Origin of the sequence: Aeromonas bestiarum (assembly GCF_000819745.1) — a bacterium.
In the GTDB taxonomy this organism is placed as follows: Bacteria; Pseudomonadota; Gammaproteobacteria; order Enterobacterales; family Aeromonadaceae; genus Aeromonas; species Aeromonas bestiarum.
In genome coordinates this window covers 1-56166 of sequence record NZ_CDDA01000029.1, presented here as the reverse complement: position 1 = coordinate 56166, position 56166 = coordinate 1, and the positions used below count along the sequence as shown (strand labels likewise).

Genomic DNA, 56166 nt, shown 5'->3' with positions numbered 1-56166 from the left:
TGCGCCGCTGCCGAGCTCCTCGGCCACTATGGTCGGGTCCCCGAGGGAGAGGCCAAAGCCCTGCAAGGCCGCATTCATCGCCAAGTCCAGGGTATCGAACAGCTGGCCGCCCTGAGGCTGCCAGGGAGTATCGAGGAAGGCGGCGAACCAGTTGCGCCAATCCCGCCGATCCGCACTGGCATGGAGCAGCGGCAACAGGGGCAGCTCCTCGAGGGAGCGTTCGAACAAGCGATGCTTGGCCGCGAAGGCGGGGGCACAGATGGGGGTCAAGCGCTCCCGAAACAGCGGCTGGCTGTGGGGGTATCTGGCCTGAGTGGATTGATAGACGATGGCGAGATCGAAGGGCTCGCGGGAAAAATCGATGCCGTGGCTGTGACTGCCACGCACCTCGACCGCCTCTCCATCGAACGCTTGCAGCCGTCGCAGCAACCAGCGGCTGGCGCAGGAGGGCACCTTGATGCTGATAGCCTGCTCGTGGGGCAGGGTTTGCAGGGCGCTGACCCCCTCCCCCATACGAGCCAGTCCCTCCCCGATGAAGGGCAGCAGCCGCTCGGCGGCCGGGGTCAGGCTCAGGCAGCGGGTGCCACGCACGAACAGCAGATGACCGAGGCGGGCCTCCAGCTGGGCTATCTGCTTGCTCACGGCCCCCTGGCTCACGCATAGCTCGTCGGCCGCCAGGGTGAAACTCAGATGGCGGGCGGCACACTCGAACACCTGCAGGCCATAGAGAGGCAAGTGGCTACGGGGCTGGCTGGTCAACATTCAAGGCTCCATGCTTGAGAAAAACTCATGCGTAACATGCCGAATAATCCGTTGTCCGGCAAGGGGCCGCGAGGCTAAAAAGGGACATCTTTCACACACTCAGGTGATGGCGTAATGTCTTCCCCCCGCATTGTCAGCAAACTGCCCCAGGTGGGTACCACCATCTTCAGCGTCATCGGGGATCTGGCCGACCGCCACCCCAGCATCAACCTCTCCCAGGGAGCCCCGAGCTTCCCCTGCGACCCCGAGCTCATCCGGGTCACCCATGAGGCCATGCTGGCGGGGGAGAACCAGTATGCCCCCATGACGGGGCTGCCCGCCCTGCGCGAGCAACTGGCGGCCAAGATAGCGACCAGCTACGGCCACCACTATGACGCGGGCGAGGAGGTCACCATCACCGCCAGCGCCAGCGAGGCCCTGTTCTGCGCCATCACAGCCCTGGTCCACCCCGGCGACGAGGTGATCATGTTCGAGCCGGCGTTCGACAGCTACCGCCCCATGATCCAGCTGCAGGGGGCCACCCCTGTGGTGATCGCCCTCAAGGCGCCGGACTTTGCCATCCCCTGGGAGGAGGTGGCCGCCCGCATCACACCGCGCACCCGCATGATAGTGCTCAACACCCCCCACAACCCCACCGGCACCGTCTGGCAGGCGGGGGATCAGGAGCGCCTCGCCCGCCTGGTGCGCGGCACCGACATCGTCATTCTCTCGGACGAGGTCTATGAGCACGTGGTGTTCGACGGAGCCCTGCACCAGAGCGTCATCCGCTATCCGGAGCTGGTGGAGCGCTCCGTCGCCGTCTTCTCCTTCGGCAAGACCTTCCACGTCACCGGCTGGCGGGTGGGCTACTGCGTGGCACCCCGCCCCCTGATGGAGGAGATCCGCAAGGTGCACCAGTTCGCCATGTTCGCCGCCGACACCCCCATGCAGTACGGCTTCGCCCACCTGTTGCAGCAACCGGCCCACTATCAGGGGCTGGCGGCCTTCTATCAGCGCAAGCGAGACCTGCTGGTCTCGGCCCTGGGGAATTCGCGTTTCACGCTGCTGCCCTCCGCCGGCAGCTTCTTCATGCTGGCCAGCTACGAGCGGATCAGTGACGAGGCGGACAGCCTGTTCGTACAGCGGCTGATCCGCGAGCACGGGGTCGCCACCATACCCGTCTCCGCCTTCTATCACGACGGCACGGATCAGCGGGTCATCCGCCTCTCCTTCTCCAAGGATGACGACACCCTGCTGGCGGGCGCCGAGCGCCTGTGCGGCGTCTAGGAGGCACCATGGATTCACTGCGCGTTGCCGTTATCCAGATGGTCTCCGGGGACAGTCTCGACCACAACCTGGCCCAGGCCGAGGCCCTGCTGCGTCAGGCGGCGGCCGAGGGGGCCGAGCTGGCCCTGCTGCCCGAATACTTCTACCTGATGCCCGTCGACGAGCGGGCGCGGGTCGCCCTGGCCGCCCCCGTGAGCAGTCACCCCCTGCTGGTCTGGGCCCGGGAGCTGGCCAGGGAGCTCGGAATCTGGCTGCTGGCGGGCACATTGCCGCTCGTAAGCGACGAGCCCGGCAAGATGCATAACAGCAGCCTGCTCATCGACCCGCAAGGGGAGCTCGCGAGCCGCTACGACAAGCTGCACCTGTTTGGCTTTTGCACCGGGCAGGAGCAGTATGACGAGGCCGCGACCATGAGCCCGGGCCGGGAGGTGGTGAGCCATCCCCTGCCCTGGGGCATGCTGCGCGTCGGGATCTGCTACGACCTGCGCTTCCCGGAGCTGTTTCGCCTGGACCCTGCCCCCGACTTCATCGCCCTGCCCGCCGCCTTCACCCACACCACAGGGCTCGCGCACTGGGAGCTGCTGCTGCGGGCCAGGGCGGTGGAAAATCTCGCCTTCGTGCTGGCCTCGGCCCAGGGGGGAGAGCACCCCGGCGGGCGCCGCACCTTCGGCCACAGCATGATCATCGATCCCTGGGGCCGGGTGCTGGCCCAGGTAGAGGAGGGTCAGGGCATGGCCATCGCCACCCTGGATCTGGCCGCCCAGCGCAGGGTGCGCAGCCAACTGCCGGCTCTCAGCCATCGCAAGATACCCGTCGGCCCCTAAGGCCGGTACATTCAAGACCATCGGCATGACGCCACAGACGCCACAACGGCAAGGGAATGACCATGAAATTCAATACCGCAATGATGCTGGTGGCCCTGGCCACCGCCGGCCAAGCCGCCGCCAAACCCCTGGTGATCGCCACCGATGCCACCTATCCCCCCTTCGAGATGGTCGATAACAGCGGCAAGCTCGGCGGCTTCGAGGTCGAGCTGGCTTACGCTCTGTGCGCGGCCATGAAGACGGAATGCGAGGTGATCAACCAGCCCTGGGACGCCCTGCTGCCGGGTCTGCAGGTGCGCAAGTACGACGCCATCATGTCCTCCATGAACATCACCGACGAGCGGCGCCAGAAGGTGGACTTCAGCCAGGTCTATTACATGATGCAGAACCGCTTCGTGGGGCGCAGCGACAAGGCCGCCACCTTCGCCGACGACCAGGCACATTTCAAGGGCAAGGTGATAGCGGTGCAGGAGGGCACGCCCCAGGACAACTTCATCACAGCCCGTTACGGGGAAGTGGCCAGCATCAAGCGCTACGTCAACGCCCAGTCCCCCATGCTGGATCTGCAGTCCGGCCGCGCCGATTACACCTTCGGCAACATGGTGCAGCTGAAAGTCGGTTTCCTCGACAAGGAGATGGGCAAGCAGTTCGCCTTCGTCGGCCCCCAGTTCAACGGCACTCAGGACAAGACCCTGGGTGAAGGGGTGGCGGTGGCGCTGCGCAAGAACGACGCCAAGCTCAAGGGCCTATTCGATGCCGCCATCGACAGCGTCAAGGCCGATGGCACCTTCGACCAGCTGCTCAAGAAGTATCAGCTCGAAGACCTGCTCTAAGGCCGGTTGGCCCATTGCAGGAAGCGCTCCCCCCAAACCCACAATGCCAGTCAGCTCCGACTGGCATTCTTTTACCCGGGCTCTGCCGGCAACGCGGCAAACCGCTCTCCTTTATGCAGGCCGCCTGCACCTCGACGCGAAAGAGCCCCCATCTACCCCTACAATGGCGAGGCAGAGCATGCCATGCTGCACTTGTCCACGGGCCCCCGATCACCCATCGGCCATCCGGCGGCGCCGCGAGCCGGTCACACCAGACAAGGAGGCAAGCCATGAACCCGTCACCGCTGATCAGACGCTTCGCCCGCAATCCTCTGGGGCGGGATCTCGCCGTCGGCGATATCCACGGCTATTTTTCGCGGCTGGAACAGGCGCTGGACCAGGCGGGATTCGATCCCGCTCGAGATCGCCTCTTCTCCGTGGGGGATCTGACGGATCGCGGCCCCGACTGCACCCAGGTGCTCGAGTGGCTGGCCAGGCCCTGGTTCCACCCTGTCTGCGGCAATCACGACGACTACGTCTGCCGTTACGAGAGCTGCGATCGGGAGAACTGGATCCAGAACGGCGGCGGCTGGTTTCAGCAACTGACCCCAGGTGAGCAGGCGGCATTTGCCACCCACTACCGCACCCTGCCCATCGCCATCGAGGTGGCCACCCCGGCCGGCCCGGTCGGGCTGCTCCACGCCGATTGCCCCTTCTCCTCCTGGCAGGGGCTGCTGGACAAACTGGATGCTGGAGTGAGCGGCGGGAGGCTTAGGGCCATCAAGAACGTCAGCCTCTGGTCAAGGCGCCGTATCGAACGCCTGGACGAGAGCGGGGTCGAGGATCTTGTCGCCCTGGTGGTGGGGCACACCCCGGTGGGCCGCCCGGCCCGCCTTGGCAATGTGTACTACATAGACACAGGCGGCTGGTATCCCGACGAAGGCGGCTTCTTCACCCTGCTGGACCTGCATACCCTGATGCCGGTGGCTCTGGAGGCATCCCGACGATCCACCTGATTGTGCAATGTTTCACCATGCAATCCGCGATCATGCTCGGCCCCTTGATCCGGCACCCTTGAGCGTTCAATAAACCGGCAGCCGGGCTGCCTGCCCTTCGTTCTGTCTGCGCTATGGTTTACCATGCAGGCAATTGTGGTGCATGGCACCGCCCACTCAGGTGCGTGGCACCACCGCATCGGACACCCATCTCGGAACTTATGAGCAAAACAGCACAATCCGGCACAGCGCCCACCTTCTACTTCCACGATTACGAGACCTTCGGCATCAGCCCGGCCAAAGACAGGCCGGCGCAGTTCGCCGGCATTCGTACCGATGCGGATTTCAACCTCATCGGCGAGCCGCTGGTCATCTATTGCAAGCCACCGGCGGACTATCTGCCGGAGCCGGAGGCCTGCCTCATCACCGGCATCACGCCGCAAAAGGCGATGAAGGACGGGCTGTGCGAGGCGGATTTCATTGCCCAGATCCACGAGCAGTTTGCCACCCCGAATACCTGCGTGCTGGGCTACAACAGCATTCGCTTCGATGACGAGGTGACCCGCTACACCCTCTATCGCAACTTCTACGACCCCTACGCCTACAGCTGGCAGAACGGCAACTCCCGCTGGGACATACTCGACATGCTGCGGGCCTGCTATGCCCTGCGCCCGGAGGGGATCGAGTGGGCATTTGACGAGGAGGGCAAGCCGAGTTTCAGGCTGGAGAAGCTGACGGTGGCCAACGGCGTGGCCCACGCCAATGCCCACGATGCGCTCTCCGATGTGCTGGCCACCATAGAGATGGCCAGGCTGGTGAAAAAGGCCCAGCCCAAGCTGTTTGGCTATCTGTTTGAGCTTCGCAACAAGAACAAGGTCAAGGCACTGATCGACGTGGTGACCATGAAGCCGCTGACCCATGTCTCCGGCATGTTCTCCCCCTGGCAGGGGTGCGTCAGCTGGGTGTCACCGCTCGCCTGGCATCCCAGCAACCAGAACGCGGTGATCATGGTGGATTTGACCCGCGATCCCACCCCGCTCATCGAGCTCACGAGCGACGAGATCCGCGAGCGACTCTATACCCGCAAGGACGAACTGGGAGATCTGGCGGCCATTCCGGTCAAGCTGGTACACATCAACAAGTGCCCGGTGCTGGCGCCGGCGGCCACCCTGACCTCCGAGCGCGCCGACGAGCTTGGCATAGACAGGGAACAGTGCCGCAAGAGCCTGAACCTGCTGCGGGCTCACCCCGAGGTGCGGGAAAAACTGGTGGAGGTGTTCAATCAGGAGTTCGCGGGCAACAACGACTCGGATCCGGATACCCAGCTCTACGCCGGCTTCTTCGGTCACGGCGACAAGGCCACCATGGATCTGGTGCGTGCCACCCCGGCCGAACTGCTGGGGGAGCGGGAATTTGCCTTCACAGACGCGCGTTTGCCCCAGATGCTGTTCCGCTACCGCGCCCGCAACTGGCCGCACACCCTGAGCGAGGCGGAGCAGAAGCGCTGGCGCCTGCACTGCAGCGACTACTTCAGCCGCCGCCTGCCGGACTACGCCCCTCGCCTCGAGGCGCTGGCCGAGCAGAATCAGGGTAACGAACGGAACTTTGCGATTCTCAAGAGCCTCTATCACTACCTCGAAGATCTGTGAGATGTGATCGGTTTCACAGTTAAATGTCGGTATGCTCCCCTCGCCCAAGACATAATGGGAAGGGGAGCAAAGACTCCTGAAGTTTCAATTATTTGTGCGCTAACATTGCATTAACGGCCTTTGGCTATCGACCCTTGGGGATGCCTCATCTGATGCGTTCAGGATTATCCGGTTTCGGCTTGCTCGTCTGCTCCCTGCTGCCTTCGGCCGGCATGGCGGGCGTGCGTTTTGATGTCCCCGACTATTTGCTGCAATTGCCGCAACAGACTTATCAGCTGATCGAGAGCAACTTCAGCCGCCTCTATCAGCAGACCGACTTCACTCCCCAGATCACCAACAGCTATTTCAACCGCTCCGATCTCTACAACTTCGTCGGCGTGCCGCTGGCTATCACCCCCCAGGCGGGTTTTCAGCTGGAAGTGTTCGGTCAGCTCTACAATCGCGCCTCCCAGAGCTATGTACACATGAGCCAGGACATGTCGCTCTATCGGATGATCCGGGCCGACATGATGGGCAACACCAACGACGAAGTGGCCCTCGGCATGGGGCTCGGCATTCCCCTCAGCCCGCAGCTCACCTTCAAGGCGCTGCTCTCCAGCAACGAGATCCCGGGCTATGGCGCCGCCAACTACGCCATCGGCTTCGAGTGGCGTTACTGATCCACCGCATATTTGCCCCTCTACGAATAATTCAGGCTCCCATGGGAGCCTGAATTATTCTCGCCAGCGTACTCAGCGGTAGCGGATCACCCGCCCTTCGCCCCCTTGCAGGGTGAGCGCGGTGCCGACCGCATCCTCATCCCAGAAATCCTGGCCGCCCGCCGGCAACAGGAACTCCTGGGACTGCCCCTGCCAGTTGAAGAGGCAGAGCAGGGTACCGCCCTCGGGCAGGCTCACTTCCCCACAGGCAAACTCCATCGACTCGAAGCGGGCTGAAGGGGCCCGGGCCGCGCACAGGGCCAGCAATTTGTGCAGCTGCGCCGTCTGTGCTGCATCGAGATCCTGCAGCCGGTCACCGGCCAGCATCATGCCGCCGCTCGCCACCAGCGCCGCCAGATGAAAGCGGTACTCTGCGGAGCTGGCCTGCTGACTCGGCAGATCCCGCAGGCAGATGCAGTCGGGATCCAGCGCCCACAGCCGCTCGTTTTGCCAGGCGCGGCAGAAGGCCTCGCGGGCAATCTGGCGAAAACGGTGGCCATTGCGCTCCACGTCATCGCTCACCCGCATGCCGTGCACCAGCCCCAGGCTCGGCCAGATGGGGGCGTTGCAGCCGAGCAGGAAGGCGCCCTCGCCCGCCCCGCGCAAGATGGCGGCCATGCCGCGCCGATAGGCTTCGACCCGGGTGGCGGAAGAGTCATGGAAGCGGCCGCCGTGAATGGCACCCCAGAAGTTGGCATCCAGCTTGAAGTAGTGAATGCCCCACTGCTGGCGCAGGGTGCGGAATACCTGCTCAAGGTGAGCCTGCACCTCGGGGTGGGTGCCGTCCAGCACATACCAGGGGGTGCAGCGCCAGCCACCATAGGTGACCCGCTCTGAGGGGAGCGGCAGACCGTCATCCCCCTTCACGAACCAGTCGGGGTGATCCTGAAACACCTGTGAGGTCGGCTCGGCAATAAAGGGGGCGACCCAGAGTGCAGGCTCGCAGCCGGCACTGCGGATCTCCGCCGCCAGGGCCGCCACGCCCTGTTCGAACTTGGGCGAAGGGGTGAGCCAATCCCCCATCTTCGCCTGATAGCCATCGTCGATCTGCACGTAGCGCAGGGCCGGAAAACGCTCGGCCCGCACCGCCAGATTCTCGCGAATATCGGCGGCGCTCACCTGCGCATAGTAGTGATACCAGGAGCACCAGCCGCTGGGGCGGCTCGCCACCTCGGCGATCAGGCTGCCGTGCTCGGCCTCGATCATGCTCGCCAGTTCGGCCAGCAGTGCCTCGCGATCCGCCCCCTCCAGACAGATCAGCGCCTCGCTCTGCCAGTGCTGGCCGGCAGGCAACAGACGATCTTCGCAGTTCATCAGGATTTGCAGACGACCATCGGGATAGAGGCGGAACTCGCCGCCAAAACGGTGGCAACTGGCAAAGGCGAGCAGCAGCCAGCCCTGGCCGTGTTCCACCAGCAACAGGTTGTGGACCGTGTGATAGCCGTCGTCGTCGCTGATGCGATAGACGCCGGCATCGGGACAACGGCCGACCGGCTGCGGGGCCTGCCAACTGCCCATGGTCTGGGCCAGCATCTGGAATCCTTCGCCATAGATGGCGCACGCACGCGAGAGGCCGAGCTTGCCGTCAAACAGCACCCAGCGGCCGACCGGCGCGGCCTCAGGGCCTGTGTTGTCGAGCCTGACCCGGCACACAGACCCGTCCCACTGACGGGTTTGCAACAAATCCGGGGGCAGGCTGCTATCGGCTGCCAGTTGACGCACGCGGGACAAGAGGGATGTCATGGCTACTCCTTGTAATTCATAAACAAAACAAACAGTTCAGAACCTGGTCGTTCGAAAAGTGCATCGAGTCAGAAAATCTTCAATCAAATCAGCTTCAAACGAACTGATTTCAACTGTTATTGTTTTAATGCCGCGCCCCTGCCTCTCTGGTAAACTGCCCGTTCATTCACAGTTACCAAGTTGGGGCTCACGTGATCGCGCAACGTGCCTTGCTGTACCTTCGTGACTTCATGGTCATAGTCGCCTGCCTGCTGGCGGGCAAAACCCTGGCAGCCATACTGCCGTTCGCCTTCCCCGGCAGCATCATCGGCATGCTGCTGCTGTTCGTGCTGCTCTCCTTGCAACTGGTGAAATTGCACTGGGTCGAGCTCGGTGCCGGCCTGCTGCTGCGCCACATGGGCGTGCTGTTCGTGCCGGTGGCGGTCGGGCTGGTGGCCTGGCTGGAGCCGCTGCGCCAGTCGTTCGGCCTCATCATGCTCTGCATAGTGCTGGGGATAGTCTTGATCCTCGGCACGGTCGGCCGGCTCTACCAGAGGATGAACCGATGATCTTCTGGCTTGCCATCCCCCTGACCCTGGCCCTCTACTTCGCCACCCGGGCCCTCTATCGCCGCCTGCCTTGGCCCATCATCAACCCCGTGCTGGTGCCCACCGCCGTCATCATAGGCCTGCTGCTCTGGCTCGATCTACCGCTGGATCAGTACGAGAGCGGCACCCGCCCCATCACGGCACTGCTGGAACCCGCCGTGGTGGCGCTGGCCCTGCCGCTCTACCAGCAGGCCCGCCAGATCCAGGCCAGGCTCAAGCCCATCCTAATCTGTACTCTGGCCTCCGTCTTGATCTCGGTCTGCACAACCTTGCTGATCGGTCATTTTATGGGCGCCGATCCGGCATTGCTGGCCTCGCTCGCCACCAAGTCCATCACAACCCCGCTCGCCATGAGCGTCAGCCAGTCCCTCGGCGGCATTCCGGCCATCGCGGCGGCCGTGGTGGTGGTGGTCGGAATTGTAGGCGCTCTCATCGGCTACCCGCTGCTCAAACTGATGCGGGTGACCGACCCCGAGGCCCAGGGGCTGGCCATGGGAGCCTGCGCCCATGCCATCGGCACCGCCACCTCCGCCGAGAAGGGCATTACCCAGGGGGCCTTCTCGTCGCTCGCCATGGTGGTGTGCGGTATCCTCACCGCCGCCGTGGCCCCCTTGCTGTTTGCCATTTACCACTGGTTGAGCTGAGTCGTACCGATTTTCGGTTGTGCGGGCCGGGTGGCCCGCCACAGTGCGAGCTGACGCACAGTTTGCGCAAGACAAACGTTTCCTTTACCATCCCCCTCCTTTTGCCCATCAGGGCGTGAGCGCGCTCACACATTTTGCCGAGCTTGCTCCCTACAATGGCCCCCCAATTGGCCTTTGAGGACACACTATGCATCCCCGTTTTGCCAAGCCACTCGATACCCTGCCCGCCCCGCTCAAAGCGGCGCTGCTGCCCATGCTGGATCCCGAACAGGGCGGCGAATTCAATGCCCGTTTTACCCCTGCGCAAGTGGCGACCCTGAAAGCCGCCACAGGTCTCGATGATCGCGCCCTGCGCCTGGCCCTGTTGCCACTGGCCGCGGCCTGCTCGGTGGCCCCCATCTCCAAGTTCTTCGTCGGTGCCATCGCCTGCGGCCTGAGCGGCACCTGGTATTTCGGCGCCAACATGGAGTTCGCGGGACAAGGGCTGTTCCACTCGGTCCATGCCGAGCAGTCCGCCATCTCCAACGCCTGGCTGGGCGGTGAGACAGGGATCAGCGAGATCACAGTCAACTACACCCCCTGTGGCCACTGCCGCCAGTTCATGAACGAGCTGAGCACCGCCAAGATCCTGAAAGTCTCTCTGCCGGACGACCTGAGCGCCCTGCAATCCTTCCTGCCCCACTCCTTTGGCCCGGCGGATCTCGACATCACGGATGCCCTGATGAGCCCGCAAGCCCATGACGAGCTGACGCTCGAGAGCGAGGATCCGCTCTGGCAAGCCGCGCTGGCCGCCGCCCGCCAAAGCTATGCCCCCTACAGTCAGGGCTATGCCGCGGTGGCGCTGCAGTTTGCCGATGGTCGCCTCTTCTGCGGCCGCTACGCCGAGAACGCCGCCTTCAACCCCAGCCTGCCGCCGATGCAGATGGCCTGTGCCCATGCGGTGCTGAACGGTGAAGATCTCGCCACCATCCGCCGCGCCGCGCTGCTGGAGAGCAAAAACGGCCAGATCAGCCAGCGGGATTCCGCCCAGTCCACCCTCAAGGCGCTGGGGTCGGTCGAGCTGGAATACCAGGCCGTCTGAGGTCAAAAATGCCCAACAACAAGGGGAGCCACCGGCTCCCCTTGTTGTTTCTGCTGCTAGCTGAGACTCAGGATTCCCAGATGATGCTCTGGGAGGAGGACCAGGCCTCGCCGAGGTCCGCGTATTTCTGCTCCAGCAGGTGGCGGCGGATCTTCATGGTGGGGGTGAGTACGCCGTTCTCTATGTTCCAGGGGCTCTTCACCACCAGGATACCGCGAATTCTGGCATGGGATTCCAGCTGCTCGTTGACCCGGTTGCGCGCAGCCTCCAACTGGGCGTTGATAACGTCCCGATTGCCCTTCATGGCACTCTCGGCCAGTTGTACCAGGGCAACCGGCTGGGGCATGCCGTAACCTATCACGCAGAGCTGCTCTATGATGGGCTCCTGCCCCAGCAGCCCCTCGATGGGCACAGGCGCTACGTACTTGCCCTTGGCAGTCTTGAACACGTCCTTCATCCGGCCCGTGATGGTGAGGTAACCTTCCCTGTCCAGCTTGCCCATGTCGCCGGTGTGAAGCCAGCCATCGCCGTCGATGGCCTCGGCGCTGTGCTCGGGATCCTTGTAGTAGCCCAGCATCATGCCGTCGCAACGGCAGAGGATCTCCCCCTCATCCGAGATGCGGATCTCGACCCCGGGCCCCGCCTTGCCGACCGTGCCTATCTTGTCGGCGCGGAAGGGATAGTTGAGGGTGGAGAAGGCGTGGTTCTCGGTCATGCCCCAGGCTTCGGTAATATTGACGCCTATGCTGTAGTACCACTGCAGCAGGGCCGGTGACACTGGCGCCGAGCCGCAACCCAGCACCCGCGCCTGATCCAGCCCCAGCCCCTTTTGCAACTTGCGCTTGATGAGCCCCGATACAAAGGGGATCTTGAGCAGCAGCTCGAGCTTTTTCTGGGGCAGCTTCTCGTGGATCTTGATGCGGAACATGGCCCACAGGCGGGGTACGGAGATAAAGACGGTGGGACGGCAACGCTTGACGTCATCGATAAAGGTGTCGAGGGATTCGGGGAAGGCGATGGTCGCGCCACTGAACAAGCTGCCACCATAGATGTAAACCCGCTCCGTGATGTGGGCGAGCGGCAGATAGGAGAAGCCGCGATCGGTGGCGGTCAGCTCCACCGCTTCCACCAGCTTTTCACACGACCAAGCGTAACGCTCGACGCTCAGCATGGCGCCCTTGGGCTTGCCGGTACTGCCGGAGGTGTAGACCAGGCTCAACAGGGCGTCCGGCACCTGCGCCGGGCTGTCAGCAATGGGCTCGTGCGCCTCCAGCAGATCATCCCACTGATGGCTGGCGGGCATGGTCTCATAGGGCAAGGCGATGCGCAGCAGATCGGCGGGCACGCCGGCCTCCTGGCTCTTCCAGTCATCCAGCTTGCCGACGAAGATCGCCTTGGCCTCGCTGTGGCGCAGCACATATTCGATGGTGTCGACGTTGGCGGTCGGGTAGATGGGCACGCTCACATACTGCCCCATCTGCATGGCCAGATCGGCGATGAACCACTGGGCGCAGTTCTTGGAGAGCAGGGCCACCTTGTCACCGGGCACCAGCCCCAGATGACGCAGTGCCGTCACCATGCGGCGCGCCTCGTCGGCGACTTCACCCCAGGTGAAGTCGACGTATTCGCGGTTGATGGTTTGACGAAGGTAGACTCGGTCAGGACACTGCCGCTCCCAGTGATAGAGCATCTCGAGCGGCAGTTTGTTGGCAATACGTGATGAGGAGGCCATAGTTTAATCCCTGAAACAAAAGGCGAAACTTATTATTAACCTTTCACTAACTTCAGGGAAGAATAAACTCAAACTTCTGTTTGAAATGTGTATCCGATCAAGCTTCTGCTTGTTGCTGCAAACGAATCCACATTGCCTGTACCAGCTTCTCATCTTCTTCGGAGAGCTCACCCTCCAGAATGGCCTCGTTCAGGCTGCGCAGCACATAGCTCTTCACATCCCGCACCAGGTTCTTGCCCTCCAGCTCGGCGCGCGCCACCGCCAGCGAGATGTGGCCGCGCAGATAGCCCCCTGCAAACAGCTCATCTTCGGTCGCCGTGGCCACCATGCTGTCTATCAGTCCCAACAACTTGTGCTCAAAATCATGAATCGTCATGTAACGCAGCCTCATTTTCAGAGTGGCTGGCAAAAAATTGCCGGCAAAATAATTCGGGGGAGTGGAACCGCGATCCGGTTGATCACGGCTCTCTGGCGCCAGGCCAGCCGCATCCTTGATGCCCTATTCCGGGTTGGCCACCGGGTAGATGACCTGATCCTTGTATCCCGTGGTTATGCGCAGATAACCACTTAACGACCGGTTCAGTGCCGGGTCATCGGTGTCCACCAGCAGCGGCCTGCCCGCGAGGGCTGCCAACTTGGCCTTGGTGGCCAGAACCTGGATCTGGTCCCGCCCGACAGCCCGGATCACCTCTGGACTCAATTGCTGATTTCCGCGCCCGAACAGATGTCCCTGTCCGCCGATCAGGGTAATGATCAGCCGGCAGTGACGACCGCGGATCCGGGTCAGGATCTCGGCGGCGGACAGATCCTGCCCGATAAGCTGGCCGTTTTCCACCAGATCCACACCGAGCAAGGTATTTTCCAGGCCTAGCTCTGCCATGCAGGCGGCGACCGTGCTGCCCGACCCCATCAGGTAGAGGGTGTCGGGTTCCATCTGCTCGACCACACCGGCGGCGAGATCCGCCAGCACCAGCTCCTCGGACTCCCGCCCTCCCTGCTTGACCGCCTGCACGTAGCGCAGATCGCCGGGCACCAGCAGCTGGCCATAATGGCGAGCCCGCACCTTGCCAGCCCGAAACGCCTCCTCGTCTATGTCCATCACCTCGGCATCCACCAGGCTCAGCAATTCGCCGGCGATCATCAGCGCCACCACCCGACCGCTGGCGGCCGGGGTGACGCCATACACACCGGAGTGGATCTTGCAGCCCGCCGGGATGCCGAGCACATGGCACGACTCCCCCACTGCCGCGCAGATGTCACGCGCAGTGCCATCGCCACCGGCGAACAGCAACAGGTCGACGCCCGCCTCGCGCATCCGCTCGGCGGCGGCGCGGGTATCGGCCGCCGTGGTGGTGTCGGCGACGGGCCGATAGACGATACGGCAAGGCAGCTGGAGCGATTTCGCGAGATCGGCGCCCATCTCGCCTGCGACCGTCAGCAACTCGAATGAGTCGGCGAGATCGCACAGGGGCAGCAGGGCTTGCCGTGCCCGCTCCTGCGCCCTGGGCACGGCGCCCAGCGCCAGCGCCTCGGCGACCACGCCATCGCTGCCCTTGAGACCGACCGCGCCGCCAATGCCGGCAACCGGGTTAATGATGAGTCCTAAACGAAACATAGATTTCTCCCTCAAATCGCCCGCCATTTTATCTTTTCAAGGCGCTGGGACAAGCCATGTTGCGCCTGCTAGAATGCGCTGCTTCAATTTTTTAACCAAGGTTCAATCATGCTGGAATGGGTTCTTGATCCCTCTGCCTGGGTTGCGCTCGCGACCCTGACCCTGCTCGAAATCGTGCTGGGTATAGACAACATTATCTTTATCTCCATCCTGGTCGCCCGCCTGCCGGAGGCGCAACGCCAGAAGGCGCGGATCCTGGGTCTGGGCCTCGCCATGGGCACCCGCATACTGCTGCTGCTGTCGCTCGCCTGGGTGATGCGCCTGACCGAGCCGCTGTTCACCGTGCTGGGTGAGGCCATCTCGGGTCGCGATCTCATCCTGTTGCTGGGAGGCCTGTTCCTCATCGGCAAGAGTGCCCACGAGATCCACGCCACCCTGGAAGGGGCGGCGGAGCCAGAAGGCTCAATCGCGGTTGCGTCCGGCTTCGTCAGCACCCTGATCCAGATCGCCATCCTCGACATCGTCTTCAGCCTGGATTCGGTCATCACAGCCGTGGGCATGGCGGATCACGTGCCCGTCATGGTGCTGGCCATCATGATCGCCGTCTTCATCATGATGTTCGCCGCCAAGGCCATAGGTGACTTCGTCGATCATCACCCCACCATCAAGATGCTGGCCCTCTCCTTCCTCACCCTGGTCGGCTTCGCGCTGATGGCCGAGGGGATGGATCTGCACATTCCGAAGGGTTACATCTACTTCGCCATGGCCTTCTCGCTGACGGTGGAGATGATCAACATCCGCCTGCGCAGTCACCACGACCGCGAGAAGCTCGAGCAGTAAATGCCAGAGCCACAAAAAAGAGCGCCATCAGGCGCTCTTTTTTTATCCACACAACCGGCTTATTCGTTGCTGATGACGATGGCAACACGGCGGTTCTCGGCCCGCCCGGCAGCGGTCTTGTTGTCTGCTACCGGATCCCGCTCACCGCGACCACGGATGTCCAGGTTGGCCGGCTGCATGCCGACCGACACCAGCACCTCGGCCACCGATTTCGCCCGTTTCAGGGAGAGCTGATCGTTGTAGAGCTCAGGCCCGTTGGAGTCGGTGTGACCGTCGATGCGCGCCTTGTTCAGGCCGACACCCAGCAAGGTCTTGCCCAGCTTTTCCACCAGAACACGGGTCTTGGGGTTGAGGACCTCCACGTTGTTGGCAAACAGCACCCGGTTGGAGAAGTCCAGAGTCCAACCCTCATCGGTCAGGCGAAAGCCCTGCTCCTTGAGTACGGCGATCTGCTCTGCCGTCAGGCCGTGGGGGGCGCTTTGACAGCCCACCAGCACGCTCAACAGCAGGCCGATCAGGCCGGTTTTCATCAGGACATGGATCTTCATTGTTATTTTTCCTCTGCAGAAACATCAAATTCCAGCTGGTCATGGAGTGCAAGCTCCCGACGCAGCCGCTTGGATTGGTACATGGCGTTGTCGGCCTGCTGCAACAGCTCGCCAGCGGTCAGCCCCTGCTCCGGATAGAGGGCCGTGCCTATGCTGATGGCCGCCACCAGCTGGCGACCATCCCCCAGCACCACGGGATCGGCCATGGCCTGCTGGATGCGGGATACCACATCCTGCGCCTCGCTCTCTTGCAACACAGGAGTCAACAGGATGGCGAACTCGTCACCCCCCAGCCGACATACCAGATCCATCGGCCGAAGCTGATGTTGTACCCGTCTGGCCAAGGCGATCAGCACGTCATCCCCGGCGGCATGGCCCAGGGTATCGTTGATCTGCTTGAAGCGATCACAATCGAGGTAGAGCAGTGCGAAACGCTCTTCATGCAAGCGACCCGTGGTCACGGCTTGATCCAGACGAGCCTCAAAAAGAGCACGATTGGGCAGGCCGGTCAAGGCATCGTGGGTGGCCCGGTGCAGCAGGCTGGCGTTCTCCCGCCGCTGATGAGCCTGCCAAGCTTCCAGCTCGTCGAGCAGGGAGTTGAAGTCCTGACCGAGCTCGTGCAGCTCGGCGATATGCGCCTCGGGGACCCGCATGGCCAGGATGCGTCGACGGCTGACACTGTGAGCCACCTGCGCCAGCTCCTTGAGTGGTACTGTGAGGGAGTTTTGCATCCAGCGCGCCACGTAGAGCGCCCCCAGCGCACTGAGGATGAGACAGACCAGCATGGCCAGCAGGGTTTGCAGCAGGAACAGCAGCAGATATTGGCCGTGGCCGACCAGATGGATGCGGGCTATCTCCACCCCGCCCCGCATCATGGGCTGATCGACCGGGCCCGGCAGTATGAGCCTGGCCAGATACTGCTCCAGCCCAGACCAGGGGGTGCTCATGGCCCGGCGCCAGCTGGCCAGCGGCTGACCCGTGGGCAGATAGATGCTGGCCTGCGCCACATCCTCATGGGTGACTATGGCTTGCAGCGCCTCCTTGGCGGCCTCTTCGTCATGGAACACCACGGCCGCTTCACTGGTGTAACTGATGGCGCGGGCCACCAGCTCCAGGTTGTGATCCGCGTAGAGGCGCAAGGCCAGCAGAGCGATACCGGTCAGCAGCACACCGGCCATACAGACAGCGGTCAGGGACGTCACCAGGTGGGTGCGTCCCAGACTCTGTCGCAAGGTGAGCCGCTGGGTCCGTGGACGAAAGAGCCCTATCATGGTGTCTCCTCATCCGCCTTGGCCAGCTTGAGCACGGCAGGATGCACCCGCACCCCGCTCCTGGCCAGGGCATCCAGATTGACCCGGAACCGCACGCGATCCAGCCCGACCTGCAGGCAGAACACGGCGTCGGCGACACACTCGGCGCTCTGCTCGCTGATGCTGAGAATGGGGTGTTCCCGCAGCCGCTGGAAAAGGGACAGCCGCCGCTCCGGCGCCAATATCCCCAGGTAGAGCACGTCACAGCGCCGCCCCAGCGCCTCATCATCCACGTCGTAGCGATGGACGCTGACCGGCCGGCCATTGGCTTGCTGCTTGATGGAAAAGAGGGCGGTGGCATATTCGGTCGGTGCCGTGATGCACAGGCGCAGCTCAGCGGGCTCGGTCGGCCAGCGGGTATAGCTCAGAATGTCGAGGACCGTCTGGCGTACCTGCTCGGCACGCAGCTCGGCAGAGGTGGGGAGAACAGGCTCGGTGGCGAGGGCCAGCGAACAGAGCAGCGGCGTCAACCACGCCAGGATTCGAACCAGTGAAAGAGAGTGCATCGTGCCTGCGCTTATGCCCACGCCAGCGCCCGCGAAGGCCTGACGCCCAGGAAGGGTGAGCCGGATAGGAGTAGTATTGAGCTTATCAGCAGCATGACAAGGCACCGCCAACAGAACAAGCACATACGTCACTAAATGTCGCAACAATGGCAGGGGCCCACCCTGGTGTGAGCCCCAAGATCCTACCTGCATTCATCTACTTACTTCTTGCTGATCCCGTATTCGCGCAACTTGTTGGCGATGGCGGTGTGCGACACCCCCAGCCGTTTGGCCAGCTGACGGGTAGAGGGGAAGGCCGGATAGAGCCGCTCCAGCAGCCGGCTCTCGAAACGCTTCACCGCCTCGTCCAGGCCCCCTTCGAACCACTCGTCGATGAGCGGCATGGCATCGGCCGCCACCGGCAAGTCGACGTGCTCCGGCCCTATCTCGTCCCCTTCCAGCAAGGTCATGGCCCGGTAGAGGCAGTTGCGCAGCTGGCGCACGTTGCCGGGCCAGCGGTAGGCGGTCAGGTACTCGGCCATGTTGCGGGTAAAGCGCGGGCGCGGCCGCTGCAATTCGCTGGCGAAGCGGGAGACGAACTGCTGGGCCAGCGCCATGATGTCCGCCTTGCGCTCGCGCAGGGGGGGCAACGCCAGGCTCAGCACGTTGAGGCGATAGTAGAGATCTTCCCGGAACTTGCCGTCGTGCACCAGATCCAGCAACTGCTTCTGGGTGGTGCAGATAAAGCGCACATTGACCTTGACCTCCTGCTCGTCACCCACCCGGCGGAACACCCCGTCCTGCAACACCCGCAGAAACTTGGTCTGCAGATGGGGGGACATGTCGCCGATCTCGTCCAGCATCAGGGTGCCGCCGCTGGCCAGCTCAAGCACGCCGCGCTTGCCTTCGGTGTTGTTGCCAAAGGCACCGGGGGCGTAGCCAAACAGCTCGCTCTCGGCCACGTTGTCCGGCATGGCGGCACAGTTGAGGGCCATGAAGGGGTGGCTGGAACGCAGGCTGGCGCCGTGGCAGGCGCGGGCCAGCAGCTCCTTGCCGGTGCCCGTCTCGCCGACGATGAGCAGCGGCGCGTCCTGCATCGCCAGCTTGCTCGCTTCCGTCAGTACCTGCTTCATCTTCTGGCTCTCGGCCTGCAGGTGCTCGAAGCCCCCCACTTCCACCGCGTGCAGCGCGCTGAAGTGCATGCCGACCCGACGGGCGGATTTGAGTACCACCACGGCGCCGGCCAGGGCCTGACGGCCCTTCTCTTCGGCCACGAACAGCGGCATCAGGTCCGCCAGATACTCTTCGCCATTGAAGCTGAGCTTGCAGGTCTGCGGCTTGATCTCGCTCGCCTCCAGCCAGCGGCTGAAGGAGAAACCCTTGACCAGGGAGCCCAGGGCCACGCCGCGTATCTCTTCCACCGGCAGGGCCAGGGTGGTGAGGGCGGACTGGTTGGCCTGGGTCACCTTGCCCTTGGCATCGAGGGAGAAGACCAGATCCGGCAGTGCCTTGAGCAGGGCCTCAATCTCGTGGTGCTCACGCTCGGAGGGCATGTAGGGGATGGTCTTGACGTCATAGACGCCAGGAATGCGGCGGATCTCCGGCATCAGATGCTGGAAATCACGAAACTCCAGCTCGGGAAAGTTGAGATAGATGATGCCTGAGGTATCGATTTCGATGCCGCGCAGATCGATGTTGTGCTCCACCAGACGGTCGAGCAGTTCCCGGGTCAGGCCCAGGCGGTCTTCACAGCTGACTTCAAGACGCATTCGGGACACACTTCCTAGCTAACTCTATGAATGACCGGATAATACAGACTCGATCCCGCCAGTGCGAGCGCCAGCCCATAAAAATGCGGGCCCGCCCCGCTTTCGCCGGACAGGCCCGAGTCACTGGATGAGGCTTATTTGTGCAACGGATCGCTGAGCAACTGGTCGGTACGCGCCGCCATAATGAAGTCGTTGCGATGCAAGCCGCCTATCTTGTGGGTCCACCAGCTGACGGTCACCATATCGCCCACTCGGTGAGTGATGGCGTCTTCACTTCAGCAGCTCATCCGTGCGCGCCGCCATGATGAAGTCATTGCGATGCAGACCGCCTATCTTGTGGGTCCACCAGCTGACGGTCACCTTGCCCCATTCGGTCAGAATGGCGGGGTGATGGAATTCCGCCTCCGCCAGCTCGCCCAGGCGGTTGGTAAAGGCCAGCGCCTCCTTGAAGTTGCGAAAGGTGAATTCGCGCCTCAGCTGCAGCTCCCCTTTCACCACCAGCGGCTGCCAGTCGGGGATACGCTGCATCAGCTCGGCGAGTTCCTGCTCGCTCACCTTGGGGGCATCGGCGCGGCACGCTTCACACTGCTGGCTGGCCAGTTCGGACATGGGTTTCTCCTTGTTCATCAATGGGATCGGATAACGAAATGAGTCTGATCAATTCAGCTCGCCTGTTTGCCGCCGGCGGGGGCAAAGCGGGGCGGACGCAACCCCAGCCGGCGGGCATCGGACACCATGGCCATGATGTCCTGCTCCGCCAGACGGTAGAGATCGGCCAGCTCGGGCAGCACGAAATAGGTGGGCTGCATGATGTCGATGCGATACGGGGTGCGCAGCACTTCTATCGGGTCGAAGGGTTGCAGCACCGGCTGACCGCCGAGGGCATAGGCGGTCTCGCCGATGGAGGAGAGAATGCCGCCGCCGTAGATGCGCAGCCCGGCAGGAGTATTGAGCAGGCCAAACTCCACGGTGAACCAGTAGAGCCGCGCCAGAAAGACGCGATCCTCCTTGCCCGCCTGCAAGCCGAGCTGGCCATAGACATGGGTGAAGTGAGCAAAAGCCGGGTTGGTCAGCATGGCGCAGTGGCCGAAGATCTCGTGAAAGATGTCGGGCTCTTGCAGATAGTCGAGCTCGTCCCGGCGGCGAATGAAGGTGGCCACCGGAAACTGGCGGTTGGCCAGCAGGGCAAAGAAGCGATCGAACGAGATAAGCGCAGGCACGGCGGCCACCGACCAGCCGGTGGCGGGTTGTAACACGGCGTTGATCTGGGCCAGCTGGGGGATGCGATCCAGGGGCAGATTGAGGCGGGTCAAGCCAGCCAGATAGTCGTCACACGCCTTGCCTTCCAGCGCCGCGAGCTGACGCTCGATCAGGATCTGCCAGGTGCCGTGCTCCTCATCCGTGTAATGGATGAGGCCCTGAGGGTCCGGCTGGTGTGCTGTGTAGAGACTTGCCATTAAGGGTTCCATCCTGTCTGCCCGCCCGGTAATCCAAGCAGTGGCGACTCACGTTTGACTGATGGGATCACTGTAACGGTTTGTCCCCTAAAAAAGCAGCCGACCCCTGGGTCGGCTGCCGTTGACAATTGTAAATAATTTGTGACAACCACAATCGAGGCCCGGCCCGTCACCCCTTGTTGAGATAGCCAGCCAGCTGGCCGATGAGCCGCTTGCGCAGCTCGCCGAGCCTGGGCTTCTCGTCCGCGCACCAGGGCAGCGGGCGGCACGCCTCCATGGTGCGCAGGCCAAGACGCGCTGTGAGCAGCCCCGCCCCCACCCCTTGCGCGGCGCGGGCGGAGAGCTTGGCGGCGAACTCTGCCCCCAGCAGATCCATGCCCACCTCGGTCACCAGCTCGGTGGCCCCGGCATAGAGCATGTTGCGAAACACCTGCCGAATGAGGCGGATGCGGCTCCAGTAGCCGAGCTCGATGGCGTAGACGTCGGCGATGTCCTCGATCATCCGCAGGTTGCGCCACAGCATCAGCATCATGTCGACGGTGGCGAGCGGGCTCAGGGCCACCAGCACGGCGGCCTCCCCCGACCATTTGGCCACCCGCGCCTGGGCCAGCTTGTCCCGCTCGGTCAGCACCAGCTGACTGTAGAGGGTCAGCACTTCCCGATCGCTGTGGCTCTCGTCGAGCTGGGACAGCCAGTTGTTGTACCCCTCCCGCCCCTTGTCACCACTCTTCTCGGCGAGCGCCTCGCAAAAAGTCTGCCCCTGCCCGACGCCCTGACGGGCCAGCAGATCGTCGGCCCGGGAGCGCACATCCTGGCGCCGCTTGAGGGTGCGCAGCCGCAGCCACTCGCGCCCCACCACACCTGCCGTGCCTACGGCCACCAGACCGGAGGCCAGCAACCAGGCGCTACCCCAGAGCGGGGTGGTGAGCAACTGGTCGTAGAGAAAGGCGCCATACTGGCCCAGCGACAACAGGCCAACCGCCCCCAGTCCCCAGCCGAGCAGCCGGTGCCGCCGGCGCGGCTTGATGGTGAGAGCGGGCTCCACCTCGGTGAATGCCTCCAGCTCGTCGAGGCGCTCGAAGCTCGCCTCTTCCAGCCGCTGGGCAGGTGCAGGCGGTCGCTCGTCGCTGGCCACAGTCAAGGCGGGCTCCAGGATCACCTTGCCCTGCAGCGGGGCCGGTTCGGCCACCGTCGGTTTTCTCTGATCGTTCATCTTTTTGCTTGCTCCTCCACGCGGCCGTGCAGCCATGCCTTGCCTGCATTGCCGCACAGCCTGGGTTATTCGAGGTGATCCCCGAGCAGAAACTCCAGCGCCGCATCGAGCCGGATATGGGGCAGCGCCTGATGGGCACTCATGGGCAGGGGGCGAAACGCCTGAAAATCGAAACCCTGATTGTTCCACCATTGCGCAGGCGGGATATGGGGCGGCACCTCTCCCGGGAACAGCAGCAGCGGCTCGCCGGCAAGGCTGGTGCCACGGATGGCGGGAAACTCGCGGCCATTGGCCACCCCCTTGCCCACCTCGGTCGCCTTGATGGCGGCGAGCGCCAGACACTCAGTGGTGATCCCCTCAAAACGGGCCTGACCGCGGCCGCTGCGCACCAGATGCTGGAGCAAAGAGACCAGAGGGCCGTGCTGCTCCGGGGTGACGTGATCCGCCTTGCTCGCCACAAACAGCAGCTTGTCGATGCGCGGCGAGAAGAGCCGGCGCCACCAGTTGCTCTTGCCGTAGGCGAAGCTCTCCATGATGCGGGCGATAGCCTGCTGCATGTCGCCAAAACTGGCCGCGCCGGCGTTGAGGGGCTGCAGGCAGTCCACCAGTACTATCTGGCGATCGAACCCGGCAAAATGCTGCTCATAAAAACCCTGTACCAGGTATTGCTTGTACTGCTCGAAGCGCTGCTTGAGGGTGGCGTAGAGGGTGCCATCGGCGGGCTCGCCGGCGGGCATATCCCACACCCAGGGCACGAACTGCAGCAGGGGCGCACCGGCATACTCCCCCGGCAGCACGAAGCGACCGGGTTGGATGAGGTGCAGCCCCAGCTCTCGCTTGCAGGCGTGCAGATAGTCGGTGTAGCGCTCGGCAAGCTGTGCGACCGGCCGCTCTTCAAAAGGCTGCATAGCCTGCCATTCTGGGGCCAGCCAGCCAGCGGCAAGCGCCTGCAGCTCGGGGCGGCGCAACTGGTCGCGCACCTGCTCGCTCCACTGCTCGTAACTGAGTTCCAAGAGCGGCAAGTCCAGCAACCACTCCCCCGGGTAATCCACCAGGTCCACATAGAGGGTGGAGATCTCCCCCAGATGCTTGCGCAGGGGGTGGCGGGTGCGATAGCGAATTTCGAGGCGCACCTCGGCCACCCCGCGGGTCGGCTCGGGCCAGGCGGGCGGCTCGCCAAACAGGGCATCGAGGCCGCGCTCGTAGGCAAAGGTGGGAATATGGGCATTTTGCTGGGGCACCCGACGGGCGCCGAGAATGCGCCCCTGACGCAGGGCATCCCACAACGGCAAACGGCCATCGATGGCCGCGTGTTCAAGCTGGTTCACCAGCGCCGTGATAAAGGCGGTCTTGCCGCTACGGGAGAGGCCGGTCACCGCCAGCCGCAGGTGGCGATCCCGTACCCGGTTCACCACGTCTGTGGCCCTGTGCTGCAAGAGCGACCACTTTTGTTCCAGTGTGTTGCGTATCAAGGCTTGTTCAATCCCTCAATTCGATCGTCGGTTTCAGGTGTGCCCGCCATGTCGGGTCTTGGGATCCCGTTCAAGAGAGGGGCCTCGCTCAATCGGCGAGACCCGGCCAGAGGTCACAGCTTGCTGAACTCCCGCTGCAGGGTGAACTCCTTGGAGGTCACCAGCTTCTCGATGCGCTGCAATCTCGGCTCCAGGGTATCTAGCTCCTGTGCGATACGGCCCAGCGCCTGATGAGGGGTGACACCAGCCTGCCAGCTGCGCGCCTTCATCCGCACCTCGGCAAACTCTCCCTCTTCGTTTTCATAGAGAGTGACCGGCCGCTTGTCGAGCAGAAACCAGGCGGCAATATAAGCGGTGAAGGTAATGAAACCGGCGAAGATGAGGCCGCTGATGGCCAGCAACCGCACTATCCAGGTCTCCACCCCGAAGTAGTCGGCAAGGCCGGCGCAGACGCCCGCTATCTTGCCACGCTGAGGGTCACGATAGAGATTGCGCCCCTCCCGATTCGATGGACTCATACCTTGTTCCTCCAGCCCGGCACTTCCGCGTCCAGAATGGACTCCAGCGCCCCAACCCGCTCCTGCATCTTCTCGGCCCGCACCAGCAGCCCTTGCAACTGTTCCCGCTCGCTATCGGCCAGGCCGACGCCTATCCGCCCCTTGGCTCTGTAGTGCAGCACCAGCCAGATGGGGGCTACCACCACCATGAAAACCACCATGGGGACCATCAATACGCCCAGCAGATCTTCCATCTATTACTCTCCCTGTTTGCCTTCGCCCTGGCCCAGCTTCTGGCGCATGGCCTCGAGCTCTTTGCTTATCTGATCGTCGACTTCCAGCTCGGCAAACTGCTGGGCCAGTGCCTTGTCGGACTGCCCCAGATCGGCGCGGGCCTCCATCTCGTCGATGCGACGCTCCATGCGCTCGAACTTGCTGACCACCGCCTGACTGTCGCCACGGGCGACCTGACTCTGCACGTTGAGGCGGCTGCTGGCCGCTTCGGTGCGAATGGCCATCGCCTTTTGACGGCTACGGGCATCTTCCAGCTTGGCTTCCAGCTGACGTATTTCGTCACCCAGCTTGTCGATGCCGCTGTCCACCGCCTGCTGCTCGCGATAGAGCGTCTCGGCCAGCTCGGTCTGCTTCTTCTTCTCGATAAGGGCGGCGCGGGCCAGATCTTCACGGCCCTTGGCCAGCGCCAGTTCGGCCTTGCCCTGCCACTCGTCAACCCGCTCCTGATGGCGGTTGACCTGACGGCCGATCTCTTTCTGGCTGGCGAGGAAGCGGGCCAGATTGGAGCGCTCCTTCACCAGCTCGTCTTCCATCTCCTGGATGATCAAGCGCACCATCTTCTGGGGATCTTCTGCCTTGTCGAGCAGTGCCGTCAGGTTGGAATTGATGATGTCGGCCAGACGGGAAAAAATACTCATGATAGAACTCCTGTGGTTGGCATGCGTTGTTTCTCCATTGACAATGGCAACTTGTGTGCCAATCTGGAACAGAATTTAACTTGTTGATTTATATGGGGCTCATGCGTCGAGTTTCAAGACGCCCCACACAAAGGATGATAAGAATCACCAACTTTTGGTAAGATTGACCAGCTTTTACAACGGACAGGGATCACTATGACCACGGCCACGGAAAGCCTGTTGGGGGAATCCAACGCATTTCTCGAGATCATTGAGCAGGCCTCACGGCTCGCCCCGCTGCGCAAGCCCGTGCTGATCATCGGCGAGCGCGGGACCGGCAAGGAGCTGATCGCCCATCGCCTACATTATCTCTCGGCGCGCTGGGATCAAAGCTTTGTCACCATCAACTGCGCCACCCTGAGCGAGAGCCTGCTGGAGACAGAGCTGTTTGGTCACGAGGCGGGCTCCTTCACCGGCGCCGCCAAGCGCCATCAGGGCCGCTTCGAGCGCGCCGATGGCGGCACCCTCTTCCTCGACGAGCTGGCCACCACCAGCGCCCGGGTGCAGGAGAAGCTGCTGCGGGTCATCGAATACGGCGAGTTTGAGCGGGTGGGCGGGGCCAAGGCTCTCAAGGTGGATGTGCGGCTGGTGTGCGCCACCAACGAGGATCTGCCGGCACTGGCCGACAGAGGGGACTTTCGCCACGACCTGCTGGACAGGCTGGCCTTCGATGTCATTACCCTGCCCCCCTTGCGGGAGCGGCGGGAGGATATATTGATGCTGGCGGAGCATTTTGCCCACAGCATGACCCGGGAGCTGGGTTATCCGCTGTTTGCCGGTTTCTCCCGCAAGGCGATCCAGTTGCTGCAGGATTACCCCTGGCCCGGCAACGTGCGGGAGCTGAAAAACGTGGTGGAGCGCAGCATCTACCGCCAGGGCAACCCCCAGTTGCCGCTGTCCGAGCTGGTGCTCAATCCGTTCGACTCCCCCTGGCGCCCCCGTCCCCGGGCAAGTCTGGCCGCGACCCTCGAGGAGCCCACCCAGCTGACCACCCCGGCCTCTCCTACCCTGCCGCTGGATCTCAAACACGCGGTGGCGGAGTACGAGATAAATTTACTCAAGCAAGCCATGCAGCAATCCCAGTATAATCAGCGCAAAGCCGCTCAATTGCTGGCCCTGAGCTATCACCAGTTTCGCGGCATGCTGCGCAAATACCAGTTGCTGGACAGTGACAGCGATGCAGATTAATGCCCGGAGCAGCCAGGTTCAGGCCGATGCCGGCTCAGGTGCCGGCCCTGCGCTATCGCCCGTTTCGTGGCAGGCTGCGCCAATACCGGTTGCTGGACAGTGACAACGATGCAGATTAAGACCCGGGGCAGCCAGGTTCAGACCGACTCCCGCAACTCGCCAGCCTTGGTGCTGGCACATTCGTATAAAAACATGGTTCTACAATGAGAATGTTCAAACCCTTGCTGCTTGGATTGCTGGTGCTGGTTACCGGTTGTCAGAAACAGGACGACGCTTCCAGGACGGGTCTCATCTATTGTGCGGAAGGCTCGCCCCAGACCTTCAATCCCCAGGTGTCCAATTCGGGGGTGACCCTGGATGCCAGCTCGCGCCCGCTCTACGATCGCCTGCTGGAGGTGAACCCCAACACCCTGGCGCTGGAGGGGGGACTCGCCACCCGCTGGACCCTGAGCGAGGATGGCCTCTTCTACACCCTGACCCTGCGCAAGGGCGTGACCTTTCATCACACCTCCTGGTTCAACCCCTCGCGCACCTTCAACGCCGATGACGTGCTGTTCACCTGGCAGCGCCTGCTGGACAAGCAGCACCCCTATCACGACGTCTCCGGCGGCGAGTATCCCTATTTCTACAGCCTGGGGCTGGATCAGCTGATCAAGCGGGTCTACAAGAAGGGGCCAGAGCAGGTGGTGTTCGAGCTGAACCGGCCGGATGCCTCCTTCCTCGCCACCCTGGCCAGCGACTACGCCATAGTGCTCTCCGCCGAATATGCCGGCCAGCTGCAAAAAGCCGGCACCCCGGCCCTGCTCGACAGCCGCCCCATCGGCACGGGCCCGTTCAGCTTCAAGGAGTACCGCCACAACGAGTACGTGCGCTACTTGCGCCATCCCGGTTACTGGGGCGGCGAGGCCAAGATAGAGCAGCTCATCTACGACATCACCCCCAAGTCCTCCAAGCGGCTCGCCAAGCTGCTGACCGGCGAGTGTGACGTGATGAGCACCCCGTCCGCCAGCCAGCTGTCGGTGATCGACACGGATCCGGATCTCAGCCTGTCGGTGCAGTCCGGCATGAACGTCGCCTTCCTGGCCCTCAACACCCGCAAGTCGCCGTTCAACAAGGTACAGGTGCGCCAGGCCATCGCCAGCGCCATCAACATAGACAACCTGCTGCAGGCGGTCTATTTCGAGACGGGCCAGGCCGCCAACAGCCTGCTGCCACCCCTCTCCTGGGGCTACAACCCCTCCCTGCCGATGCGCAAGCCTGACCTGAAGCGGGCGCGCCAGCTGCTCAAGGAGGCGGGGTTCGAGCAGGGATTCGAGATGCAGGTGCTGGTGCAGCCAGGTTCACGCCCTTACAACCCGGATGCCCTCAAGACAGCCCAGCTGATGCGAAACGATCTGGCCAGGATAGGCATCAAGCTGAACATAGTGCAGCAGGAGTGGCCCGTCATCGAGGCCCGCCTCGCTCAGGGTCAATATGACAGCCTGCTCTCTGGCTGGATTGCCGACAACGCAGATCCGGACAACTTCTTTCGCCAGCTGCTGAGCTGCGCCGCCGTCGAGCGGGGCAACAACTACAGTCGCTGGTGCAGCCCGGCCTTCGATCAGCTGCTGGACGATGCGGTCACCACGCCCCAGCTGGCGTTCCGGCTGCGCAACTACTATTACGCCCAGAGCCTGCTCAACGAGCAGGTGCCGCTCATCCCGCTGGCCCATGCCCTGCGCACCCAGGTCAGTCGCAGCGACATTCAGGGGCTCTCCCTGATGCCCTTTGGCGGCACCGTCTTCAACCAAGCCCACAGGGAGTAAGCATGTTTCTCTACATACTGCGTCGCATCAACCTGCTGCTCATTACCCTGCTGGCACTGACCTTCGTCGCCTACCTGCTGGACTTTCGTCTCATCGGTCAGCAGGCCAGCTTCTGGAGCGGTTATCCCGATTTCCTGCGCCGTATTCTGGATGGGGATCTCGGGCTCTCCAGCGTCTCGGGCCTGCCGGTGCTGGAGGAGATCCGCCACTACTTCCCGGCCACCCTGATCCTCTGCATGGCCGCCTTTGCCATCTCGCTGCTGGTGGGCATTCCGCTCGGCACCCTGGCGGCGCTCTATCAGGGCAAGCCGCTGGATCTCTCCATCATGACCGCCGGCCTCATCGGTTATGCGGTGCCGGTGTTCTGGCTGGCGCTGCTGGTGGTGATGTTCTTCTCGCTGGATCTGGGCTGGCTGCCCGCCTCTGGCCAGATCAGCCTGCTCTATGACGTGCCCTCCATCACCGGCATAGCCGTGTTCGATGTGCTGATGAGCCACGAGCCCTGGCGCCAGGCGGCGCTGCACGATGCCCTGCGCCACCTGATCCTGCCCTCCCTGGTGCTGGCTGTGGTGCCCACCACAGAGGTGATCCGCCACGTGCGCAGTTCGCTGATCGACGTGATGAAGCAGAACTACATCAAGGCCGCGGCGAGCCGTGGCCTCTCCCGCCGCCAGATCGTCTGGCGCCATGGCCTCAAGAACGCCCTGCCGCCGGTACTGCCGCTGCTCGGCCTGCAGCTGGGCAGCGTGCTCACCTCAGCCATGATCACCGAGGTGGTGTTCGAGTGGCACGGGATCGGCCGCTGGCTCATCAACAGCATTGCCCTGCAGGACTACGCCGCCATCCGGGGCGCCACCCTGGTGGTCGCCGGCTTCGTCATCTTCATCAGCGTCAGCACCGAGCTGCTCACCACCCTCATCTATCCGGCGCGGCGCAAAGAACTCTATGCAAAACAAGACTGAACGTGCTCATGGCATGACCTGGAGCCAGGAATCCTATGCAAGACAAGAATAACCTCTACCCCGAGCTCAAGATCCTCTCCCCGCTGGAGCAGACCTGGGCCTCCTATCGCCGCAATCCGCTGGCCATGGGCGGACTCTGGTGCTTCGTGATCCTGCTGCTCATCACCCTGTTCGGCCCCCTGGTGGTCCCCTACGGCATCGACGAGCAGCACAGCGGCCGTCTGCTGTTGGCCCCCTCCTGGGCCAACAGCGGCAACATCGACTACTTCCTCGGCACCGACGATCTGGGCCGCGACATTCTCTCCCGTCTGGTGGCGGGGGCACGGCTCACCTTCGGCAACGCCCTGCTGGTGGTGATGATCGCCATGGTGGCCGGCACCGCCATCGGCATCCTGGGCGGCATGAGCAAGGGGCTGAAATCGAGCGTACTGCACCACCTGCTCGATACCCTGCTCTCCATCCCCTCCCTGTTGCTGGCCATCATCATGGTCGCCATCCTGGGACCTGGCCTGTTCAATACCCTGATCGCCATCACGCTGGCGTTGATCCCTCCCTTCATCCGGGCGACCTACAACGCGGTCCATACCGAGATGCAGAAGGAGTACATCATCGCCAGCCGCCTCGACGGCTCGCCGCCGCTGCGGATCATGCGTCTGGCCATTTTGCCGAACATAGTGGAGACCCTGGTCGCCCAGACCACCCGCACCCTGTCGGCGGCCATTCTCGATATCTCAGCGGTGGGTTTTCTCGGCCTCGGCGCCCAGTCGCCCCAGCCGGAATGGGGCGCCATGCTGGCCGATTCGAGCGATCTCATCTACCTCGCCCCCTGGACAGTGACCCTGCCAGGCATGGCCATACTGTTCAGCGTGCTGGTCACCAATTTAGTGGGTGAAGGCATTCGCGAAGCACTCAAAGAGGGGAACGATTGATGCAGCGCTCTCTGCCCAAGATAGACATGTTCACCCTTGGCACCTGTCCATTCCTGTACGGCGTGCTGGTCAACCCATCGCTGGTGGGTGAAGGCATTCGTGAAGCACTCAAAGAGGGGAACGATTGATGCAGCGCTCTCTGCCGAAGATAGACATGTTCACCCTTGGCCCCTGTCCATTCCTGTACGGCGTGCTGGTCAACCCATCGCTGCTGGGTGAAGGCATTCGTGAAGCACTCAAAGAGGGGAACGATTGATGATCTTGTTGCTCTATACCATCAAAGACGGCATATCCCCGATGCAGCACGCCGTGCCACACCCTCATGAGGAGCGCAACTGATGCCCTTGCTCGATATTCGCAACCTCACCATCGAGATCGACACGCCCCAGGGCAAGGTCAAGGCGGTGGACAGGGTGAGCCTGACCCTGACCGAGGGGGAGATCCGCGGCCTGGTGGGTGAATCCGGCTCCGGCAAGAGCCTGGTGGCCAAGGTGATCGTCGGCATCCAGAAGGACAACTGGACTGTGCGTGCCGACCGGATGCGCTTCAACGACATGGATCTGCTGACCATGGCCCCCAAGGAGCGACGCCGGATCATGGGTCGCGAGATCGCCATGATCTTCCAGGACCCCATCAGCTGTCTGGACCCTTCCGAAGAGATAGGTACCCAGCTGGAAGAGGCGATCCCGACCGATTCGTTCGAGGGCCAGTTCTGGCAGCGCTTCCAGTGGCGCAAGAAGAAGGCAATCGCCCTGCTGCACAGGGTCGGCGTCAAGGATCACCGCAAGGTGATGCGCGCCTATCCCCACGAGCTGTCGGATGGCATGTGCCAGAAGGTGATGATCGCCATGGCCATTGCCAACAAGCCGCGCCTGCTGGTCGCCGATGAACCCACCAGCGCCATGGAGTCCACCACCCACTCCCAGATCCTGCGGCTGCTGGACAAGATGAACAAGCTGGGCAACACCACCATCCTCATCATCAGCAACGACATAGCGGCCATCGCCAACCTGACCGACACCATCAATGTGATGTACTGCGGCCAGATGGTGGAGGTGGGCACCCGGGAGCAGATCCTGACCTCGCCCCATCACCCCTATACAGATGCCCTGCTCAAGTCCATTCCCGATTTTGACAAGCTGGTGCGCCACAAGTCGCGGCTCGAGACCCTGCCCGGAGTGATACCGCCGCTGCAGCACCTGCCCATAGGTTGCCGGCTCGGCCCCCGCTGTCCCTATGCCCAGAAACAGTGCGTACAGACGCCGCTGATGAGCAAGGTCAAGGGTCACCAGTTCAGCTGCCACTTCCCGCTGAACATGGAAGAGCCGAAGAAATGAACCCAAGACGTTATCAGCCCGTGGCCGCATGCTCTGCCACCAAGGAGCCAGGACAGTGATCGAACCCTCCCTGCTGCAGGTCAGGGGCCTGTGCAAGACCTATCAGAACCGCACCGGCCTGTTTCGGCGTCAGGCGGTCGAAGCCATCAAGCCGCTCTCGTTTGACCTCGAGGTCGGCCAGACCCTGGCCATCGTCGGCGAGGCCGGCTCCGGCAAGAGCACGCTGGCGCGGATCCTGGCGGGCATGATAGAGCCGAGCGGTGGCGATATCGCCATCGAGGGTCAGACCCTGATCCACGGCGACTATCAGACCCGCTGCAAGTTGCTGCGGATGATCTTCCAGGACCCCAACTCCTCGCTCAATCGCAAGATCCGGGTCGGCCAGATCCTGGAGACGCCGCTGCGGCTCAACACCGAGATGAGCGATGAGGAGCGTCACGACAAGGTGGTACAGACTCTGCGTATGGTGGGCATGCTGCCGGATCACGCCCTCTTCTATCCGCAGATGCTCTCCGCCGGTCAGCAGCAGCGGGTGGCGCTGGCCCGGGCGCTCATTCTCAACCCCAAGATAGTGGTAGCCGACGAGGCACTCTCCACCCTGGACATCTCGGTGCGCTCCCAGATCATCAACCTGCTGCTGGAGATGCAGGAGACCATGGGGCTGAGCTATGTGCTGGTGGCCAACGATCTGGGGGTGGTGAGCCACATCAGTGACGAGGTGCTGGTGATGCACGAAGGACGGGTGGTGGAACGTGGCAAGACCCTCAAGGTGTTTGCCGACCCCCAGCACGAGGTGACTCGCCGTCTGATCCAGAACTACAACAACGAATACCGCCGCTGATCCCCGGGCCGGTGCCGACCCTCTTCGTCATCTGCTGGAAAAAGCGTAAAAAAATCCCGGCTCAGTGGCCGGGAATTGCGCTCAAAAATGAATGCGTCGTTCGTAGTAGGAACATGGCCATGGTAGGCAGTGCCTCTTGCGTCAACAACTGTCAGATCTGACAGGCAGCCCGCTATGGAACCTGAACTGCAGATCCGGCGAGCAGACAAGCTCGGCTTCGAGTTTGCCAAAATAAGCCACCCGCTCGCTGATATCCTCCCCCGCGTATTGCTCGGCCAGCGCCAGATAGTCCTGGTAGTGGCGCGCCTCCGAGCGCAGCAGGGAGACATAGAAGCGACCCAGCTCCTCGTCCAGATGGGGCGCCAGCTTGGCAAAGCGCTCGCAGGATCGAGCCTCTATGTAGGCACCGATGATCAGCTTGTCGACCAGGGTGGCAGGTTCATGGGTACGCACATGCCGCATCAGGTTGCGGGCGTAGCGGGAGGCGGTCACCGGGCCATAAGGGATGTTGCGCGCAGCCATCAGCGCCAGCACCTGCTCGAAGTGGTGCAGCTCCTCCTGGATGAGACGCACCATGGGAAACAGCAGCAGGTTGCGGGCCAGCTCCTCGAACACGGTACGGTCGGACTCCCCCATGCTGCGCTTGCCCAGGATCTCGGCTTTCTCCGGGATGGCATCCAGCTCCCGATAAAACTCCAGCTTGGGCAACAGATGGCGCTTGCCCTTGGGCAGGCAGTAGCGCCGCACCAGGCTGTGGGCTGTGAGCGCAGCCTTGTTCTCGCAGTTGGCGTGATCGATGAGCAGGGTCGGCAACCAGCCGGGATCCCGCGCCATCTCGACCCAGGCATCCGGGGTCTCACACTGCAAAAACTGGCGCACGGGGGCTAGCAGGTCATCCATCTGAATTCTCGTCTGTTCTGGTTGATACGGCGGCGCGATTGGCGCGGCTGCCCATGCTAGCGGATCCCGCCGCCGCTGCCCACACCCGGCGGTATAAGTGACTATTTTTAAAGCAGATAAACGCCCTGCCCCGCCGCCCGGACAAGACAATGGGGGCCATGGCCCCCATCTCATATCTGTCATATCAAGCGAAAACGTTTAACTGCCTTCGTTAAAAATTTCCAGATTGCTGGTGCCTTCCTGCCACTCACGTACCGCCTTGTTGTCGTCGCTGCGCAGGGCGTTGAGGTGATCCAGATAGGATTGATCCACGTCCGAGGTGACGTAGTGACCGTTGAACACAGAGGTCTCGAAGTGACGCAGCTCGGGGTTGATCTCCCGCACCGCCTCTTTCAGATCTTCCAGATCCTGGAAAATCAGGCCATCGGCACCGATCAGCTTGCACACCTCTTCCACTTCCCGACCGTGGGCGATCAGCTCATTGGCGGTAGGCATGTCGATGCCGTAGACGTTGGGGAAACGAATTTCCGGTGCCGCCGAGGCGAAGTAGACCTTGGCCGCCCCTGCCTCACGGGCCATCTGGATGATCTGCTCGGAGGTGGTGCCGCGCACTATGGAATCGTCTACCAGCAACACCTTCTTGCCCTTGAATTCGGAGCTGATGGCATTGAGCTTGCGACGCACCGACTTCTTGCGCTGGGTCTGGCCCGGCATGATGAAGGTACGGCCTATGTAGCGGTTCTTCACGAAGCCCTGACGGTATGGCAGGTCCAGGGTGTGGGCTATCTCCAGCGCCACGTCACAGGAGGTCTCGGGGATGGGGATGACCACATCCACGTCGAGATCTTCCCACTCCCGTGCAATCTTCCGGCCCAGCTTGCGACCCATGTTGAGGCGGGCGGCGTAGACGGAAACCTTGTCGATGCAGGAGTCGGGACGGGCGAAATAGACGTATTCGAAGATGCAGGAGCTCATCTGCGGGTTTTCCGCACACTGCTCGGAGAAGAGCTGGCCCTGCTCTGTGATGTAGATGGCTTCACCGGGGGCGACGTCACGCACCGTCTCGAAACCTATGGCGTCCAGCGCCACGCTCTCGGAGGCGAGCATGTACTCCACCTGGCCCTGCTCATCAGCCCGACGACCCAGGATCAGCGGGCGAATGCCGTTGGGATCGCGAAAGCCGATGAGGCCGTGACCGATCACCAGCGAGACCACGGCATAGGCACCGCGGATCTGCTGGTGCACCTTGCGCACCGCCGAGAAGATGTCTTCCGGCCGCAGCGCCATCTTGTCGCACAGATCCAGTTCGTGGGCCAGCACGTTCAGCAGCACTTCGGAATCCGAGGTGGTGTTGATGTGGCGACGGGCCACCTTGAACTGCTGCTCCTTGAGCTCCTTGGCGTTGGTGAGGTTGCCGTTGTGGGCCAGCACCATGCCGTAGGGGGAGTTCACGTAAAAAGGTTGGGCTTCAGCGGCACTTGAGCTGCCTGCGGTGGGATATCTGACATGACCTATGCCGATGTTCCCTTGCAGACGCTGCATGTGGCGCACTTCAAACACGTCCTTCACCAGGCCGTTGGCCTTGCGTTGCCGGAAGTTTCCACTCTCTATGGTCACGATCCCGGCGGCATCCTGTCCCCTGTGCTGCAACACCGTCAAGGCGTCGTAGAGGGCCTGATTGACGGGGGTGGTGCCAACTATACCGACAATACCACACATGTCTTTGCTACCTCGAAGTCACTATACCTGTTTAAGAAAACTGGACGAGTTCAACATGAACCCGAAAAACCACTGGATCACCGGCTTGAACTCGGGAACCAGTTTGGACGCCACCCACCAGTCGCTCTGGGAGAGGCTGGTGAAGGTATCCATAAAAAACAGCAGGGCACTGACGATCAGTACCCCGCGAATGGCGCCGAAGCAGATGCCGAGCACCCGATCCGTTCCTGACAGGCCGGTCTTTTCCACCAGCAGACCCACCACGTAGTTCACCACGCCACCCAGGATCAGGGTCGCCACGAACAGGGCTGCGATGGCCAGGCCGTTGCGTACCAGAGGGTCGCTGAACGAGGTGAAGTAGATGGCGAGATCGGGATAGAAATGGCTGGCGATGAAGAAGGCGATAAACCAGGTGACGAGCGACATGGCTTCCTTGACGAAGCCGCGCACCAGGCTGATGAGGGCGGAGAAACCGACGATGCCGATGATGGCGTAATCAATCCAGACCATAGGAAAAAGTGTCCTGCGAAATTGCGGCGCAGTCTAACAAAAACGATTGCGCAATGCTTGATAAAAATGTGTTAAATGTTCAGCCAGGGGCCGGATGAAGCACTTTTTTCGGCGCCGATACCAGGATTCGGCGCCCAAACGCACAACGCCATGGCATGGCCATGGCGTTGTGTTGATCCGAGTGTGCTTAACCTATGTGGGTCAGGCCACCCATGTAGGATTGCAGCGCAGCCGGGATGGCGATGCGGCCATCTTCCTGCTGGTAGTTCTCCATCACGGCTACCAGGGTACGACCCACGGCCAGGCCGGAGCCGTTCAGGGTGTGCAGCAGCTGGGGCTTGCCGTCGATACGCACGCGAGCCTGCATGCGGCGCGCCTGGAAATCGGTGCAGTTGGAGACGGAGGAGATCTCACGGTAGGTGTTCTGGGCCGGCAGCCAGACTTCCAGATCGTAGGTCTTGGCGGCGCAGAAGCCCATGTCACCGGTGGCCAGCGCCATCACGCGATACGGCAGCTCCAGCAGTTGCAGCACCTTCTCGGCATGACCGGCCATCTCTTCCAGCGCTTCCCAGGATTTTTCCGGGTGAACCAGCTGCACCATCTCGACCTTGTCGAACTGGTGCATGCGGATGAGACCACGGGTGTCACGGCCATAAGAACCGGCTTCGGAACGGAAGCAGGGGCTGTGGGCCGTCATCTTGATGGGCAGCTCCTGCTCATCGAAGATCTCGTCGCGGGCCATGTTGGTGAGCGGCACTTCGGAGGTCGGGATCAGGGAGAACTTGCGCATCTTGCCCTCGTCTTCCCCTTCACCCTCGATCCCCGTGTTGAACAGGTCTTCGGAGAACTTCGGCAGCTGACCTGTGCCGTACAGGCTGTCCGGGTTCACCAGATAAGGCACGTAGCATTCGGTGTAGCCGTGCTGCAGAGTGTGCAGGTCCAGCATGAACTGCGCCAGGGCGCGGTGCAGGCGGGCAATCTGGCCCTTCATCACCACGAAGCGGGCACCGGACAGCTTGACGCCGTTCTTGAAATCCACGCCCTTGGCCGCTTCACCCAGATCGATGTGATCGCGCACCGGGAAGTCGAACACGCGCGGGGTACCCCAGCGGCGCACTTCCACGTTGTCGTTCTCGTCGCGGCCCACCGGCGTGGTCTCGCTCGGCAGGTTGGGGATGGCGTCGGAGATGGATTTGAGATCGCGCAGCAGCGCCTCGAGCTCAACCTTGCTGGTTTCAAGCTCGTCGTTGATCTTGGTCACCTCGGCCTTGAGCGGGGCCACATCTTCACCACGACGGGCAGCCTCACCGATGGACTTGGAGCGGGCGTTGCGCTCGGCCTGCAGCTCCTGGGTACGGGACTGCAGATCCTTGCGTTTCTCTTCCAGAGCATTGACAGCCGCTACGTCCAGAACGTAGCCACGTGTCGCCAGACGAGCGGCAGCTTCGTCAATCTCGCTACGCAGATATTTGGGATCCAGCATGGTTTACCTACTTTTTTAAAATGGGATCTGGGCCTGGGTCATCATGACCGGGCGAGAGAACAGATCCGGAAGTTAACATCGGTTGGCGCACCCCTATCGTCTTCAGGATCGAGCCTTCAAAAACAGGCCTTCGAAATCAAGAAGATGGCGCAAGGCCGAGACAAGCGGGGTCAGAGGGCCAGTGTATCAGACCGCCCCCCCGCCCGAACAGGGACTATTTGTGTCGTTTTCACGGACCTTGCCGGTCGGCAAGGCTCGGGATACTCCCTCACTCCCCATTCCTGACCACAGCGGCAAACCGGTACCTGAACTGCCTCATTTGAACAAGTGCATTCAGGGGCCACGGGTCTGCCGGCAGGGCTGGTCGAGGGCGCAGGCGACGGCCTGCTACTTGCCCCTTTGTTGCGGGCTCTGCCGGTCCAGCTCATGGAGGTAGTCAAGCTTCTGGGCTATCTGCTTCTCAAGACCGCGATCCGTGGGCTGGTAGTACTGTTTGCCCGCCAATTCCGGCGGCAAATACGCCTCGCCGGCGGCATAGGCCCCCGGCTCGTCGTGGGCGTAGCGATACTCGGCGCCATAGCCCAGCTCGCTCATCAGCTTGGTGGGGGCGTTGCGAAGGTGCGCGGGCACCTCGAAGTCGGGCAGGTTTTTGGCATCGTTGAGCGCCGCCTTCCAGGCGGTGTAGACCGCATTGCTCTTGGGGGCGCAGGCGAGGTAGACGATCGCCTGGGCGATGGCCCGCTCCCCTTCCGCCGGACCGATGCGATGGAAACAATCCCAGGCCGACAGGGCGACCTGCATGGCCCGCGGATCGGCATTGCCCACGTCTTCCGAGGCGATGGCGAGCAAGCGACGGGCGATATACAAGGGATCGCAACCGGCGCTCACCATGCGGGCGTACCAGTAGAGGGCCGCATCGGGGGCGGAACCGCGAATGGACTTGTGTACCGCCGAGATGAGGTCGTAGAAGTGATCGCCGCCCTTGTCAAAACGTGCCACGTGCTCCCCCACTACGGCGGCAAGCAGAGCGCTGTCGATCACTCTCTTCCCTTCGCCATTGGTCTCGGCCATGTCGGCCAGCAGCTCCAGATAGTTGAGGGACTTGCGCCCGTCACCATCCACGGCTTTGGCCAGCGCCGCCTTCACCCCGGGGGCGAAGGCCAGGGTCGGATCATTGAGACCACGCGGATCCTGCATCGCCTGATCGAGCATGGCGAGTATGTCCTCCTCTTCCAGCCGCTTGAGCAGATAGACCCGTGCCCGGGAGAGCAGTGCGTTGTTGAGTTCGAACGAGGGGTTTTCGGTGGTGGCGCCGATGAAGGTGATGGTGCCGTCTTCGATGTGGGGCAGGAACACATCCTGCTGGCTCTTGTTGAAGCGGTGTACCTCATCCACGAAGAGGATGGTGCGTACCCCGCGCCAGCTGTTCTCCTTCGCCTTGTCGATGGCGGCGCGGATCTCCTTGATGCCGGAGGTGACCGCAGAGAGTCGCTCCACCTCGGCCTGGCAGTAATGCGCCATCAGTTCGGCCAGCGTGGTCTTGCCGGTACCGGGCGGGCCCCACAAAATCATCGAGTGGCAGTGGCCGGCCAGTATGGCTTTGCGCAGGGGCTTGTCAGGCCCTAGGATATGCTGCTGACCTATGTACTGGTCGAGGTTTTGCGGCCGCATCCGGGCCGCCAGCGGGCGAAAATCCGACGAGAAATCCAGCGACAAGTTGCTCATCTGCGGTGACAGTCCAGTACCTCGTCGATCGCCAGTGGAAGACGGTTCGACGATAAATCCAAAGAAAGATGGCTCATCAGCGCTGGTCGTCCAGCTCGACCCCCTTCGGGATCTTGAAGACAAACTCATTGCCCTTGAGCACCGGCTTGCGATTGAAGCTGCTCAGGGTGAATTCGCTCCACTGCCCCTGGGCCTCTTTCACATCGAAGCGGCTGATGTTGTTGTCGCGATCGAAGGTGACGCGGAAGGAGGCGATCAGCTCATCCTTGTTGCGGCTGGTGACTGTGTAGACGTCCCCCTGCTGGGTCACGTCGTAGTTTTTCCAGAACTTGTCGTCGTTGCCGGCGATCAGGATGAAGGGGGTGTTGAGCACCGCATCCTTGAGTTTGAGGGCGGTCACCTGCTCGACGAAGGGATCGTAGACCCAGACGTCCTTGCCATCGGCCACGATCAGGCTCTCGTCCGGCGAGGTGGTGTGCCAGTTGAAGCGATTGGGACGCTGCACCAGCAGGTCGCCACCGGCCTTTTGCAGCTCCTTGCCCTTGCTGTCATAGACGGTCTGGGCAAACTTGGCGGAGAAGAGGCTGACACCCGCCAGCTTCTGCTTGAGGTCGCTGGCCGCATCGGCCCACACCTGGCTGCTGGCGACCAGCAGTACGGTTCCCATCAACAGTTGTTTTTTCATCATGCTTTTCATAACGACGATCTCGATAAAAGGCCACGCCGCTGAGGGCATGGCCAGGATAGTGGGATGAGGCTTAGTCTCGTACCGGGGGCGGTGCCAGCACGTCGCGCTGACCATTGCCACCTGGCGAACTGACGATGCCCTGGTTTTCCATCTGCTCGATGAGACGAGCGGCCCGGTTGTAACCAATCTTGAACTTGCGCTGCACGCTGGAAGTGGAACCACGGCGGGACTCCACCACGAAGGCCACCGCCTCGTCGAACAGGGGATCCAGCTCTTCATCGCCGCCCCCGCCAAATTCGCCGCTGCCACCCTCGCCGCCCGACTCGCCGGAGAGGATCTCCTCTATGTAGTTCGGCTCGCCGCGCAGTTTCCAGTCTGCCACCACCTTGTGCACCTCGTGGTCATCGACGAAGGCGCCGTGCACCCGGGTCGGGTTGGATGTACCGGCCGGCATGTAGAGCATGTCGCCCATGCCGAGCAGGGATTCGGCGCCGCCCTGATCCAGAATGGTGCGCGAGTCGATCTTGCTCGACACCTGGAATGAGATGCGGGTCGGAATGTTGGCCTTGATGAGGCCGGTGATCACATCCACTGAGGGACGCTGGGTCGCCAGAATGAGGTGAATACCGGCGGCCCGCGCCTTCTGGGCGATCCGGGCGATAAGCTCCTCCACCTTCTTGCCGACGATCATCATCATGTCGGCGAATTCGTCCACCACCACCACTATGTGGGGCAGCTTCTCCAGCTCCGGCGGCATCTGATCCATGGAGTCACCCGGGCGCCACAGCGGATCCCGCAGGGGCTCGCCCTCGGCAGCCGCAGCCAGCACCTTGTCGTTGTAACCCTTGAGGTTGCGCACCCCGACCGCCGACATCAGCTTGTAGCGACGCTCCATCTCGCCCACGCACCAGCGCAGCGCGTTGGCGGCATCCTTCATGTCGGTGACCACCTCGGTCAGCAGATGGGGGATCCCTTCGTAGACCGAGAGTTCCAGCATCTTGGGGTCGATCATGATGAAGCGCAGATCGTCCGGCGATGACTTGTAGAGCATGGAGATGATCATGGTGTTCACCCCCACCGACTTGCCCGAACCTGTGGTACCGGCCACCAGCAGGTGCGGCATCTTGGCCAGATTCACCACCACCGGCTCGCCGGCTATGTCCTGACCCAGGCCCATGGTGAGCGGGTTGCGACTGTCACGGAAGGCCTCGCAGTCGAGGGTCTCGCGCAGGTAGACGGTCTGGCGCACCCGGTTGGGCAGCTCGATGCCGACGAAGGTCTTGCCCGGGATCACTTCCACCACCCGCACGCTGCTGGCGGAGAGGGAGCGAGCCAGATCGCGCGACAGGTTGGTGATCTTGCTCGCCTTCATGCCCGGCGCCAGATCCAGTTCGAAACGGGTGATGACGGGGCCCGGATAGACACCGACCACCTTGGCCTGCACGTTGTAGTCGGCGAGTTTTGCCTCCACCAGACGGCCCATGCGGTCCAGCTCGTCCTTGCTCATCATCTGGGTCTTGGCAGGCGGCCTGTCCAGCAGCTCCAGGCTCGGCAAGGGCGCCATGCCTGGCTGTGGACGACGCTTGGGCTTGCTCGGCGCAACGGCGACCGGTGCGGCCACGTCGTCATCACCCTCGGCCCAGGGCAGATCGAACTCTTCATCCTCGTCATCGGCCGTGGTCAGGGCCGGCTGGCGACGGGCAGTGGCAGCAGCGGCGCGCTTGGGCTTGGCCACAGGCGCCGGCTCGTCGTCTTCATCATCAAATTGTGGATCGAACTGGAAGGTGTCGTCATCGAGCTCGGGCAGCCACTCATCGGACTTGGTCTTCTGGCCCTTGCCAGTCTTGCCCTTGGGATTGCGGGTCCAGCTGGTGTGAGGATCGTCCTCTTCATCCTCTTCCAGCTCGATGGCACCCAGGCCCCCTTCCAGCAGGGGATCCGGTCCCTCAAAACGGGGCTGGCGCCAGCCGCCGGTCAACCAGCGACCCAGGGTGGTGGGGAAGTGGTAAACCGCGCTGACCGAGCCAGTGCAGGTAGCACCGATCCGCTCGACTATGGTGAGCCAGGACCAGCCGGTGAACAGTGTGATACCGGTGGCCACGAAGCAGAGCAGCATCAGGTTGGCCCCGACGCCGCCAAACAGCGGCACCACGGCGGAGGAGATCACATCCCCCACCAGACCGCCGGCGGAAAAATTCTGCATGTCGTTGAAGTTCATGCTGGCGATGGCGGACATGCCGAGCACGGTCAGCACAAAACCCACTATCCGTACCGACAGGGTAAGGTAGTCCACGTCCAGCAGCCGGCTCGGACGCCAGAACAGGCTCCAGCCCAGCAGGACGACCAGGGGGGGAACCAGATAGGAGAAGGCCCCAAAGGTGAACATGGTGATGTCGGCGAGCCAGGCCCCCGCGCTACCGGCGAGGTTCTTCACCTCCCCTTGCCAGGAGGTCTGGGACCAACCGGGATCGGCCGGGTGATAGGACAACAGGGCAAGCAAGAGATAGGCAGCCATCAGGGTGATGGCGATCAAGACGGCTTCGAAGATCCGTTGTGTACCTGATAAAGGAGTAAACAGCTTTTTATCGGCCAAACTCCGGCTCCTTTCTGAAAACATGTAATGCAGGGGATAAGGGGGCCTAGTATCCCTGAAAAGCCCACCGATTGTCAGCCAGTGCCTGATGGGCTGGGCCATATTCACAACCAACGCGATAAGAAGAAACGAGCGGACCGGCCGCTCGTTTCTGACTGTCGTGACTTGTCATAAGCCTGGCAAGCCACAGCATAACCCAACTCAACGGGTGCTGATCACCAGACGACTGCTCTGTTTGACCTCTTCCATCACCACGTAGGTGCGGGTGTCATTGACACCGGGCAGTCGCAGCAGGGTTTCCCCCAGCAGGCGACGATAGGCCGACATGTCGCTGACGCGGGTCTTGAGCAGATAGTCGAAATCGCCGGAGACCAGATGGCACTCCTGGATCTCTTCGAGCACCTGAACAGCCTTGTTGAACTGTTCAAACACATCCGGTGCACCGCGATTGAGGGTAATTTCCACGAACACCAGCAGAGACGCGTCCAGATAATGAGGGTTCAGAATAGCGGCATATCCCTCGATATAACCTTGTCGCTCAAGGCGACGAACCCGTTCCAGACACGGTGTAGGACTCAGGCCAACTCGTTTGGACAACTCAACGTTCGAAATCCTGCCATCCTTTTGCAGCTCATTCAGAATGTTGCGGTCAATCCTGTCCAAATCCTTTAGCCGACTCTTAGCTTCCATCATTTTATTCCATCCTTTGGCTATTTTTTGGTAAGAATCACCAGTCATTTTATAATTATGGTCACAAATCCTGTCAATACCTGAATATACTAGGCGCAAATGTTGCTTAACATTTTTGCAACAAAAAACACCAATCGATAGACGAGGGATAGCATGATTATCGGTGTACCTAAAGAAATAAAAAACCATGAATATCGCGTAGGCATGGTTCCGGCCAGTGTACGTGAACTAACAGCACGAAACCATACTGTTTTCGTCCAAAGCGGCGCCGGAAACGGCATTGGCTTCGGTGATGCAGATTATCGCGCTGCCGGTGCCGAAATTTTGGCCTCCGCCGCAGAGGTTTTCGCCAAAGCCGAGATGATCGTCAAGGTGAAGGAGCCCCAGGCCGTCGAACGCGCCATGCTGCGCCCGGGCCAGACCCTCTTTACCTACCTGCATCTGGCGCCCGATCTGCCCCAGACCCTGGAGCTGATCAAGAGCGGAGCCATCTGCATCGCCTACGAAACCGTCACCGACAGCCGTGGCGGCCTGCCCTTGCTGGCCCCCATGTCGGAAGTGGCGGGACGCATGTCTATTCAGGCGGGCGCCCAGGCGCTGGAAAAATCCCGTGGCGGGAGCGGCATGCTGCTCGGCGGCGTACCCGGGGTCGAGCCGGCCAAGGTGGTGATCATAGGGGGTGGCGTAGTGGGTTCGAACGCAGCCCGCATGGCCATTGGCCTGCGTGCCGATGTGACCATACTCGACAACAATGTCGACACCCTGCGCCGCCTCGACAGCGAGTTCCAGGGAGCCGCCAAGGTGGTCTACTCCAACCGCGAGACCCTGGAGCGCCATCTGCTGGCGGCGGACCTGGTCATCGGTGGCGTGCTGGTGCCCGGCGCCACTGCGCCAAAACTTGTCAGCCGTGACCACATTGCCCGCATGAAACCGGGTTCTGCCATCGTCGATGTGGCCATCGATCAGGGCGGCTGCGTGGAGACCTCCCACCCGACCACCCATGAAGATCCCACCTACCTGGTCGACGAGGTGGTGCACTACTGTGTCGCCAACATGCCGGGGGCGGTAGCCCGCACCTCAACCGTGGCCCTCAACAACGCCACCCTCCCCTTCATCATCAAGCTGGCGGAGCAAGGCTATCGGGAGGCACTGCTCAAGGATGCCCACCTGCGCCACGGACTCAACATCATGGCGGGTCACGTCACCTGCAAAGAGGTGGCCGAGGCCCATGGCCTGGCCTGCGCCGATCCGCTGACCTTGTTGAACTGATCGCCGCCCCGCCCGGGGAGTCGATGAGTCAGAATCCGCCCGCGATGGGCGGTTTTTTTATGCCCGAATGCACGCCAACTCGCACCGACGGCCGATTGCCACAATCGACTCACTGGCCTTTGACCCCGGATCTCGAATTACCTACAATCGCGCAAACTCATCACGTCTCGGAAATCACATCATGAGCCAAGTCACTCACAGCAAACTGCTGATCCTGGGATCAGGCCCGGCCGGTTACACCGCCGCCGTCTATGCGGCCCGCGCCAACCTCAATCCCCTGCTCATCACCGGCATGCAGCAAGGCGGTCAGCTGACCACCACCACCGAAGTGGAAAACTGGCCCGGTGACCCCGAGGGGCTGACAGGTCCGGCCCTGATGGACCGCATGAAAGAGCATGCGGAGAAGTTCGACACCCGCATCCTGTTTGATCACATCAATGAGGTGGAACTGACCCAGCGTCCGTTCCGCCTCAAGGGCGACAGCGCCGAGTACACCTGTGATGCGCTGATCATCGCCACCGGTGCCTCCGCCAAGTATCTGGGGCTGCCTTCCGAAGAGGCGTTCAAGGGCCGCGGCGTCTCCGCCTGCGCCACCTGTGACGGCTTCTTCTATCGCAACCAGGAAGTGGCCGTGATCGGCGGCGGCAACACCGCCGTGGAAGAGGCGCTCTATCTGGCCAACATCGCCAAGAAGGTGCACCTCATTCACCGCCGCGACGAGTTCCGCGCCGAGAAGATCCTGATCAAGCGGCTGCACGACAAGGTAGCGAGTGGCAACATAGTGCTGCACACCCACCAGACCCTGGACGAAGTGCTGGGCGATCAGATGGGCGTGACCGGCGTGCGTCTGCGCAGCACCCGGGATGAGACCACCTCAGAGCTGCCGCTGATGGGGGTCTTCATCGCCATCGGTCACCAGCCCAACACCCAGATCTTCGACGGTCAGCTGGCGATGCAGAACGGCTACCTGAAAGTACGCGGCGGACTGGACGGCTTTGCCACCCAGACCAGCATCGAAGGGGTCTTTGCCGCCGGGGACGTGGCCGACCACACCTACCGTCAGGCCATCACCTCTGCCGGCACCGGCTGCATGGCAGCCCTCGACGCCGAGCGATATCTGGACGCGCAATAAGCGCAAGGGATATAAAAGGCATGCCGTGAGGCATGCCTTTTTATTTTAAGGAGCCGGATGAAACAGAAAATATTGATTGTCGAAGACAGTCTGACGATCCGCCGCATGTTGATCCAGGCCATAGCACAGCAAACAGGTCTGGAAATCGATGCGTTCAATACCCTGGAGGGCGCCCGTCATTGCCAGGGGGAAGAGTATGTGGTGGCCCTGGTCGATCTCACCCTGCCGGATGCCCCCAGCGGGGAAGCCGTCAAGGTGCTGCTGGAACTGGGCCTGCCGGTGGTGATCCTCACCGCCGACATCAGCGAAGACAAGCGGGAAGCCTGGCTGGAGGCCGGGGTGCTGGATTACGTGATGAAGGATTCGCGCCACTCACTGCAATACGCAGTCAGTCTGGTGCATCGCCTCTATCTCAATCAGAAAATTGAGGTCTTGGTGGTCGATGATTCACGCACCTCCCGTCATCGCACCATGGCCCAGCTGCGCAAGCAGTTGCTGCAGGTACATGAGGCGAGCCATGCCCGCGATGCCCTGGCCCAGCTTGAACAGAACCCGGCCATTCGGCTGGTGCTGGTCGACTACTACATGCCGGAGATCGACGGCATCAGCCTGGTGCGCATGCTGCGGGAGCGTTACAGCAAGCAGCAGCTCGCCATCATAGGGATCTCTGTGTCGGACAAGCGCGGCCTCTCCGCCCGCTACCTCAAACAGGGCGCCAACGACTTTCTCAACCAGCCGTTTGAACCGGAAGAGTTGCAGTGCCGGGTCAGTCACAATCTGGAGGCTCTTGAACAGTTCAACAGCATTCAGGAGTCGGCCAACCGCGACTACCTGACCGGGCTCTATAACCGGCGTTACTGGTTCAATGAGGGACAGAAGTGGTTTGAGGAGCATCAGCGCCAGGAGACGCCACTCGCCCTCTGCGTGCTCGACGTGGATCACTTCAAGCAGGTCAACGATCACTGGGGTCATGCCATCGGCGATCAGCTGCTTTGTCACCTGACCCGGTTGCTCACCCAGTTCTTCCCCGATGCCATGATCGCCCGTTTTGGCGGCGAGGAGTTTGCCCTGATGGTGCCCCATTGCACCGTACCTGTGCTGCTCAAGCGGCTGGAGGGGCTGCGCCAGCAACTGCGTCAACAGCCGTTGTCACGGGAGATCCCGCTGTTTGCTCGCGCCAGTTTCGGGGTGATCAAGGTCGGGCGCGTCTCCATGGACGAGGCACTGAGCGAGGCGGATCGCCTGCTCTATCAGGCGAAGAACACAGGTCGCGACAAGATAGTGTCTCAGGACTCATCGGCCTGAGCAGACCTCGGCAGATGAGCACCGTGTAGTACCGCCCGACGGATCCTCACTGTGGATGTCGTCGGGTTGCTCCCCCTCTCCCCCTACTTCCTTCCTGGTTCCACTCAATAGGTCTTGTCGACCCGCACCCCATCGTTGAAATAGAGGATGCGCACCTTGTCGCCGTTCATGAATACCATGGCCGGATCATAATCCTGAATGACATTGATGAGCCCGTTCTGCTCGTTGCGAATGAGCAGCTCCACCAGCTTGTTCTCCACCACAGTGCCGCCAGACTGATACTGCTGCGCCGCAGCCGCCCCGGCCAGCGCGCCGACTGCGGTGGCTATTTCACGGCCGTGGCCGCCGCCAAACTGGTTGCCAAGCAAGCCGCCCAATACGGCGCCCCCCAGGGTTTTCCAGCCGGAGTGCTCGGACTCCAGGATCTGACGCTGGGTGATATTGCGCACCGTCTCGACCTGGCCAAACACCACCTGATCCACGGGCCGCGCCGTGTTGCGCTCGTAGACCTGGGCCCAGGCGGGCGCAGTGACAAAGCAGAACAAGCTGGATACTATCAGGATAATGGCCTTCATCTGTGAACCTCTTCGCCTTATGTCTCGCTATCTTACCCAATTGGATGATGAGCTGTGCTGGTTTCCCGACCCCGAGCACGCCCTGGAAGAACCCAATGGCCTGCTGGCGATCGGGGGGGATCTCTCCCCTGACCGATTGCTGGCAGCTTACCACAAGGGGATCTTCCCGTGGAATGAGCCCCACCAGCCGCTGCTGTGGTGGTCACCAGATCCCAGAGGGGTCATCATTCCGGAACAGTTGCACGTCAATCGCAGCCTGCGCAAATTTATCCGCCGTACCTCATTCGATATTTCCATCAATCGCGCCTTTAATGAGGTAATAGCGGCCTGCGCCGCCCCCCGTCGCAGTGCCAGTGGAACCTGGATAAGCACGCCCATGATCGACGCCTATCGACAACTTCACCGCCTTGGCCATGCCCACTCAGTCGAGATCTGGCAGGATGGCCAGCTGCAAGCCGGTCTCTATGGTCTCTCACTCGGCCGCCTCTTCTGTGGCGAGTCCATGTTCAGTCGCATCGACAACGGCGCCAAACTGGCCATGATGGCGCTCTGCCAGCACTTCGCCCGCCATGGCGGCGCGCTGATCGACTGCCAGATGCAAAATGACTTCCTGGCCACCATGGGGATCCAGGAGTGGCCGAGGGCCACCTTCTTGACGGCCCTGGCCCAACTGAGCCGACAGCCATTGGCGGAGAACTGCTGGCAATCGGGGAGCATCAGCCTATGACAGAAGAAGTGATCCTCAAGGTAGGGCTGACCCCCAAGCATCAATGCAGCTACCTTGGCCATGAGCAGGAGCAACTGCTGGTATTGATGGACCACAACCTGCTCAATGCCAGCGGCTATGAGCGGCTGCTGACGGCGGGATTTCGGCGCAGTGGCAACGACATCTATCGACCTCACTGCCCCGCCTGCAGTGCCTGCCAGTCCTTGCGCATCCACAGCGAGCGTTTCGTGCCGAGCCGCAGCCAGAAGCGGATCCACCAGTTGAATCAGGACCTGGAACTGGTGCTCAGCTACGACGACAAACCCGAATATTATCAGCTCTACGAGCGCTACATTCGCGAGCGCCACCATGATGGCAGCATGTATCCCCCCAGCCGAACCCAGTACAAGGGCTTTTTGCACTGTGACTGGATGCCGCCCCTCTATCTGGAGATGCGCAAGGACAACCGCTTGATCGGGGTCGCCACCACGGATCTGCTGCCCCACAGCATGAGTGCCATGTATACCTTCTTCGATCCGGCCCATGCCGATCGCTCCCTCGGCACCTTCGCCATCCTGAGTCAGTTGGAACTGGCCAGACGTACGGGTCGTACCTGGTTGTATCTCGGCTATCTGGTGGAGGAGTGTCGCAAGATGAATTACAAGCGCCAATACCTGCCCCACGAGCGCCTGATCCAGGGGGAATGGAAAAATATCGACACCAAGCCCGAGTAAACTTTACACATAGCCTTAAATCCGGCATGATCCAGCGGATTTTTGTTGTGGCTTATCAAGAGGATTCAATGGCTAAAGAAGACAGTATTGAGATGCAGGGCACCATTCTCGAAACCCTGCCCAATACCATGTTCCGTGTGGAACTGGAAAATGGTCACGTGGTTATCGCTCATATTTCCGGCAAGATGCGCAAAAACTACATCCGTATCCTGACTGGGGACAAAGTAACGGTAGCTCTGACTCCGTACGATCTCTCCAAGGGACGTATTGTTTTCCGCTCTCGCTAAGCCAGGAATTCAGCAAAAAACCCCAACCTCTCGGTTGGGGTTTTTTGTCGCTTTCTAACTATGGTGCCTAGTGGGAGACAGCTTCAATATTGACCTGAAAATCAAAGCTGAGGCTGTCATTTACCAACTCAACCTTCACTACCCCCCCATCAACCAGTGATCCGAACAGGATCTCATTGGCCAAGGGTTTCTTGAGGTGTTCCTGGATGACCCGTCCCATGGGTCTGGCTCCCATGGCCCTGTCATATCCCTTCTCGGCCAACCAGTGGCGGACACCCTCGGACACTTCAAGAGACACTCCCTTGGCATCCAGTTGTACCTGCAACTCGACAATGAACTTGTCGACCACCTGATGGATCACCGTCATGTCCAGATGGTTGAACCAGATGGTGTGATCGAGCCGGTTGCGGAATTCCGGACTGAACGTCTTGTTGATCACCGCCATGGCATCGTGGCTCATGTCTTGCTGCTGGAAGCCGATGGACTTGCGCTGGGTCTCCTGCACGCCGGCGTTGGTGGTCATCACCAGGATCACGTTGCGAAAATCTGCCTTGCGCCCGTTGTTATCCGTCAGGGTCCCGTTGTCCATCACCTGCAGCAGCAGGTTGAACACATCCGGGTGTGCCTTCTCGATCTCGTCCAGCAGCACCACTGAGTGCGGATGCTTGAGCACCGAGTCGGTCAACAAGCCGCCCTGTTCAAAGCCGACATAACCGGGAGGCGCGCCAATCAGACGTGAGACTGTGTGTCGCTCCATGTACTCGGACATGTCAAAACGCAGTACTTCCACCCCGAGCGCCTTGCCAAGCTGCTGGGTGACCTCTGTCTTGCCCACCCCGGTCGGACCTGCAAACAGGAAGCAACCCACAGGACGACGTTCATTGCCAAGGCCCGAGCGTGACAGGCGGATGGAATCGGTCAGCACAGAGATTGCCTTGTCCTGGCCAAACACCACCATCTTGAGGTTGCGCTCCAGGTTCTTCAGTACTTCCTTGTCGGAGGAAGAGACTGATTTCTCCGGGATGCGGGCTATCTTGGCGACTATGGCTTCGATTTCCGGCACATTGATCACTTTCTTGCGCTTGCTCACCGGCAGCAGCCGCTGCCCTGCCCCCGCCTCGTCGATCACGTCGATCGCCTTGTCAGGCAGATGACGGTCATTGATGTACTTGGCCGACAGCTCGACCGCAGCCCGGATCGCCTTGACGGTGTAACGCACGCCGTGGTGCGATTCGTAACGACTCTTGAGCCCCATCAGGATGCGAGTGGTGTCATCCACACTCGGCTCGACGATATCGATCTTCTGGAAGCGACGGGCCAGCGCGCGGTCTTTCTCGAAGATCTGGGAATACTCCTGGTAAGTCGTCGACCCGACACAGCGCAGCAAACCATTGGAGAGCAACGGCTTGATGAGGTTGGCCGCATCCAGCTGGCCACCTGAGGCGGCCCCGGCCCCAATGATGGTGTGGATCTCGTCGATGAACAGAATGGCACCTTCCTGGCGCTCTATCTGTTTGAGCAGCACCTTGAGGCGCTTCTCGAAGTCACCACGGTATTTGGTGCCCGCCAGCAGGGAGCCCATGTCGAGTGAATAGATGGTGCTGCCGGCAATCACCTCGGGCACATCACCCTTGACGATGCGATAGGCCAGCCCCTCGGCGATGGCGGTCTTGCCTACTCCAGCCTCCCCCACCAACAGCGGGTTGTTCTTGCGGCGACGGCACAGTACCTGGATGGTGCGGCTCAGCTCCTGATCGCGGCCGATGAGCGGGTCGATACGCCCCTCCAGCACCAGCTGGTTCAGGTTGGTCGCAAAACTCTCAATCTGGGCAGCAGAGACATCGTCATCGGACTCGGCGTTGTTACCGCTGTTATCCGGTTTGCTGTCTTTGCGCACACCGTGGGAGAGGAAATTGACCACATCCAGCCGGCTGATCTCGGCTTTCTTCAGGAAGTAGGCCGCCTGGGACTCCTGCTCGCTGAAGATGGCAACCAGCACGTTGGCGCCGCTGACTTCGGTATTGCCAGAAGACTGGACATGGAACACGGCACGCTGCAGCACCCGTTGGAAGCCAAGCGTGGGTTGGGTTTCACGGTCTTCATCATCGCGAGGAATAAGCGGGGTTGTTTGACTGATGAATGCGCTAATCTCTTTGCGCATCAGTTCCACATCAGCACCACATGAACTCAGCGCCTCATGGGCTGAGCTGTTATCCAACAGGGCTAACAACAGGTGCTCGACGGTCATGAATTCGTGGCGCTCGTCACGGGCCAGTTTGAAAGCCTCGTTCAGCGTCTTTTCTAGATCTTTATTCAACATAGGCACCTCCCCTCAGTACAGCAACAATGTGGTGTCGTCATCGCCATCAAGTCATCAGATTCAAGCCTTTTCCATGGTACACAGCAGTGGATGTTCGTTGTTACGTGAATAGGTGTTGACCTGGACCACTTTGGTTTCGGCAATCTCGGCGGTGAACGTGCCACAAACTCCCTTACCACTATAATGCACACTCAGCATCACCTGGGTGGCCTTGTCCAAATCCATACCAAAGAACTTTTGCAGCACCTCCACCACAAACTCCATCGGTGTGTAGTCGTCGTTGTTCAGGACGACCTTGTACATGGGTGGCGGTTGCAGCTTCGTTTTCTCTGCTTGTGCAATCTCTTCATTAGCAAAGAGTTCTTTCTGCTTGCTCATAATCGCGCTTCGGTACCTCTAGATTACTACCGTCTAACACAAGATTGTCAATAGACTTGTTAACCAGATCACATCAGTTGTTAACAACTCCTTGACTCGCTCAAAAGTTAGACTAGATTGGTTACTTGCTAATCGGCGCCCGTCTGCTATGGGCTTATGCTACTAGTTATAAAGGGCTGGCGCAGGTTACTCAACGACTTCAGGGTAATCAATAAAAGGATGTAGATGTATGGCAACCGGAACAGTCAAGTGGTTTAACAACGCAAAAGGATTTGGGTTTATCTGTCCGGAAGGGGGTGGTGAAGATATCTTCGCCCACTACTCCACGATACAAATGGAAGGTTACAAGACCTTGAAAGCAGGTCAGGCAGTCAACTTCGAACTGCAGCAGGGGCCGAAAGGAAATCACGCCTCTGTCATCGTGCCAAACGAAGCACAGAACATGTAAGAGTCGAACTGGATAAATAAAAAACCCGGCTAACCGCAAGGTCGCCGGGTTTTTTATTGCGCTGCGCGATTGCGAGCGTGAAGCCCGTCAGACGTGGGCTTCATCGACCATCACAGGGCTTGGTCGTGGTAGTCCTGGCAGGCACTCAGGGTGTTTTCCATCAGGCTAGCCACCGTCATGGGACCAACCCCCCCCGGAACCGGAGTGATGAAGGAGGCGTGATTACGCGCCGTCTCGAACTCCACATCCCCCACCAGAGAACCGTCGGCCAGACGATTGATGCCCACATCGATCACCAGGGCCCCCGGCTTGATCCACTCCCCCGGAATGAAGTTCGGCTTGCCCACGGCCACGACCAGCAAGTCGGCGCGACGCACCTGATCTTCCAGATCCTGAGTGAAGCGGTGACAAGTGGTCGTGGTACAACCGGCCAGCAGCAGCTCCAGCGTCATCGGGCGCCCCACAATATTGGATGCCCCGACCACTACCGCATGCAGGCCGTGTGTCTTGACACCCGTAGCCTCAATCAGCGTCATGATGCCCTTGGGCGTACAGGGGCGCAGCGCCGGAATACGTTGCGCCAGACGGCCCACGTTGTACGGGTGGAAGCCATCCACATCCTTGTCGGGACGGATACGCTCCAACACCTGAGTCGTATCACAATGGGCCGGCAGCGGCAGTTGCACCAGAATGCCGTCTACGTCCGCATCATCATTGAGCCGATCGATCAGAGCCAGCAGCTCTTCCTGGCTCGCCGTCGCGCTCAGATCGTAAGAGCGGGAGATAAACCCCACCTCTTCACAGGCGCGGCGCTTGCTGCCGACATAGACCTGAGATGCCGGATCCACTCCGACCAGGATCACCGCCAGACCTGGCGCCCGTTTCCCTTGTGCCAACCGCTGTTGGACTTGCGCTGCGACCTGATTGCGAATCGTTTGCGCAACCTGTTTTCCATCAATGATTTTGGCAGACATCGTTCTTCACTCACCATGTGTTCAACTGCCGCGCATTGTCGCATTTTTTTGGCGCGGGTGTTAGCAGCGCTCGCTGGGCGGGCAATAAGTAGGCACTTGAATTTACTAGCGGAAAAATACGTTGACGCTGCCTTTCCCGCTTGGGTATGATGCCCGCCCGTTGCCCAGTACCGCCGCTATCGGTATGCTGGACAAGAAATTTTCGGTGATTAGCGCAGCCCGGTAGCGCATCTGGTTTGGGACCAGAGGGTCAAAGGTTCGAATCCTTTATCACCGACCAAGTTCATCGATGAGCCACCTTGGCTGATCGATACAGAGCGCCCTTAGCTCAGTCGGATAGAGCAACGGCCTTCTAAGCCGTGGGTCGCAGGTTCGAATCCTGCAGGGCGCACCATTAATGAATCCTCCCTCCCAGGGATGGATAGTATTAATGGAAATTTTCAGTGGTGGCTGTAGCTCAGTTGGTAGAGTCCCGGATTGTGATTCCGGTTGTCGTGGGTTCGAGCCCCATCAGCCACCCCATTTCCTCCTTTAAAAAACACCCAATCCTATCTATTTAAATCCAGTAGAAATAAACCCCCTCCTTGTGTGCTGACGATTGCCTGTAAAAATGTCCGCAACGGGCCTCACAGGTACTCACCCTAAAAGGCATCAGCGTCGGTGCTGGCCGTGTCTGTGGCATGCATTTGCTCTCTAAACTCAACCGCTTGTTACACCTCACATGGACCATCGAGAATAGGCGATTGGGCTTAACGATGAGCAAATTCACCTGCTTGAGCACTTCAGTCCGTAGTTTCGAGAACGCCAGCTAGAAATCCACTACATCGAGGAACTGGTGACGGTCGACACCTTCTTCATCAGCAAGCTCAAGGGGTTGGTAAGGTGTATCTGCAAACCGTGCTGGACCGCTACAACCGCCACGCCTGGGGACGGCTCTACACCAGCAAGCTGCCAGTTACCTCAGTCCATGTGCTCAATGAAACGACACTGTCGTTCTTCGAGGCTCACGAGGCGCGGGTCTATACCATCCTGCCGGATAACGGGCGTGAGTTCTGCGGACACCCTGACCATCATCCTACGAGCTGTTTCTGCAACTGGAGGGGATTAAGCTACAGACCACCAAGGCGCGCAGACCGCAGAGCAACGGGTTTATCGAGCGGCTACATCGAACCTTGCTCGATGAACACTTCCGTATCAAGGGGAAGACAACTTGGTATGAGTTAGTGGGGCAGATGCAGACAGACTTGGACAGCTACCTTGATCACTACAACACCCAGCAGCCACATCAGGGCAGAATTATAGAGGGATAGACCCCCTACCGCATGTTCAAGAAGAGGTTGAAACTGATACCGAAAGAAGTGCGATCTAAAGTGGGGTAAGCAAGACACCGGTTTGAGACCGGTGTCAGGTGGCAACTATATTTGTTCATGCTACTACCAGCTTATCAGCTGCCATCAATGATCTTTAACATGCAGCTAAACAGCTATGAACAAGGTGTGCACCCCATATTTTTACTGGATGTCTATTGCACCTTACCAAATTCTTAACCATATTTTTCTTTCATATACTTCTTTACCGATATTGCATTGTTAAACTTATATGTTCCATCACCGGTACCATCCTCTGTGCCACTTAAAACTGGATCCAAAGTCTTTGCTTTATCAAAAGTATATTCTCCACCAGCGTTCTTTTTATAAATATTAACTTCAATATTTGTCTCATCAATCCCTTCTGCCTGATGCTTACTATGCCATGAAACTATAGTTCCTATATGATTCACACCTTTCAGAGTAAAGAAAAAAACGCTCCTAAGATTCGGGTAATCGCCGTTCTCACATATTTTATCCAGCTCATAATGTGATATTTTATCATAAATAACCATAGATAATGGACAGTTTATGTCATCTTTTTCCTCAATTTGAACGCTCGCTGTATCATTACTTATCCTATAGGGCCCTTGAATAATATCAGCCGCGCTCACAAACAAAGTGGGGGAAATTAAATTTAAAATGAAAATTAAAAAACCATACTTCCTCATTATAACCTCACGAATTTGCACTCACTATTATCAATACCTACTGGGTGATATCGGTTCAAGCAGTTGCTGGCGGGGAAAATCTGTCTGCGTAACTACAACGGCCAAGTGGGAGAAGTCATGGCGTATGTAGGTGCCATAAACAAACTGAATACCCTAGGTCTGCCTGTCAGAAAGCCCCGAGTGTAGCGGTCACCCGGGGCTGGGGAAGTGATGACTTGATGGTTGATTTGGGCAACAACGCCGTCAGGTGATAACTAGATCTGTACACCCGATGAATGAGGTGCCTCAGTATTTCACAACCACCGTAATCAAAAACAATCCTCATAATTTTCTAATGCCTGAGAGAAATCAAATTTCTTTCCTTTAACATTTATATAAAACACATTGTCAAAGTTAGCACCTTGGTAACCAAAGTGATACCGTCCATTTACCTTGCCATCAACTATTTCAACCCAGTCACTATTAACAGCATACGGTCGACCTTCGTCATTCGTCTCTTCTTCATAATTCACTTGGACTATAGTTATTTTATCTTTATTTTTCCCATATTGAACATATCCTCCAACCCAACCTACAGTGGAGGCCCACATCATTCGCATTTTAATTTTACCATTGGGACTAACAAAGCATCGATAGTCTACGCCGACATCTTCAGCACGGCAGACAGAAGACAACAGAATAAAAACCAAGACCAAATATTTATTCATTTAAGTTACTCTAGAGTTATAATACGCTGCTCAACAAAATCTCGACAAAGCCGTCCATACCACTTTTTACCCATTTCCTGCGGAGTAAATGGTTGAGTATCTAGCAGAGTCAAAAATATTGGGCTCCCAGATTTTCCCACCGTACGGACTTACTGGATCAACGCCTCCCCATGATGGATACCTGGACTGAATTTGTTACTGGATAACTACCGTTCAAATTAAATAAGCGACTTGGACAGGCCACTTCCCTCTATATTTTTTGCCTAATATGTTGCTTTATAAATATATGCTACACAACCATCTGATGGGCACAAAACTGATGCAGAGCCGTCCTTGGCCATCAGCCTTGCCTATCAAGGTAAATCATGAATGAATTGAATCTCATTATTCAAAAAAAACACTCTTTCCTTTGTTACATTCATAAGGCATTTTTTAATCTCTATCAGTTGAGCAATAGAACTGTCTTCAAAAAAAGCTCCCCTCGCGTAACACTGAGCATCTCTGAGCATCTCTGAGCATCTCTGAGCTTAATCCAATATCTTTGGGATTGAACCAGTTGACTCCAGTATTTTTCTTTAGATTGCTTATCATAACCGCTAGATAACAATGTAGATTTTAAATTATTATATGTTTTGTTTAACTCAGCATCAGCTTGTTTTGATTTACTTTCATAACAAGCAGCAAGATTGGTAGATGGCGCAGAGATATCACAATTACGATCTGTGTTTGAAAACACACTCAATGATATAAAAAAAAGAGCAAAAGATAGTCTTTTCACAGTTATTCTCCAGTTAGATATTTAGCTCTGTTACGCCCAGGCTCATATTGGCTCAAGGAGGGGTTGTTTTTGATGTAATCGGCGTATTTTTGTCTCTAATGAAGAAATCAGAGGAGCCTTTCTCAAAGGCGCTGTCCCAATTATGCGTTGAAAGGCTAATCTTGAAGTAGGTCAT

The 56166-nt window shown here is 60.4% G+C and carries 56 protein-coding genes, 3 tRNA genes and 3 pseudogenes (1 of these 62 only partly in view); 30 read left to right on the top strand and 32 right to left on the bottom strand.

Annotated elements, in window-relative coordinates; all coding sequences use genetic code 11:
* On the bottom strand, nt 1–762 hold the 5' portion of the coding sequence (locus BN1118_RS14890) for a LysR family transcriptional regulator (protein ID WP_043556875.1). It extends 129 nt beyond the left edge of the window; the window shows 762 of its 891 coding nt (coding positions 1–762); the start codon lies at nt 760–762; its stop codon lies off the left edge, out of view.
* Nucleotides 763–876: 114 nt separating this feature from the next.
* On the opposite strand from BN1118_RS14890, the gene BN1118_RS14885 reads away from it, so the two are divergent.
* The 6 genes from BN1118_RS14885 to BN1118_RS14860 all read left to right on the top strand — a co-directional run bounded on the left by BN1118_RS14885 (nt 877) and on the right by BN1118_RS14860 (nt 6967).
* Entirely contained in the window at nt 877–2028 is a 1152-nt protein-coding gene (locus tag BN1118_RS14885) for a methionine aminotransferase (RefSeq protein ID WP_043556874.1), read from the top strand.
* 8 nt (nt 2029–2036) lie between these two features.
* Entirely contained in the window at nt 2037–2852 is an 816-nt protein-coding gene (locus BN1118_RS14880; RefSeq protein ID WP_043556873.1) for a carbon-nitrogen hydrolase family protein, read from the top strand.
* A 62-nt stretch (nt 2853–2914) separates the two neighbouring features.
* Nucleotides 2915–3685 (top strand): transporter substrate-binding domain-containing protein, encoded by a 771-nt coding sequence (locus BN1118_RS14875; protein ID WP_043556872.1) that lies wholly within the window; start codon nt 2915–2917, stop codon nt 3683–3685.
* A gap of 269 nt (nt 3686–3954) precedes the next feature.
* Nucleotides 3955–4680, top strand: a complete 726-nt coding sequence (locus tag BN1118_RS14870) for a metallophosphoesterase (RefSeq protein WP_043556871.1) — start codon at nt 3955–3957, stop codon at nt 4678–4680.
* Between the two features lie 200 nt (nt 4681–4880).
* A complete protein-coding gene (sbcB, locus tag BN1118_RS14865) occupies nt 4881–6308 on the top strand; it encodes an exodeoxyribonuclease I (protein ID WP_043556870.1) in 1428 nt (475 codons plus the stop codon).
* 152 nt (nt 6309–6460) lie between these two features.
* A complete protein-coding gene (locus BN1118_RS14860) occupies nt 6461–6967 on the top strand; it encodes a hypothetical protein (protein WP_043556869.1) in 507 nt (168 codons plus the stop codon).
* A 72-nt stretch (nt 6968–7039) separates the two neighbouring features.
* On the opposite strand, the gene BN1118_RS14855 is transcribed toward BN1118_RS14860, so the two are convergent.
* Complete coding sequence (locus BN1118_RS14855; protein ID WP_043556868.1) at nt 7040–8749, bottom strand: glycoside hydrolase family 36 protein; 1710 nt, start codon at nt 8747–8749, stop codon at nt 7040–7042.
* A 191-nt stretch (nt 8750–8940) separates the two neighbouring features.
* On the opposite strand from BN1118_RS14855, the gene BN1118_RS14850 reads away from it, so the two are divergent.
* The 3 genes from BN1118_RS14850 (at nt 8941) to cdd (ending at nt 11061) form a co-directional block, all read left to right on the top strand.
* A complete protein-coding gene (locus BN1118_RS14850; protein ID WP_042035460.1) occupies nt 8941–9297 on the top strand; it encodes a CidA/LrgA family protein in 357 nt (118 codons plus the stop codon).
* Entirely contained in the window at nt 9294–9980 is a 687-nt protein-coding gene (locus BN1118_RS14845) for an LrgB family protein (RefSeq protein ID WP_043556867.1), read from the top strand. The genes BN1118_RS14850 and BN1118_RS14845 overlap by 4 nt, the downstream gene beginning before the upstream one ends.
* 187 nt (nt 9981–10167) lie before the next feature.
* Nucleotides 10168–11061: a cytidine deaminase gene (gene cdd, locus BN1118_RS14840; protein WP_043556866.1), complete on the top strand. Its 894-nt coding sequence runs from the start codon at nt 10168–10170 to the stop codon at nt 11059–11061.
* A 67-nt stretch (nt 11062–11128) separates the two neighbouring features.
* Here cdd and BN1118_RS14835 read toward each other — a convergent pair whose 3' ends face one another.
* The 3 genes from BN1118_RS14835 to BN1118_RS14825 form a co-directional block, all read right to left on the bottom strand.
* Nucleotides 11129–12793, bottom strand: a complete 1665-nt coding sequence (locus BN1118_RS14835) for an AMP-binding protein (RefSeq protein WP_043556865.1) — start codon at nt 12791–12793, stop codon at nt 11129–11131.
* 97 nt (nt 12794–12890) lie between these two features.
* Nucleotides 12891–13169: a YfcL family protein gene (locus tag BN1118_RS14830; RefSeq protein WP_042872229.1), complete on the bottom strand. Its 279-nt coding sequence runs from the start codon at nt 13167–13169 to the stop codon at nt 12891–12893.
* 123 nt (nt 13170–13292) lie between these two features.
* A complete protein-coding gene (locus BN1118_RS14825; RefSeq protein ID WP_043556864.1) occupies nt 13293–14408 on the bottom strand; it encodes an ATP-NAD kinase family protein in 1116 nt (371 codons plus the stop codon).
* Nucleotides 14409–14516: 108 nt separating this feature from the next.
* On the opposite strand from BN1118_RS14825, the gene BN1118_RS14820 reads away from it, so the two are divergent.
* Nucleotides 14517–15248 (top strand): TerC family protein, encoded by a 732-nt coding sequence (locus tag BN1118_RS14820; RefSeq protein ID WP_043136098.1) that lies wholly within the window; start codon nt 14517–14519, stop codon nt 15246–15248.
* 59 nt (nt 15249–15307) lie between these two features.
* Here the strand turns inward: BN1118_RS14820 and yfiB are convergent, their stop codons facing one another.
* From yfiB to pspA, 12 genes and pseudogenes are all read right to left on the bottom strand, one after another.
* Entirely contained in the window at nt 15308–15796 is a 489-nt protein-coding gene (yfiB, locus tag BN1118_RS14815) for an outer membrane lipoprotein YfiB (RefSeq protein WP_043556863.1), read from the bottom strand.
* A gap of 2 nt (nt 15797–15798) precedes the next feature.
* A complete protein-coding gene (gene dgcN, locus BN1118_RS14810) occupies nt 15799–17067 on the bottom strand; it encodes a diguanylate cyclase DgcN/YfiN (protein WP_043556862.1) in 1269 nt (422 codons plus the stop codon).
* Complete coding sequence (gene yfiR / locus BN1118_RS14805) at nt 17064–17612, bottom strand: regulatory sequestration protein YfiR (RefSeq protein WP_043556861.1); 549 nt, start codon at nt 17610–17612, stop codon at nt 17064–17066. The genes dgcN and yfiR overlap by 4 nt, the downstream gene beginning before the upstream one ends.
* A gap of 200 nt (nt 17613–17812) precedes the next feature.
* Nucleotides 17813–19360: a transcriptional regulator TyrR gene (tyrR, locus tag BN1118_RS14800; protein WP_043136086.1), complete on the bottom strand. Its 1548-nt coding sequence runs from the start codon at nt 19358–19360 to the stop codon at nt 17813–17815.
* A 134-nt stretch (nt 19361–19494) separates the two neighbouring features.
* A pseudogene (locus BN1118_RS14795) lies at nt 19495–19625 on the bottom strand (4a-hydroxytetrahydrobiopterin dehydratase); the annotation flags it as partial.
* Between the two features lie 5 nt (nt 19626–19630).
* A complete protein-coding gene (locus BN1118_RS14790; RefSeq protein ID WP_043556860.1) occupies nt 19631–19969 on the bottom strand; it encodes a 4a-hydroxytetrahydrobiopterin dehydratase in 339 nt (112 codons plus the stop codon).
* Between the two features lie 53 nt (nt 19970–20022).
* Entirely contained in the window at nt 20023–20817 is a 795-nt protein-coding gene (phhA, locus tag BN1118_RS14785) for a phenylalanine 4-monooxygenase (protein WP_043556859.1), read from the bottom strand.
* A gap of 169 nt (nt 20818–20986) precedes the next feature.
* A complete protein-coding gene (locus tag BN1118_RS14780) occupies nt 20987–22030 on the bottom strand; it encodes a YcjF family protein (RefSeq protein WP_043556858.1) in 1044 nt (347 codons plus the stop codon).
* A 65-nt stretch (nt 22031–22095) separates the two neighbouring features.
* Complete coding sequence (locus tag BN1118_RS14775) at nt 22096–23502, bottom strand: YcjX family GTP-binding protein (protein WP_043556857.1); 1407 nt, start codon at nt 23500–23502, stop codon at nt 22096–22098.
* A 113-nt stretch (nt 23503–23615) separates the two neighbouring features.
* Entirely contained in the window at nt 23616–24020 is a 405-nt protein-coding gene (gene pspC / locus BN1118_RS14770; protein WP_043136068.1) for an envelope stress response membrane protein PspC, read from the bottom strand.
* Entirely contained in the window at nt 24017–24253 is a 237-nt protein-coding gene (gene pspB, locus BN1118_RS14765; RefSeq protein ID WP_042872204.1) for an envelope stress response membrane protein PspB, read from the bottom strand. Before pspB ends, pspC begins: the two co-directional genes overlap by 4 nt.
* 3 nt (nt 24254–24256) lie before the next feature.
* Nucleotides 24257–24931, bottom strand: coding sequence for a phage shock protein PspA (gene pspA / locus BN1118_RS14760; RefSeq protein WP_042872202.1), 675 nt, complete (start codon nt 24929–24931; stop codon nt 24257–24259).
* A gap of 195 nt (nt 24932–25126) precedes the next feature.
* Between pspA and pspF the strand changes: the two genes are divergently transcribed.
* The 8 genes from pspF to BN1118_RS14730 all read left to right on the top strand — a co-directional run bounded on the left by pspF (nt 25127) and on the right by BN1118_RS14730 (nt 32032).
* Entirely contained in the window at nt 25127–26158 is a 1032-nt protein-coding gene (pspF, locus tag BN1118_RS14755; protein ID WP_043556856.1) for a phage shock protein operon transcriptional activator, read from the top strand.
* A 209-nt stretch (nt 26159–26367) separates the two neighbouring features.
* Entirely contained in the window at nt 26368–27963 is a 1596-nt protein-coding gene (gene sapA / locus BN1118_RS14750; protein ID WP_043556855.1) for an ABC transporter substrate-binding protein SapA, read from the top strand.
* A 2-nt stretch (nt 27964–27965) separates the two neighbouring features.
* The gene (locus tag BN1118_RS14745) at nt 27966–28925 is read left to right on the top strand and encodes an ABC transporter permease (RefSeq protein WP_043556854.1); all 960 of its coding nucleotides are present in this window, start codon (nt 27966–27968) and stop codon (nt 28923–28925) included.
* A gap of 35 nt (nt 28926–28960) precedes the next feature.
* A complete protein-coding gene (locus BN1118_RS14740) occupies nt 28961–29854 on the top strand; it encodes an ABC transporter permease subunit (protein WP_043556853.1) in 894 nt (297 codons plus the stop codon).
* Nucleotides 29854–29982, top strand: a complete 129-nt coding sequence (locus BN1118_RS22405) for a hypothetical protein (protein WP_280136102.1) — start codon at nt 29854–29856, stop codon at nt 29980–29982. The genes BN1118_RS14740 and BN1118_RS22405 overlap by 1 nt, the downstream gene beginning before the upstream one ends.
* A complete protein-coding gene (locus BN1118_RS22400) occupies nt 29982–30110 on the top strand; it encodes a hypothetical protein (RefSeq protein ID WP_280136101.1) in 129 nt (42 codons plus the stop codon). Before BN1118_RS22405 ends, BN1118_RS22400 begins: the two co-directional genes overlap by 1 nt.
* 82 nt (nt 30111–30192) lie before the next feature.
* Nucleotides 30193–31191, top strand: a complete 999-nt coding sequence (locus BN1118_RS14735) for a peptide ABC transporter ATP-binding protein (protein WP_043136052.1) — start codon at nt 30193–30195, stop codon at nt 31189–31191.
* 55 nt (nt 31192–31246) lie between these two features.
* Nucleotides 31247–32032: a peptide ABC transporter ATP-binding protein gene (locus BN1118_RS14730; protein ID WP_043556852.1), complete on the top strand. Its 786-nt coding sequence runs from the start codon at nt 31247–31249 to the stop codon at nt 32030–32032.
* Nucleotides 32033–32173: 141 nt separating this feature from the next.
* On the opposite strand, the gene miaE is transcribed toward BN1118_RS14730, so the two are convergent.
* From miaE to lrp, 8 genes are all read right to left on the bottom strand, one after another.
* Nucleotides 32174–32932 (bottom strand): tRNA isopentenyl-2-thiomethyl-A-37 hydroxylase MiaE, encoded by a 759-nt coding sequence (gene miaE, locus BN1118_RS14725; RefSeq protein ID WP_043556851.1) that lies wholly within the window; start codon nt 32930–32932, stop codon nt 32174–32176.
* 198 nt (nt 32933–33130) lie between these two features.
* Nucleotides 33131–34651 carry an amidophosphoribosyltransferase gene (gene purF, locus BN1118_RS14720; RefSeq protein WP_043556850.1) on the bottom strand — a complete coding sequence of 507 codons (1521 nt, stop codon included), beginning with the start codon at nt 34649–34651 and terminating at the stop codon, nt 33131–33133.
* Nucleotides 34652–34672: 21 nt separating this feature from the next.
* Nucleotides 34673–35161, bottom strand: coding sequence for a CvpA family protein (locus BN1118_RS14715; protein WP_042869859.1), 489 nt, complete (start codon nt 35159–35161; stop codon nt 34673–34675).
* A 187-nt stretch (nt 35162–35348) separates the two neighbouring features.
* Nucleotides 35349–36644: a serine--tRNA ligase gene (gene serS, locus BN1118_RS14710; RefSeq protein ID WP_043556849.1), complete on the bottom strand. Its 1296-nt coding sequence runs from the start codon at nt 36642–36644 to the stop codon at nt 35349–35351.
* Nucleotides 36645–37031: 387 nt separating this feature from the next.
* The gene (locus BN1118_RS14705; RefSeq protein WP_043556848.1) at nt 37032–38369 is read right to left on the bottom strand and encodes a replication-associated recombination protein A; all 1338 of its coding nucleotides are present in this window, start codon (nt 38367–38369) and stop codon (nt 37032–37034) included.
* Between the two features lie 76 nt (nt 38370–38445).
* Nucleotides 38446–39054: an outer membrane lipoprotein periplasmic chaperone LolA gene (lolA, locus tag BN1118_RS14700; RefSeq protein WP_043556901.1), complete on the bottom strand. Its 609-nt coding sequence runs from the start codon at nt 39052–39054 to the stop codon at nt 38446–38448.
* Between the two features lie 73 nt (nt 39055–39127).
* Entirely contained in the window at nt 39128–41650 is a 2523-nt protein-coding gene (locus tag BN1118_RS14695) for a DNA translocase FtsK (protein WP_043556847.1), read from the bottom strand.
* A 201-nt stretch (nt 41651–41851) separates the two neighbouring features.
* The gene (gene lrp, locus BN1118_RS14690; protein WP_005300047.1) at nt 41852–42343 is read right to left on the bottom strand and encodes a leucine-responsive transcriptional regulator Lrp; all 492 of its coding nucleotides are present in this window, start codon (nt 42341–42343) and stop codon (nt 41852–41854) included.
* 150 nt (nt 42344–42493) lie between these two features.
* Here lrp and ald point away from each other — a divergent pair, with 150 nt between their 5' ends.
* The 3 genes from ald (at nt 42494) to BN1118_RS14675 (ending at nt 46046) form a co-directional block, all read left to right on the top strand.
* Complete coding sequence (gene ald / locus BN1118_RS14685) at nt 42494–43609, top strand: alanine dehydrogenase (RefSeq protein ID WP_043556846.1); 1116 nt, start codon at nt 42494–42496, stop codon at nt 43607–43609.
* Between the two features lie 181 nt (nt 43610–43790).
* Entirely contained in the window at nt 43791–44741 is a 951-nt protein-coding gene (gene trxB / locus BN1118_RS14680; protein WP_043135959.1) for a thioredoxin-disulfide reductase, read from the top strand.
* Between the two features lie 57 nt (nt 44742–44798).
* The gene (locus BN1118_RS14675; protein ID WP_043556845.1) at nt 44799–46046 is read left to right on the top strand and encodes a diguanylate cyclase; all 1248 of its coding nucleotides are present in this window, start codon (nt 44799–44801) and stop codon (nt 46044–46046) included.
* Between the two features lie 104 nt (nt 46047–46150).
* Here BN1118_RS14675 and BN1118_RS14670 read toward each other — a convergent pair whose 3' ends face one another.
* Nucleotides 46151–46621, bottom strand: coding sequence for an outer membrane lipoprotein (locus BN1118_RS14670; RefSeq protein ID WP_043135952.1), 471 nt, complete (start codon nt 46619–46621; stop codon nt 46151–46153).
* A 19-nt stretch (nt 46622–46640) separates the two neighbouring features.
* On the opposite strand from BN1118_RS14670, the gene aat reads away from it, so the two are divergent.
* The 3 genes from aat to infA all read left to right on the top strand — a co-directional run bounded on the left by aat (nt 46641) and on the right by infA (nt 48348).
* Nucleotides 46641–47348 (top strand): leucyl/phenylalanyl-tRNA--protein transferase, encoded by a 708-nt coding sequence (aat, locus tag BN1118_RS14665; RefSeq protein WP_043556844.1) that lies wholly within the window; start codon nt 46641–46643, stop codon nt 47346–47348.
* Nucleotides 47345–48061, top strand: a complete 717-nt coding sequence (locus tag BN1118_RS14660; RefSeq protein ID WP_043556843.1) for an arginyltransferase — start codon at nt 47345–47347, stop codon at nt 48059–48061. Before aat ends, BN1118_RS14660 begins: the two co-directional genes overlap by 4 nt.
* Before the next feature lie 68 nt (nt 48062–48129).
* A complete protein-coding gene (gene infA, locus BN1118_RS14655) occupies nt 48130–48348 on the top strand; it encodes a translation initiation factor IF-1 (protein WP_005300033.1) in 219 nt (72 codons plus the stop codon).
* Nucleotides 48349–48415: 67 nt separating this feature from the next.
* On the opposite strand, the gene clpA is transcribed toward infA, so the two are convergent.
* Both clpA and clpS read right to left on the bottom strand, forming a co-directional pair.
* Nucleotides 48416–50668 carry an ATP-dependent Clp protease ATP-binding subunit ClpA gene (clpA, locus tag BN1118_RS14650; protein WP_043556842.1) on the bottom strand — a complete coding sequence of 751 codons (2253 nt, stop codon included), beginning with the start codon at nt 50666–50668 and terminating at the stop codon, nt 48416–48418.
* 60 nt (nt 50669–50728) lie between these two features.
* Nucleotides 50729–51046 (bottom strand): ATP-dependent Clp protease adapter ClpS, encoded by a 318-nt coding sequence (clpS, locus tag BN1118_RS14645; RefSeq protein ID WP_005310725.1) that lies wholly within the window; start codon nt 51044–51046, stop codon nt 50729–50731.
* 229 nt (nt 51047–51275) lie between these two features.
* Between clpS and cspD the strand changes: the two genes are divergently transcribed.
* Nucleotides 51276–51494: a cold shock-like protein CspD gene (gene cspD / locus BN1118_RS14640; RefSeq protein ID WP_005300025.1), complete on the top strand. Its 219-nt coding sequence runs from the start codon at nt 51276–51278 to the stop codon at nt 51492–51494.
* A gap of 110 nt (nt 51495–51604) precedes the next feature.
* Here the strand turns inward: cspD and folD are convergent, their stop codons facing one another.
* Nucleotides 51605–52468, bottom strand: a complete 864-nt coding sequence (gene folD / locus BN1118_RS14635; RefSeq protein ID WP_043556841.1) for a bifunctional methylenetetrahydrofolate dehydrogenase/methenyltetrahydrofolate cyclohydrolase FolD — start codon at nt 52466–52468, stop codon at nt 51605–51607.
* 203 nt (nt 52469–52671) lie between these two features.
* On the opposite strand from folD, the gene BN1118_RS14630 reads away from it, so the two are divergent.
* The 4 genes and pseudogenes from BN1118_RS14630 to BN1118_RS21300 form a co-directional block, all read left to right on the top strand.
* Nucleotides 52672–52748: transfer RNA gene (locus BN1118_RS14630), tRNA-Pro, on the top strand.
* A 37-nt stretch (nt 52749–52785) separates the two neighbouring features.
* Nucleotides 52786–52862, top strand: a tRNA-Arg gene (locus BN1118_RS14625).
* Between the two features lie 52 nt (nt 52863–52914).
* Nucleotides 52915–52990, top strand: a tRNA-His gene (locus BN1118_RS14620).
* A gap of 92 nt (nt 52991–53082) precedes the next feature.
* Nucleotides 53083–53847 (top strand): annotated as a pseudogene (locus BN1118_RS21300) (integrase core domain-containing protein); the annotation flags it as partial.
* A gap of 164 nt (nt 53848–54011) precedes the next feature.
* Here the strand turns inward: BN1118_RS21300 and BN1118_RS21840 are convergent.
* A complete protein-coding gene (locus tag BN1118_RS21840) occupies nt 54012–54527 on the bottom strand; it encodes a DUF2147 domain-containing protein (RefSeq protein ID WP_156995022.1) in 516 nt (171 codons plus the stop codon).
* A 27-nt stretch (nt 54528–54554) separates the two neighbouring features.
* On the opposite strand from BN1118_RS21840, the pseudogene BN1118_RS21835 reads away from it, so the two are divergent.
* Nucleotides 54555–54692: pseudogene (locus BN1118_RS21835) on the top strand (IS5/IS1182 family transposase); the annotation flags it as partial.
* Nucleotides 54693–54814: 122 nt separating this feature from the next.
* On the opposite strand, the gene BN1118_RS21830 reads toward BN1118_RS21835, so the two are convergent.
* Together BN1118_RS21830 and BN1118_RS21295 are read right to left on the bottom strand one after the other, a co-directional pair.
* Nucleotides 54815–55213: a hypothetical protein gene (locus BN1118_RS21830; protein WP_156995020.1), complete on the bottom strand. Its 399-nt coding sequence runs from the start codon at nt 55211–55213 to the stop codon at nt 54815–54817.
* A gap of 442 nt (nt 55214–55655) precedes the next feature.
* Nucleotides 55656–55991, bottom strand: a complete 336-nt coding sequence (locus BN1118_RS21295) for a lysozyme inhibitor LprI family protein (protein ID WP_167336112.1) — start codon at nt 55989–55991, stop codon at nt 55656–55658.
* Between the last annotated feature and the right edge of the window lie 175 nt (nt 55992–56166).

Bases quoted from the DNA above. Each gene is read 5' to 3' on its own strand.
- BN1118_RS14660 (WP_043556843.1), top strand. From the start codon at position 47,345: ATGACAGAAGAAGTGATCCTCAAGGTAGGGCTGACCCCCAAGCATCAA.
- BN1118_RS14735 (WP_043136052.1), top strand. From the start codon at position 30,193: ATGCCCTTGCTCGATATTCGCAACCTCACCATCGAGATCGACACGCCC.
- purF (WP_043556850.1), bottom strand. From the start codon at position 34,651: ATGTGTGGTATTGTCGGTATAGTTGGCACCACCCCCGTCAATCAGGCC.
- BN1118_RS14715 (WP_042869859.1), bottom strand. From the start codon at position 35,161: ATGGTCTGGATTGATTACGCCATCATCGGCATCGTCGGTTTCTCCGCC.
- dgcN (WP_043556862.1), bottom strand. From the start codon at position 17,067: ATGATAGGGCTCTTTCGTCCACGGACCCAGCGGCTCACCTTGCGACAG.
- ald (WP_043556846.1), top strand. From the start codon at position 42,494: ATGATTATCGGTGTACCTAAAGAAATAAAAAACCATGAATATCGCGTA.
- BN1118_RS14790 (WP_043556860.1), bottom strand. From the start codon at position 19,969: ATGTCCGAACTGGCCAGCCAGCAGTGTGAAGCGTGCCGCGCCGATGCC.
- yfiR (WP_043556861.1), bottom strand. From the start codon at position 17,612: ATGCACTCTCTTTCACTGGTTCGAATCCTGGCGTGGTTGACGCCGCTG.
- BN1118_RS22405 (WP_280136102.1), top strand. From the start codon at position 29,854: ATGCAGCGCTCTCTGCCCAAGATAGACATGTTCACCCTTGGCACCTGT.
- BN1118_RS14870 (WP_043556871.1), top strand. From the start codon at position 3,955: ATGAACCCGTCACCGCTGATCAGACGCTTCGCCCGCAATCCTCTGGGG.
- aat (WP_043556844.1), top strand. From the start codon at position 46,641: ATGTCTCGCTATCTTACCCAATTGGATGATGAGCTGTGCTGGTTTCCC.
- BN1118_RS14885 (WP_043556874.1), top strand. From the start codon at position 877: ATGTCTTCCCCCCGCATTGTCAGCAAACTGCCCCAGGTGGGTACCACC.
- serS (WP_043556849.1), bottom strand. From the start codon at position 36,644: ATGCTGGATCCCAAATATCTGCGTAGCGAGATTGACGAAGCTGCCGCT.
- infA (WP_005300033.1), top strand. From the start codon at position 48,130: ATGGCTAAAGAAGACAGTATTGAGATGCAGGGCACCATTCTCGAAACC.
- BN1118_RS14845 (WP_043556867.1), top strand. From the start codon at position 9,294: ATGATCTTCTGGCTTGCCATCCCCCTGACCCTGGCCCTCTACTTCGCC.
- BN1118_RS14880 (WP_043556873.1), top strand. From the start codon at position 2,037: ATGGATTCACTGCGCGTTGCCGTTATCCAGATGGTCTCCGGGGACAGT.
- tyrR (WP_043136086.1), bottom strand. From the start codon at position 19,360: ATGCGTCTTGAAGTCAGCTGTGAAGACCGCCTGGGCCTGACCCGGGAA.
- BN1118_RS14705 (WP_043556848.1), bottom strand. From the start codon at position 38,369: ATGAGCAACTTGTCGCTGGATTTCTCGTCGGATTTTCGCCCGCTGGCG.
- BN1118_RS14745 (WP_043556854.1), top strand. From the start codon at position 27,966: ATGTTTCTCTACATACTGCGTCGCATCAACCTGCTGCTCATTACCCTG.
- BN1118_RS14835 (WP_043556865.1), bottom strand. From the start codon at position 12,793: ATGGCCTCCTCATCACGTATTGCCAACAAACTGCCGCTCGAGATGCTC.
- phhA (WP_043556859.1), bottom strand. From the start codon at position 20,817: ATGGCAAGTCTCTACACAGCACACCAGCCGGACCCTCAGGGCCTCATC.
- cspD (WP_005300025.1), top strand. From the start codon at position 51,276: ATGGCAACCGGAACAGTCAAGTGGTTTAACAACGCAAAAGGATTTGGG.
- pspA (WP_042872202.1), bottom strand. From the start codon at position 24,931: ATGAGTATTTTTTCCCGTCTGGCCGACATCATCAATTCCAACCTGACG.
- BN1118_RS21830 (WP_156995020.1), bottom strand. From the start codon at position 55,213: ATGAATAAATATTTGGTCTTGGTTTTTATTCTGTTGTCTTCTGTCTGC.
- BN1118_RS14875 (WP_043556872.1), top strand. From the start codon at position 2,915: ATGAAATTCAATACCGCAATGATGCTGGTGGCCCTGGCCACCGCCGGC.
- pspB (WP_042872204.1), bottom strand. From the start codon at position 24,253: ATGGAAGATCTGCTGGGCGTATTGATGGTCCCCATGGTGGTTTTCATG.
- pspC (WP_043136068.1), bottom strand. From the start codon at position 24,020: ATGAGTCCATCGAATCGGGAGGGGCGCAATCTCTATCGTGACCCTCAG.
- pspF (WP_043556856.1), top strand. From the start codon at position 25,127: ATGACCACGGCCACGGAAAGCCTGTTGGGGGAATCCAACGCATTTCTC.
- BN1118_RS14740 (WP_043556853.1), top strand. From the start codon at position 28,961: ATGCAAGACAAGAATAACCTCTACCCCGAGCTCAAGATCCTCTCCCCG.
- lolA (WP_043556901.1), bottom strand. From the start codon at position 39,054: ATGAAAAAACAACTGTTGATGGGAACCGTACTGCTGGTCGCCAGCAGC.
- sapA (WP_043556855.1), top strand. From the start codon at position 26,368: ATGTTCAAACCCTTGCTGCTTGGATTGCTGGTGCTGGTTACCGGTTGT.
- BN1118_RS14675 (WP_043556845.1), top strand. From the start codon at position 44,799: ATGAAACAGAAAATATTGATTGTCGAAGACAGTCTGACGATCCGCCGC.
- BN1118_RS14780 (WP_043556858.1), bottom strand. From the start codon at position 22,030: ATGAACGATCAGAGAAAACCGACGGTGGCCGAACCGGCCCCGCTGCAG.
- lrp (WP_005300047.1), bottom strand. From the start codon at position 42,343: ATGATGGAAGCTAAGAGTCGGCTAAAGGATTTGGACAGGATTGACCGC.
- BN1118_RS14860 (WP_043556869.1), top strand. From the start codon at position 6,461: ATGCGTTCAGGATTATCCGGTTTCGGCTTGCTCGTCTGCTCCCTGCTG.
- BN1118_RS14670 (WP_043135952.1), bottom strand. From the start codon at position 46,621: ATGAAGGCCATTATCCTGATAGTATCCAGCTTGTTCTGCTTTGTCACT.
- yfiB (WP_043556863.1), bottom strand. From the start codon at position 15,796: ATGAAGATCCATGTCCTGATGAAAACCGGCCTGATCGGCCTGCTGTTG.
- BN1118_RS22400 (WP_280136101.1), top strand. From the start codon at position 29,982: ATGCAGCGCTCTCTGCCGAAGATAGACATGTTCACCCTTGGCCCCTGT.
- trxB (WP_043135959.1), top strand. From the start codon at position 43,791: ATGAGCCAAGTCACTCACAGCAAACTGCTGATCCTGGGATCAGGCCCG.
- miaE (WP_043556851.1), bottom strand. From the start codon at position 32,932: ATGGATGACCTGCTAGCCCCCGTGCGCCAGTTTTTGCAGTGTGAGACC.
- sbcB (WP_043556870.1), top strand. From the start codon at position 4,881: ATGAGCAAAACAGCACAATCCGGCACAGCGCCCACCTTCTACTTCCAC.
- BN1118_RS14820 (WP_043136098.1), top strand. From the start codon at position 14,517: ATGCTGGAATGGGTTCTTGATCCCTCTGCCTGGGTTGCGCTCGCGACC.
- cdd (WP_043556866.1), top strand. From the start codon at position 10,168: ATGCATCCCCGTTTTGCCAAGCCACTCGATACCCTGCCCGCCCCGCTC.
- BN1118_RS14830 (WP_042872229.1), bottom strand. From the start codon at position 13,169: ATGACGATTCATGATTTTGAGCACAAGTTGTTGGGACTGATAGACAGC.
- clpA (WP_043556842.1), bottom strand. From the start codon at position 50,668: ATGTTGAATAAAGATCTAGAAAAGACGCTGAACGAGGCTTTCAAACTG.
- BN1118_RS14825 (WP_043556864.1), bottom strand. From the start codon at position 14,408: ATGTTTCGTTTAGGACTCATCATTAACCCGGTTGCCGGCATTGGCGGC.
- folD (WP_043556841.1), bottom strand. From the start codon at position 52,468: ATGTCTGCCAAAATCATTGATGGAAAACAGGTTGCGCAAACGATTCGC.
- clpS (WP_005310725.1), bottom strand. From the start codon at position 51,046: ATGAGCAAGCAGAAAGAACTCTTTGCTAATGAAGAGATTGCACAAGCA.
- BN1118_RS14855 (WP_043556868.1), bottom strand. From the start codon at position 8,749: ATGACATCCCTCTTGTCCCGCGTGCGTCAACTGGCAGCCGATAGCAGC.